The following is a 57,671-nucleotide window of genomic DNA, read 5'->3' as shown; positions in this document are numbered from 1 at the left end:
GCGTCCAGCAGCAGCTGCTGGACGGCGATCCGGGCGTACCATTTCTTGTTGGCCGGCACGACATGCCAGGGTGAAGCGCTGGAATTCGTGTGGTCGAAAGCCGCCTGGTAGGCAGCCATGTAGTCGTCCCAGAACGCGCGTTCTTTAAGGTCGTTGCTGCTGTACTTCCAAAGTTTGGCCGGATCGTCCAGCCGGGCGAGCAACCGCTCCTTCTGCTCATCGGGGCTGATGTGGAGCATCACCTTAACGATCTTCGTCCCGGCGGCGGTCTGCCGGGCTTCGAATTCGTTGATGGCCTGGTAGCGGCGTTCGAGTTCCTTCGGATCCGCCCAACGGTGGACGCGGTGGATCAGGACGTCCTCGTAGTGGGACCGGTCAAAGACTCCCACCATGCCGGCCGCGGGCACTTCCTTCTCGATCCGCCACAGGAAGTCATACGACTTCTCCTCGTCAGTGGGGGCCTTAAACGACCTCAACTGGACCCCCTGCGGGTTCATGGTGCCCATCACGTGGTTCACGATTCCACCCTTGCCAGCGGTGTCCATGGCCTGCAGGATCAACAGGAGGCGCTTGGTGCCGCCGAACCGGGACTCGGCAAAGAGCTGCTCCTGGAACACCGTCAGGTTATCGTCCAGGTCGGAGAGCAGCAGCTCGCCATCACTTTTGTCCCCCGGGTATCCCGGGGTGGCGTCCGGATCCACGTCCTTCAGCCTGAAACCCTTACCCACCTTCAAAGTCTCAGAAGGGTGCTGCTTGAATCTCACGATGTCTGACATCCCTTGCCTCTTTCCGGTTCAGGCAGCCTCCGTTCGGAACGCCGGACAACCGCCCGCGCCGCTGCTCAGTTCAGGCTAGTTCCCCTTGTACCGGCTCAGGAAGTCCGCCATACGGTTGATGGCCTCCTCCAGATCCTTCACAAGCGGCAGGGTGACCATCCGGAAGTGGTCGGGGCGGACCCAGTTGAAGGCGCGGCCGTGGGAGACAAGGATCTTTTGTTCACGCAGCAGGTCCAGGACAAACTTCTCATCGTCGCGGATGCGGTAAACCTCAGGATCGAGCTTGGGGAAGAGGTACATCGCCCCCCGTGCCTGCTGCGTGCTGACCCCGGGAATGGCGTTGAGCATGTCATAGGCCTTGTTACGCTGCTCGAGCAGCCGGCCGCCCGGCAGGATCAGATCGTTGATGCTCTGGTATCCGCCCAGCGCCGTCTGGATCGCGTGCTGCGCCGGGACGTTCGCGCACAGACGCATGTTCGCCAGCAGGTTGATGCCCTCGAGATAATCCGCGGCTTCCTTTTTTGGTCCGGAAATAGCCATCCACCCCGCCCGGTAGCCGCACACCCGGTAGGCCTTGGACAGTCCGCTGAAAGTCAGGCACAGGACGTCGTCACCGGTAAGGCTGGCCATGTTCACGTGCACGGCGTCCTCATAGAGGATCTTTTCGTAGATCTCGTCGGCGAACAGCACCAGTCCGTGCTTTTCGGCCAGGACCACAATCTTCTTGAGCGTTTCCTCTGGATAGACGGCGCCGGTGGGGTTGTTGGGGTTGATCACCACGATGCCCTTGGTGCGCGGGGTGATTTTCGCTTCGAGGTCCTCCAGGTCGGGCTGCCAGCCGGACTCCTCATCGCACAGGTAGTGCACCGGCCGGCCGCCGGCCAGGGCCACGGAGGCCGTCCAGAGCGGGTAGTCCGGCGTGGGGATGAGGACCTCGTCGCCGTCGTCCAGCAGCGCCATCAAGGACATGGTGATAAGTTCGCTGACGCCGTTGCCAAGGTAGATGTCATCGACGTGGATGTTCTGGATCCCGCGGGTCTGGTAGTACTGGGAGACAGCTGTCCGGGCCGAGAAGATGCCACGGGAGTCGCTGTAGCCCTGGGCGTGCGGCAGGTGTCGGATCATGTCCACCAGGATCGCGTCCGGCGCTTCAAACCCAAACGGGGCCGGATTTCCGATGTTCAGTTTGAGGATCCGATGACCCTCCGCCTCCATTTGCTGGGCGGCCTGAAGGATTGGTCCACGGATGTCGTAAAGGACATTATGAAGCTTGGTGGACTGCTTGAATTCTGCCATTCATCAAATATGCCATATGGCGGATGTAGTTCCGGCGAGATCTGACTCACAACACCGGGCCGCCGTCACAGGCGGAAAAACCGCGACGGCGGCCGCCGGCCCGCCCCGCATCCGCAGGGAAGTCCGGCCACCGCCGTCGTTCCTCAGAAAAAGCCGGGGGCAGGCCCTACTTGACCAGTCCCTTGTCCTTGAGCCAGGCCGCAGCAGCGTCCTTCGGGTTTTGCTTCTGGCTGCCGCTGACAGCCCGGTTGAGGTTAATCAGGTCTTCGGTGGTGAGAACCTTCGAGACCGCGTTCAGGGTTTCCTTCGCCTTGTCCGTCATCTTGGCCTTGTTGTACAGCGGGAGGACCTGCTGGGCGATGAAGTTGTCCTTCGGGTCCTCGAGCACCACCAGGTCGTTGTCTGCGATGGACGGAGTGGTGGTGTAGATGTCGGCTACCTGGACCTGGTCCGAGAGGAGGGCCTTGAGCGTGACGGCACCCCCGCCGTCGCTGAACGGTTCCAGCTTCTTGGGCACGCAGTCGTAGTTCTTCTTCAGGCCGGGGAGCCCGTAGGCGCGCTCCGCGAAGGTCGCCGGGGCACCCACCACGATTTCGCTGCAGACTTTGGCGAGGTCCTCGATCGACTTCAACTGGTACTTCTCCGCAGTGGCCTTGGTCACAACCATCGCGTCCTTGTCCTCTGCCTTGGAAGCCTCCAGCACGGCCAGTCCCTCAGGCAGCTTCTCCGAGAGTGCCTTGTAGATGTCTCCCGCGGAGACCTCCGTGGCGTCCTTGCTCACGTGCAGCAGCAGGTTTCCGCTGTAATCGGGAATGACGTCCACTGATCCGTCCTGGACCGCCTTGAAATAAACCTCGCGGGAACCGATGTTCGGCTTGGTGCTTGCCGTGACGCCGGCCCCGTTCAGTGCACCGGCGTAGACCTCGGCGACGATCTGGCTTTCAGGGAAATCGGCCGAACCGATTACGAGGGCCGCGCCGGAACCGGAGCCGGTTCCGGCAGAGGCGGGTGCGGTGGAGAGCGGATCGGATGAGCCGCCGCAGGCGGACAATGCCATGGCCAGGCCGACGCCGGCGGCCAGGCCGCCGAATGCGCGCCTGCCGAGTGCTCGTTGGCGGGTTTCCTTCATGACGTACCTCCTTGAACAACAGTCCCCGCTGGTACGGGGTCTGTGAGATCAACCGCAGCCTGATGGCTTCGGTTTGGCTGTGATGCGGTTCCCCGGGACAGGAAGAGCCGCTGGATGAGGGCAAGGGCCAGGTCGACGGTGATCGCGAGGCCGGCGATGAGCAGGGAGCCGCCCAGCATCTGCGGGAAGTCTGAGAGCACAAGCCCGTCGAACAAGTAGCGGCCAAGCCCCCCCAGGTTGATATATGCGACGACCGAGACGGTGGCGATGGCCTGGAGTGTACCGGTCCGGAATCCGCCGTACATCACGGGCAGCGCGTTGGGAAACTCGGCCCGGAAGAGCACCTGGAGTTCGGTCATGCCCATGGCCCGCGCGGCGTCGACGACGTTCCGGTCCACACTGGAAATGCCGGCATAGGTGCCGGCGAGCAGCGGCGGCACGGTCAGGATCACAAGCGCCCAGATCGGCGGCATCAGTCCGATGCCGGCCAGCAGGACAAAGAGCGTCAGCAGGCCGAGGGTCGGCAGCGCACGCAGGGCGCCGGCGAGAGCAACAACGGCGACCCGCCCGCGCCCGGTATGCCCGACGTAGAGGCCGATAGGCACCGCAATGGCGGTGGCGATCAGCATCACCAGGCCGGTGTACAGCAGGTGCTCCACGAGACGTTCCGGGATGCCGGCGCTGCCCGTCCAGTGCTTGGGGTCGCCGAGCCATGCGAAGGTTTCGGTCACGACGTTGCTCATGCGTTTCCCCCGCCCGTCTTGGGACGGGCGAACCGGAGCGCCGCGGCCTTGGTCCCCGGCGTGTGGTGGCCGGATTCGGTGCCGGCAGCCGGGGCGGCCGCGGCACGGTTCCAGGGTGTCAGCAGCCGCTCCAGCAGGACCAGGACAGCGTCCATCACCAGCGCGAGAATCAGGATGGCGATGATGCCCACCATCACTTCGGTGACGAAATCGCGCTGCAGCCCGGAGGTGAAAAGCATACCGAGGTTGCCGATGCCCAGCAGGGCCGCGACGCTGACCAGTGAGATGTTACTTACTGAGACGACGCGCAATCCGGCAAAAAGCACCGGCAGGGAAAGCGGCAGATCGATCTGCAGGAAGCGGGCAAAGGGCTTGAAGCCCATGGCGACCGCCGCCTGCCGGAGGTCCTCGTCGACGGAGTCAAAAGCATCCAGGGTGGCACGTACCAGCAGGGCGACGGCATAGAGGGTCAGGGCAACAACCACGTTGACCGGGTCCAGGATCCGCGTCCCCAGCACGGTCGGCAGGATGATAAAAAGCGCCAGGGACGGGATGGTGTACAGCAGTGAGGACGCCGTCACCAGCACGGACCGCAGTCCGCGGTTCTGCCGCGCAAATTGTGCCACCGGCACTGCAATCAGCACTCCGAAAACCATCGGCAAGATGGCCAGGACGAGGTGTTGCCCGGCGAGCCTGTAGACCTGAGCGCTGTTTGCCAGGAACCATTCCATCAGAGCGCGCCGTGCCGGACGTGCCGGTCCGATTCGATCACGGCGAGGACTTCTTCAGCGGTGATAACGCCGGCCACCCGGCCGTCCTCGTCCACGACGACGCCGAGACCGGAGGGCGAGGACAGGGCCGCGTCGAGCGCGCGGCGGAGCGTGTCGCCCTTGCGGAAGAGAGACCCGCCGGGAACCGATTCGGACCCCATGCCCGGGCCCGACCAGCCCAGCGGACGCAGGTCGTGACCGACCAGCAGTTGCCAACCGGCGGCGTCGTTGCCGGCGAGTTTGAGTTCATCGGCAGTAACGGTCCTGGCAGGGTGCACTGTGACGCCGTCGGACGGGCTGAAAGCGAGGTGGCGGAAGCCGCGGTCCCGGCCCACAAACGAGGCCACAAAGTCGTTGGCGGGGGCACGCAGGATCTCTTCCGGAGTTGCGTACTGCGCCAGTTTGCCACCCAGGCCAAAGACAGCCACCTTGTCCCCCAGCACCGTGGCCTCGTCAATGTCGTGCGTGACGAACACGATGGTCTTGGCCAGGTCGCGCTGTAGCCGCAGGAGTTCCTGCTGCAATTCGTCGCGGACCACCGGGTCCACGGCGCTGAAAGGCTCATCCATCAGCAGCACGGGCGGGTCCGCGGCAAGCGCACGCGCCACTCCCACACGCTGCTGCTGGCCGCCGGACAGCTGAGAGGGATACCGTTTGCCCAGCGCGGACGCCAGCCCGACGACGTCGAGAAGTTCGTGTGCGCGTTTGAGCGCCTCGGCCTTGGACACGCCGTTGAGCCGGGGAACCGTGGCGATATTGTCCAGTACCGAGCGGTGCGGCATCAGCCCGGAAGACTGCATCACGTAGCCCATGGAGCGGCGCAGCTTCGCCGCCGGCCCTGTCGTAACGTCCTCGCCACCCACTGTGATGGATCCCGACGTCGGCTCGACCATCCGATTGATCATCCGCAGCGAGGTGGTCTTGCCGCACCCCGACGGCCCGACAAAGACCGTAATGGCTGCCTTGTCGATGGACATGGTCAGGTCATCGACGGCCGGCGCGCCGCCCTGGTACTGCTTGGTGACGTTCTGGAACTCGATCATGGCTTCAGCCATTTCCGGGCTTACCTAACTGTTGGCGGCAATATCGGACGGTCCAGCTTGCTGATCTTAGGCATGCTGATTTTTGACTGTAAAGCAGTAGGACCCAGCGTAGCCAGCGCTACTGACAAAGTCAGGAAAAAGCAGTGAAATCGTCAAGGGCGCTGTTGCTGACTTAATGATTCGTAGGGCGGCCGGTTTTGGATGGGTGCCGCAGGAAAAAACTTCCGCCGCGGCACCCACCCTTGCGCTACGGCACATCCCGCGGCACCCTGCGCAGTGTCACCGGTGCCGCCGGCCGGCCCCTGGCTGCCCGCTCCGGCCTCTCCTGCCGCGTCTTACACCTTGGTTTTCCGCAGCCTCGTGGCTGTCCCGCGCCGCCGCCCGCTGGCTTTTACCGGCGTCGGCGATCTGTTGCTGCCGCCCCCGCGCAAAAGCGCGGTCGGCGGCAGCATCATGCCGCCGGGACAGGGCTTTGAGTTCACGCTGCAGTTTCAGGTAGCTCTCCCAGCGGCGGTCATCGAGGGATCCGTCACCGAGTGCGCCCTGCACGGCACAGCCGGGTTCGCTGCCGTGGGCGCAATCGGAAAACCGGCACCGTGCGAAGAGCTCCTCGAGATCGCCGAACATTTGCGCCATCCCGCCGTCGGCATCGAAGAGCCCGAAGCCTCGAACCCCCGGAGTGTCCATCAGCACCGCACCGCCGGGCAGAGGCACCAGTTCGCGGGAGGTGGTGGTGTGCTTTCCTTTGCCGTCACCGGCGCGGACTGCTCCCGTATCCTGGACCCGGACGCCGGCGAGGGCGTTGATAAGAGTCGACTTACCGGCCCCCGAAGGGCCCAGCAGCACAAGGGTGCCGCCGGGCGGGAGGTGGCCCAGCAGTTCGTCGAGGCCGTCACGCTGTTCCGCGGAGGTGGTGATTACCGCGACGCCGGCGGCCTGGCGAATTACGGTGCCAACGACGTCGTCCGCGATGTCGGCAAGGTCCGCTTTGGTGATGATGACCATCGGTGTGGCACCCGAGTCCCACGCGGCGACGAGGGTCCGTTCCAGCCGGTTATGGCTAAGCGGCCGGTCCACGGGCACCACAATGCCGACGACATCCATGTTGGCGGCGAGGACCTGTGCCTCGGACGAGCCTTCAAAGGCGCGTTTGCGGCTCAGTTCCGAGTGCCGCGGGAGAATCCCGGTGATGGCAGCCTCTCCAGCCGCGTTGGATCCCAGCCAGGCCCAGTCCCCGGTGACGGGCAGTGCGCCGTTGCCGGGGTAGGGCAAGTGGAGGGTCGTATCGCAGGTGGCGATGAGGACCAGGTTTCGGTCCACCCTGATGATCCGCCCCGTGCCGGTGCCGCCGGGCACAGGGTGGGCCGCGTACCGATCGGCGATGCCGGCAGTGAAGCCGTAGGCCGCGGGGCCCACAAGCAGTTGCTTGGTTTTGGCCGGGCTGGCGCCCATGGCGCCTGGACGTGCAGAAGAAGATCTCAACGAGGAACCCTTAGGTGGGCCCCGGTGCGCGTGCCGCGCTGCGGGTTCGTTTGAACCTCGCCGAGTTAGGGCTGGCGGTTGCTGCTGACCGGGGAAAAAATATGGGGCTGGCTGGTGGTGGCGCGCAGTGCGCACAGTTCGGTTGCAGTCATCATCTCCACCTCCCGCGTCACTTCCAGAATGCCGCCGCATATTTTGCCGACGGTCCCAGCCTAACCGGGCTCCCCCGCCCTGGCTAGGACGCCGTCAGGAGACTTTTCCGTTGACTGGCCGCTCGCGGCGGAGCCGGAGCGCCGCGTCGACGAGCGAGACCTTGTTCAGCCCTTCGACCTCGGCCAACGGAATCCAGGCCGCGTGTGTGGTGCTGCCGTCCACCTCGTGCCGTAAGTGCCCGCCGGTGACCGTCGCCTCGTAGACGAGCCGGAGCGATTGGAAGTCCCGTTCACCGCCGTCGATCCGGATCTCAGCCGGCCAATGGCCAACATCAATCCCCAGCATGGCACCGACTTCGGCGTGGTACCCCGTCTCCTCGTAAACCTCACGGCGGCAGCCGTCGACAGGGTGCTCGGCCAGGTCAAGGCCGCCCCCCGGCAGGGTCCAGCCTTCCTTGCCACCTTGCTTCCAATACGCCAGGAGGATGGCGCCGTCGCGGATGATGACCGCGTACGCGGCGGGGCGGGTGTCGAAGTTCAGGCTCATTGCTCCAGCGTAGTAGCCGGCCGGATCAGCCTCGGCGCTGCTCGGCTACCAGCCGCAGCACTCCAAAGACGGGGTCCTGCGCCAGGACGCGGACGTCGGTGATGCCCGCATCGGCCAGCGCGGCCCGGAAGGATTCCTGCAGGAGCTGCACGTTCATACCCAGTCCGCCGCCCAGGATTACCGGGCCCTGGCTGCCCAACTGCCGGACCGTCTGCACCGCGAGGGAAGCGAGATCCCGTCCGGCCTGGTCCACCAGCTCCTGGCTGGCGGCGTGGCCGGCGAGGGCGGCATCGACCACCAGCCGGGCCCGCTCGGCCCAATACCGGCGCCCCGTGTCCGCAGAATGGAACAGCGCGATCAGTTTGTTGGGTTCATCCGCACCGCAGGATGCCAGCAGCGCCGTGGTGAGCTGGTCCGGTTCCAGCCCCTGATTCATCCGGCGAAGGCTGTGGCGTACCGCCTCACGGCCCAGCCAGTAGCCGCTGCCCTCGTCTCCGAGCAGGTAGCCCCAGCCGCCGGCCCGGGCTTCCTCGCCGCCACTGTTCCGGCCCCAAGCAGCCGAGCCCGTTCCGCCAATAACAGCGACGCCGGTGGTGGCGCCGCCGGCCGCCAGCAGGAGCCGCGAATCGTGGACCACTGTGATGCGGGCACCCGGCACGTTAGGGGCGATCAGGGCGGCGAGCGCCGCGGCGTCGTCATCGGTATCGATGCCACCGGCGCCCGCATAGACCTGGGAAACCTTGCCGCCGCCGATCCTGGCGAAGAGCTCCACGAGGTTCAGGGCAGCCTCTTCGCGGCTGACATTTTGGACGTTGGAGCTGCCTACGGATTCGTCGGCCACTGCCTTGCCGGCCTCAAAGCGCACGCCGCGCGTCTTGGTCCCGCCGATATCAAGGCCGATCACGGCACCCGTGGCGGGCGCGGTCGGGAGAACAGGGTCCGCCGCCGGCGGGATGTCAGAATGAGTCACCGGACCAGACTACTGAATCACCGACAGGAGTGAGCAATGTCGCACCACATCTTCGACTCGCGCATCATCGCCGCCCCGATGGCCGGCGGAGCATCAACTCCGGACTTTGTGAAAGCGGTGCACGATGCCGGCGGCTTGGGTTTCCTGGCCGCAGGCTACAAAACCGTGGAGGCCATGCAGGCGGAGATCCGCAGCTCGCGCGCCCTCGGGGGCCGGTTCGGGATCAATGTCTTTGTGCCGGACCCCGCCCAGCTGCCACCGTCCGCAGCGTTACGCGCGCAGCTTGAGGACTATCGCGGCAGCCTGCGCGCGGATGCCCTCCGGTACGGCATTGATATCCCGCCGCTGCGGCTTGATGACAACGACCAGTGGCCGGGCAAAGTCGAGTTATTGATGGCAGATCCGGTGGAACTGGTCAGCTTTGTGTTCGGCCTGCCGGGCACCGACGTGGTGCGCGCGCTGCATCGGGCCGGCTCCGCTGTGCTTGCGACCGTCACGACGGTTTCCGAGGCGCTGGAGGCCGCAGGACAGGGCGTGGACGCACTGGTGGTGCAGCACGGCAGCGCCGGCGGCCACAGTGCGGCCTTTCAGCCGGGCGCCACGGGGCGCGGCCACAACCGCGGCGGCGGCGGCGGCGGGCCAGGCTCGACGGCGGAACTTGTCACAGCGGTGCGGGCCGCCGTCGGGATCCCGCTGGTGGCTGCCGGCGGAGTGATGGACCGGGCGGGAGTCGAGGAGGTTCTGGCCGCGGGGGCCCAGGCGGCGCAGCTGGGCACCGCGTTCCTCCGCACGGCCGAAAGCGGCGCCCGGCAGCTGCATAAGGATGCCCTCGCCAGTCCGCACTTCACCCGGACGGCGCTGACCCGGGCCTTCACCGGACGGCCGGCCCGGGCCTTGGTTAACGACTTTGTCCGGGACCATCCCGATGCCCCGGACGCTTACCCGGCTGTGCACCACCTGACCGCCCCGCTGCGCGCCGCTGCTGCCGCCGCAGGGGACGGAGAGCGGGTCAACCTCTGGGCCGGGACGGGCTGGCAACGGGCCCGGGCCGGATCCGTTGCGGAGGTAGTGGCGGAGCTGCTGGGCTGACGGCCGGAAGGGATACCGCCGGCTCGCGGCTTTCGGACGTACTCGCGGTTTCGATGCGGCGAGCCCGGATCGAACCCGCTAGCGGATGACGGCGGTTTCAGGCGCCGGAGCGCTCGCGGACGAAGCCTGCCAGGAGTGCAGGGCCTTCACTGAGCACCAGCTCCCGGAACAGGCGCACCGGGTACGGCTCGGGGCCTGCTCCCCCGCGCCGTTCCCGCCAGGCCAGGCCAATCTCCCGAAAGGCGAGGCCTGAATCCAGTGCGAGCTCCACCCAGCCAAGGTCGCCGGGCTGCGCGGCGCCCTCGGGGGCAGGGGCAGGGCCGCCGGGGGCAGGGGCAGGGCCGCCGGGGGCAGGGGCAGGGCCGCCGGGCGGGAGGATGCTGACGCCGAGCCCTGCCGAGACGAGTCCCCTGGCGGTGTGGGTGTCCTGGCTCTCGAACGCGATGCGGGGCCGGAAACCAGCTTCCCGGAACAACGCGTCTGTCAGCGAGCGCATGCCATAGCCGGGACCCATCGCCACGAAGGGTTCGCCCCGGATCTCCGCCAGAGCGGCCCGACGGCGTCCCGCGAGCGGGTGCCTGTGGTGCACAACGAGCCGCAACGGTTCCCGGTACAGGGCAGCGGAGGAGATCAGCCGGCCGGGAACCGCGACAGGGGCGGTCAGCGCCAGGTCTGCCGCACCGGCAGCCAACTCCGCCAGGCAACCGGCCCGTGCCCCCTGGCTGAGGTCGAAGGCCGGCTGGGGATGCCGGACGCGGAAGGCGCTGATCAACAGCGGCAGCATTGCCTCCCCGAAGGTGTGCTGGAAGGACACCGCGATCCGGCCCCGTGCCACCTCCGACTCATGCCGGACCAGGTCCAGGCCGGACTGGAACTCGCCCAGCGCAGCCTCGATATGCGGAAGGAGCGCCCTGGCCGCGGAGGTCAGCCGCACGCCGCGGCCGTCACGGATCAGCAGTTCGGTTCCGATGATGCTGCTGGCCCTCGCGATTCCCCGGCTGACTGTCGATTGTGGCAGTCCCAGCACTTCTGCCGTCGCAGTAATGTGCTGGGTCCGTCCGAGCTCGGCCAGCAAAGGAAGCAGCGGCAGCAGCTGGGCCATCTGTTTGTGCTCCACGCCCGTCGACCAATCTTTCCATCGTTCCATATTTGCTATTGATTCTATGGGAAACATGCATTGGAGACATGCCTTTGGGGAGCCTATCCTGAGATCATGCCCCGACGCCTGCGCCGCCAACTCCCCACCGCAGGCTCCGCGGCAACACCGGGCGTCATCGGCGTGGCGGGGCCGGCCTGGCCAGGGCACGCCAGGGGATCCGCGGCCTACACGAAGATTCTTGCCGGACTGGCCTTTGCCGGCGTCGCCACCTTCGCGCAGTTGTACTCCACCCAGGCGGTCCTGCCGATGATGGCAACGGAGTTGCAGGTCACGGCAGCCGAGGCGGCACTGACGATCTCCGTAGCCACTGCGGGGCTTGCCGTGACGGTACTTCCTTGGTCGTTCCTGGCCGACCGCATCGGCCGCGTCCGTGCCATGATGTGGGGCATCTCGGCGGCGACGGTCCTGGGCCTGATGGTCCCGCTCGCCGCCAGCCTCCCGATCTTGCTGGGCCTGCGGATGCTCGAAGGAATGGCCCTGGGCGGCATCCCCGCCATCGCCATTGCATACCTGCATGAGGAGGTCAACAAGGCCCACGCGGCGCTGGCGGCCGGAACATATGTCGCCGGCACCACCCTGGGCGGGCTGGCCGGCCGGCTGGTTGCCGGCTTTGTCGGCGAACTCTGGGGTTGGCGGGCCGCTGCCCTGGCCGTCTCGCTCCTCGCGGCCGCGGCGGCCGCCATGTTCCTGCTCCTGGTGCCCCGGGCCAGGGGCTTCACGGCGGCAACGGCCGGCGGCTTTCGCGGCGCGCTCCGCACTCTGGCCGGACACGCCCGGAACCCGCGCCTGATGGCCCTCTACATCCAGGCATTCCTGCTGATGGGCGGATTCGTGGCCGTCTACAACTACCTTGGCTTCCGGCTTTCCGGGGAACCCTTTGGCCTGCCGGCCACTATTGTCAGCCTGATCTTCCTGGCCTACCTTGCCGGCACTGTCTCCTCCCGCTGGGCCGGCGGACTCACTGCGCGGTTCGGGCGGCGCACTGTGCTGATCGCAGGAACGATGCTGATGGTGGCCGGCCTGGCCCTGACACTGCTTCAATTGCTGGCGCCCATCCTGGTGGGCCTGCTGCTGTTCACAGCCGGCTTTTTCGCGGCGCACAGCGTCGGCGCTGGCTGGACCGGGGTAATTGCCAGGACCGGCAGGGCCCAGGCAGCCTCGCTCTACAACCTCGCCTACTACCTCGGATCCAGCGTCATCGGCTGGGCCGGCGGACTGGTCTTCCAGTCACTTGGCTGGGCGGCCCTGGCCCTGGCCGTGATCGGGCTGGCCGGCACGACGGCTGTGATCACCGCCGTCGTGCACCCCGCCCGGCAGGCGGCCCCGGCCGCTGCTCCGGCTCCGGCTAGCGGGTAGCTTCGATGGCCTGCACGAGGTCAGCCACAACGTCGGCCGGGTCTTCCAGGCCAATCGAGACCCGCAGCAGGCTGGCATTCGGTTTAGCCTCGGCTGCAACCGGCCGGTGCGTCAGCCCAGCCGGATGCTGGATCAGGGTGTCGATGCCGCCGAGCGAAACCGCATGCGTAATCATGCCGACCGCACCGGGAATCCGTTCGGCCTGCTCAGCGCTGCCCACCTCGAACGCGATCAGCGAGCCCGGACCCGCCATCTGGCTGCCGATCAGCCCCTGCGGATCGCACTCGGGCAGCCCAGGGTAGAAGACACGCCGAACGAGCCCGTGCCCGGCCAGGGCGACCGCAACCTTCTGCGCACTGGCTTGCTGAGCGCGCACCCGGACCGGGAGCGTGGCGAGGCCGCGGTGGAGCAGGTAGGCCGGCCACGGTGTGAGAATGCCGCCGGTGACGGCCCGGATCTGGCGCAGCCGCGTGCTCCATTCGGGAGCGGCAGCCACCACACCGCCCATCGCATCGCCATGTCCGCCGAGGAACTTGGTGGCGCTGTGCAGGACCATATCGGCACCAAGGTCGAAGGGCTGCTGAAGGATGGGGCTCGCGAAAGTGTTGTCAACCAGAAGCGGGACGCCGTCCGCCGCTGCGGCCACCCGGGCAATATCGACGAGTTCCAGGCTCGGGTTAGCCGGCGTCTCAAGGATCACCAGTCCGGTATCGGGCCGGAGCGCGGCGTGCACACCGTCCGGGGTGGCGAATGTAACGTCATTGCCAAGCACCCCCGATGCCAGCAGATAGTCGCTCCCGCCGTACAGCGGCCGCACCGCGACCACATGCTTCTTTTCGGTCGCGACGACCGCTAGCAATACAGCACTAAGCGCGGCCATACCGGTGGCAAATGCGACCGCCTCCGGTGTCTTTTCGAGGACGGCGACGCCTTCTTCGAACCGCGCAACGGTCGGATTCCAGAGCCGCTGGTAGACGGTGCTCTGCCCTTCCAAATGAGCGCCGCCGGTGGCCATGTGTTCATAGGCGAGGCCCCCGTCGTGCACGGACGGAAGCGGCGCGGTGGTGGAAAGATCGATCGGCACAGCGTGAACGCCCAGTTCCGTGAGGCCGTTCCGGCCGGCGTGGACTGCCAGCGAGTCTTGAGAAAGCACCGTTGCTCCTTATGAATATTCACCATTGAATACCAGAAGTATCCGGCAATAATTCGGAGTTTTGTAGGGTCGACGAATGGAAGTGCCGGAATCAGCCGCTTATGATGAACTGACAACACACCAAGGAGGACCCGTGGGCAGCAGTGCGAAGAATCTTCGGCCCGGAGCCAGCTCCGGCGAGCCGTTGGACGCCATCGACGAGCGCTTGCTCGCGGCCCTCGTGGCCGACGCCAGGATCTCCAACAAGCAGCTCGCCGAACTGGTCGGCATCGCTCCGTCCACGGCCCTGATGCGCACCAGGGCGCTAACCGAACGCGGCATCATCGAAGGCTTCGAGGCGAAGCTGAGCCTGTCCGCGATCGGCCGTTCCGTGCAGGCCCTCATTGCCGTCAGGCTCCGGGCCCACGACCGCGAGCAGATCGACCGCTTTACCGCCCGGGTCCCGAAGCTCCCTGCAGTCCTGTCCACGTTCCACACCTCGGGTTCGGTCGATTACCTGCTGCATATCGCAGTCGCCACCACTGAAGATCTGCGGGACTGGGTGCTGGACAACCTGGCCACCGACCCGGTCGTGGGCCACACCGAAACCACCCTCGTGTTCGACCACATCCAGGGAAACCTGGGCCCGCTGCCGGATTAGGACTACCGTCCGCCGCCGTCCGGTGCGGCTCTCAGGTCAGGCCCGGCGATCACGTCAGGCCCGGCGCAACGCCCCGCGCAGCGTGATCAGAGCAAGGACACCCGCTGCGATGGCGCAGAGCACAACGAAGCCCGTGACCGCAGTCTGCAGGCCAACGACCCCGGCTGCCAGCCCAAGCCCGATGACGGGAAACGCGCTGCCCAGGTAGGTAATGACGTAGACGGTGCTGATGATCTGTGCGTGGCGGGACGCCTCGACCCTTCCGGCAACATCATTGAATACTGTCCGGAAGGAGACTCCCTGTCCGATTCCGGCGGCCACGCTTGCGGTGATCAGCAGCCACGGGCTGCTCCACGCGGCAGCCGCGGCGATCAGCAGCACCGACACGGCCAGCACGCCCAGCCCGGCAGGCACCACAAAACGGCCCCGGACGGCGAGGAGTTGGCTGAGCGCGGAGGACCCGAGCGTCAGTCCCGCCAGCAGCCCGATCAGCGGCCGCGAATCGGCGTGCACAATCTGGGCGAAATAGCCAGGCGCCAAGGAGAGACAGAAGCCGAAGACGGTGAAACTGAGAAAGCCCACCGAGGACGCCAGCCAAAATGCCCCGCGCGCCTCGCTGGAGACCGATGGCCGGCGCGGCGCCAGCACCCGCAACGGCTGCGGACCCGCGATCGAGGTGATGGCCGGACGGGCCTTCAGCAGGTACAGCGGGACCAGCAGCCCTGCAAGTAGCAGCGAATGCAGGTAGTACGGAGTCGAGGTGGGCCCCGGCAGCATCGAAAGCACTCCCCCGATGGCGGGACCGGCCGCCACGCCGCCCGCCGACGCCAGCAAGGTGAACCTCGACGCCCACTCGGGACGGCTGGGCAGCAGCTCGCGCAGCGCCGCCGAACTGGCGCCGGTGGCGAGCGCCACAGCAATGCCCTGCAGCGCCCGGCCGGCACACAGCGCGAACATGCTGTCCGCCGTTGCAAACACCGAACCTCCCGCAAGGCCCACCAGCACCGAAAGCATCAGCGCTGCCCGCCGGCCGATGTGGTCGGACCAGTGGCCTGCCAGGATCAGGGTGGCCACCAGCGCCAGTACATAGGCGGAAAACGCCACAGTGATATCCAGGGCGGTGATGCCAAGCTTGGCCTGCAGCAGCGGGTAGATCGGGGTCGCTAGATTCGCGCCGACAAGCAGCGTGAAGATCACGGCGCCGGCCATCACCAGCCGGGCCGTAGTGGAGGCGTCCCAGCCCCAGCGTTCTGCCGTGGCGGGGCGCATGCGAAGCTCGCTGAAGACCGTCATATCCATGCCCTTGCGTAAAACCGGACCGCGTATTCCCTGTGATGGGGGAACGGCCAGCCCGTGATGATTTGATACATCAAGAATGGGGCATTGCTGATCGAGTCAGCCTATTTTCATGCCAAAATTGATCAAAACAGTCAAGCTGCTACCGTCAAAATGAACCGGAGTGATGATTTGAACAGCCTGGACCCCACCGACCTGAAAATCCTGCTGGCGCTGATCCGGGATCCGCGGGTACAGATTGGCGAGCTCAGTGAAACGTTGGGCATCGCGCGCAACACCGCCCAGTCCCGGGTAAGGCGCATGCAGCGTTCCGGTTTGCTGCACGACGGCGGCCGCGAAATCGACCTGGAGGCGGTGGGCTACGACGTCGTCGCATTCGTCACCATTGAGGTGAACCACCGGGAACTCGACGGTGTGGTGGGCGCACTGCGCCTGATTGCACAGGTCCTGGAAGTGCACGAGATCTCCGGACGCGGCGATGTCTGGTGCCGCGTTGTGGCCACCGACACCCACAACCTCCAGGTTGCCCTTCGCTCCATCCTTCGGGTCAAAGGCGTCATCCGGACCGAGACAGTCCTGGCCCTGCATACCCATATCCCCTACCGGACCGAGCCGCTGATTAGCCGGCTGGCCTTGGGCGGCGCGGCGGCTCCAGCAGCCCCGCGGGCGCAGAAGCCGGGATAATGGTCCCGTGACTATCATCGATAACGCCGTCTACGTTGACGGCGTCCGCAGCGTCGAGCCGCAGAGCCTCGAACAGACCTTTGACATCCTGAACCGGCAGGGCGGCATGGCGTGGGTTGGCCTCTACCGGCCGACCGAAGACGAAATGGCCGCTGTCGCCGCGGAGTTTGGACTGCATCCGCTCGCCGTAGAGGATGCAATTTCCGCCCATCAGCGACCCAAACTGGAACGTTACGATGACAACCTCTTCACTGTGCTGCGGCCCGCACGGTATCTGGACGAGACTGAAACAGTGGAGTTCGGCGAACTCCACGTATTCACTGGCAGGAACTTTGTGGTCACCATCCGGCACGCCGAGAGCGGCGGGGTGGCGCAGGTGCGGCGACAGTTGGAACAGCGTCCAGAGCTCCTCAGCCACGGCCCGGAGGCTGTCCTCTACGCCCTGATGGACCAGGTAGTGGACGATTACGTTCCCGTCGTGGCGGGACTGGAAAATGATATCGACGAGATCGAAGACCAGCTGTTCAGCGGCGATTCCACTGTTTCACGGCGGATCTACGAACTGGCCCGGGAAGTCATCCAGTTCCAGCGGGCCATCCACCCGCTGCCGGCGATGATGCAGCTGCTGCGGCGGGGATTCGAAAAATACGGCGTGGACATCGATCTCCAACACAAGCTCCGCGACGTCGAAGACCACGTGGAGCGGCTGATTTCCCGCGCTGATTCCTTTCGCGACCTGCTGCAGAACGCACTCACCCTCGATGGCACGCTGACCGCCAACCGGCAAAACGAGGCCAGCGCCGAGCAGAACGAGCAGGTAAAGAAAATTTCGTCGTGGGCGGCAATTTTCTTCGCCCCGTCATTTGTCGCGGGCGTCTACGGGATGAACTTCGTCCGGATGCCCGAACTGCAGTGGGCCTACGGCTACCCAATGGCCATCGGGCTGATGGCCGGAACCGCAGCGCTGATGTACACGATCTTCAAACGGAAGGACTGGCTGTAGCCGACCCCGCCCGGCAGGTCCGCGTGTAGTCTGGCGTCATGAGCGCGCGGCGGGACCGGTTCCGGGACATCGTGGAGATCCTGACCAAGCACGGGCTGGGCTTCGCGCTGGCACACTTCGGGCTGGACAGGTTCCGGCCCGCCGGCGGGAACGCGGGACAGGATCACCATCGGCCACCCCGGGAAGCGAGCCTGCCGGTGCGCGTCCGGCTCGCCTTGGAAGACCTCGGGGCCGTGTACATCAAGTTCGGCCAGATCATCTCAACGCGAACGGACCTACTGCCTCCGGAGTACGCCACCGAACTGGCCAAACTCCAGGACGCATCCCCGCCCGTTGCTGCTGGGCAGGTCCGTGCGGTGATCGCCGAGGAACTCGGCAGCGCGGCGGACTGGCTGCTCGAATCGCTGGAGGACAATCCGCTCGCCACCGGTTCCATCGGCCAGGTCCACTGCGCCCGGATCGCGCCGGACCCGGCAGACCTTGCGAAAACTGTCCCGGGTGACACTGCCGGTGGCGGCCGGAATCTCGACGTTGTGGTCAAGGTCCGCCGGCCCGGCGTTGTGGACCAGATCAATGAGGATCTGGAGCTCGTGGCCGAGCTCGCCAAACGGGCCGAGCGGGCGTCCACGAGGGCAGCCGGACTCCATCTGGCTGCCCTCGTCGACGAGTTCTCCCAGACCCTGCGCGCAGAACTGGACTACCTGCAGGAAGCCAGGAACGCGGAGCACTTCGCCGCAAATTTCGCCGCCGACAACCGGGTCCATATTCCCAAGGTCTTCTGGGACACGACCACATCCCGGATCCTCACGCTGGAGCGTATCCGCGGCATCAAAGTCAACGACGCCGCCGCGTTGCAGGCTGCGGGAATCAACACCGGCATGCTCGCCCACGAGGCGTGCAGCATCTTGCTGAAGATGGTTTTCGAGGACGGCTTCTTCCACGCCGACCCGCATCCCGGGAACTTCTTTGTGGAACCGGACGGGCGCCTGGGCATCATTGACTTCGGCATGGTAGGCCGAATCAGCGACGGCACCCGCGAACACCTGGTCCGGATGCTCCTGGCCGTCGTGGAACAGGACGCCGCCCGGCTGACCACGGCCCTGGTCCGCCTGTGTGCGGCTCAGGCAAACGATGGCTTGGCCGAACTGCAAGCGGACCTGGGCCGGCTTGTGGACCGTTACGCCGGCCGGCCGCTGGCCGAGATTGCGATCGTGGCAGTCCTTTCGGAGCTGGCGGGCCTGTTGCGCAAATACCGGCTGCGGTTGCCGCGGGAGATGGCCCTGCTGCTGAAGATGCTGGTCATGGCGGACGGGCTGGGCAAACAGCTGGACCCCCGATTCGAGCTGACCACCCAGCTGGGCCCTTACACGCAGAAGATTATCCTCGGCTCGCTGTCACCGGAAGCCCTCACGGAGCGACTGGCGAAGCTCGGCCGGGAGGCCCTGCGCTTCGGGGCAGATGCGCCGGAAATCCTGCGCCGAATGGTCGAGGTCCTCGAGCGCGGTGGCATCGACATTCATTTCCGCGCCGATGAACTGGACCGGCTCATGGACAAGGCGGAGAAGACCGGGAACCGGATTGTCGCCGGGCTTATCACCGCAGCCCTGATCAACGCCGTCGGGGAGCTGGTGTCAGTCCAGCCGGACCGCTGGCGGAACTGGCCGAAAACACTCTTCGCCGCCGGTATCGGCGGCGTCGGCGCGCTGGGCGCCTACCTCGCCGTAACCGCCCGGCACCGGAAATAGCGGCCCCGCCGGAGTCGCCGTCAGCGGCGTCGCCGGAGTCGCCGTCAGCGGCGTCGCCGTGCCTGTGCGAGCAGCCGGCTGAATGCCAGGATGAACACGGCCTCGATGAGCACCATCAGCCCGAGCAGGAGCCACTGGCCTTGGCTGCTGAAGGCGACGGCGCCAACCACCACCAGGATGGTGCCGAGCGTCAAGGCATAAACGGCGAAGCCGACGGCCACTTTCGCACTGCGCACGCCCGTGCGGAAACCGAACCCGACGGGTTCACCGCCGGGGTAGCCGCGCACCCGGTCGGGCTGCGCCGGAGTGAGCTTGTCGAACTCATCCCACGGGTCCCGGTCCGGATCTTGCGTAGCCATGGTTCGATTATCCCGCTTCAGGGCCACCAGCGCAGTCCCGGGGCGTTTAAACCGCCGGCAAGGTGGATGCCCCGGTGGACGAACACCTAGGCGACACGGACATCGATTTCACCGGGGGCTGCGCCGTCGGCGCCGAACACCACGTGGCGGTTGGCGATTTTCTCGCTGAAGAAACGGTCGTGGCTGACCACCACCACGGCACCGGGAAAGTGCATCAGCGCACGTTCCATGACCTGGGTGCTGGACATGTCCAGATGGTTGGTCGGCTCATCCAGCAGCAGGACCGAGGCGCCGGAGAGGAGGCACTGCGCCATGGCGACGCGCGCCTTCTGCCCGCCGGACAGGTTCCCGATCTTCTGCTTGAGGTCGGCCTCGGAGAACTGGAACATCGCCAGGAACCGGTTAACGGACTTCTTCGTGGCGCTAAAGGCCAGGCTGTCAGGCAGCGCATTGACCGCGTGCGACACCGTATCGGCGTCGTCGAGGTCCTCAAGCATCTGGTTGTAGGAGACAAAACCGGGACCCTTGGCCCAGGCCACCGCACCGGAATCGGCCTGCTCTTCGCCCGTCAGCACCTTCAGCAGCGTGGACTTGCCAGTGCCGTTGGAGCCAAGGATCACAATCCGGTTCCCCCGCCGGATCTCGAAGCTCAAATTCTCGAACAGCAGCTTGTCCCCATAGGCCTTGCCCAGCCCCTCCACACGGCAGAGGACGTCCTTGACGTGCAGGCCGCCGTAGATCTCCGTGACGATCTGGTCGACGGGACGCGGTGTGCGGGACTTCTTAATCTTGGCCAGCTGGTTCCCCAGCCCGCGGCCGGCCGCTTTGGCGGCTTCGCGCCGGTCGGCAATCCCCTCGGCTTCAAAGGCCAGCAGTTCAGATTCGTGCACAAACTGCTGCTCGAGGGTTTTGAGTCGGAACTGTTTTTGCACCACGTATTCGCCGAAGTTGCCCGGGTATTCGTGCAGGTGGAAGTTCTCAACCTCGATGATCCGCGTGACCACGGCGTCCAGAAATTTCCGGTCGTGCGAGACGATGATTGCGGCGCCCTTGAAGTCCCGGAACCAGCTTTCGAGCCACTCGACACCGGCGACGTCCAGGAAGTTGGTGGGCTCATCGAGCAGGAGCACGTCGGGGCCTTCGAGCAGGATCTTGGCCAGCGCCGCACGGTTGCGCCAGCCTCCGGAGAGTTCGTCGATCGCGCAGCGGCGGTGGGCCTCGTCGAAGCCCAAGGTGGTCAGAACGGTATCGATGCGCCGCGGGTAGTCCCAGCCGTCGAGCCGTTCCATGTCCTCGAAGAGCTCAGCCTGCCTGCTGATCAGCCGGTCCAGTTCGCTCTCGGCGGGACCATCGGCGATGGCGGAATCGATGGCGGCCAGTTCCGCCTCGACCGTCTTGATGTCGGAAAACAGCGCATCGAGTACTTCCAGGATGGTCGCTTCACCGTTGAGTTCCGAGAACTGGGAGAAGTAGCCCACTTTGGTATCCAGCTCCAGGGCGACGGTGCCGGTGTCCGGTGTGACCTGGTCGAGGATGAGCTTGAGGACGGTGGTCTTGCCGGAGCCGTTTTTCCCGATCAGGCCCACCCTGTCCCCGGCTTCAAGGCGGAAGAACGCCTCGCGAAGGATCTGGGTGTTCTCGAAGCGCACACTGACATCTTGCAGCCGGATCAGGCTCATGGGTTGTTCTTTCTTGGTGATGGGTTCGGAACAGCAATTGTGCGTCTGGCGCGGCGCAGCACTAACGGATTGCGAGCCGCCATAGGGAGGTGACCTCGGCTGCGCGGGCGGCGAACAGCGGATCGTTGCGGTCTGATGCCTTGGGGTGGGTTGGCCTGGTGTCGAGCCGTTCCAGTACTTTCAGGCCGGCCGCCTCGATGGCGTCAATCAGTTCCTTACGGGACCGCAGCCCCAGGTGTTCCGCCAGGTCCGACAGGACGAGCCAGCCTTCGCCGCCTGGTTCCAGGTGGTCGGGAAGTTCGTTCAGGAAACGGAACAACATCCGGCTGCCGGGGTCGTAGACGGCGTTGTCGAGGGACGAATGCGGCGTCGCCGGAATCCAGGGCGGATTGCACACGATCAGTGGTGCGCGCCCGGGCGGGAACATATCGGTCAGGACCGCCTCGGCACGGTCCTCGACCCCCAGACTCCGGAAGTTTTCGCGGGCACACGCGACCGCGCGGTGTTCATTGTCGGTTGCCAGCACACGCTGGACGCCGCGCCGGGCGAGGACAGCTGCCAGTACCCCGGTGCCGGTGCCGACGTCGAACGCCAGCGTGTGCGATGGCAGCGCGGCCGCGGCCACCAGGTCCACGTACTCACTGCGGGTCGGGAAAAACGTGCCGTAGTGCGGATGGATGCGGCCCTGCAGGGCGTCCACGTGGACACCGTTCCGCCGCCACTCGTGCGCTCCGATAGCCCCGACCAGCTCATGGAGCGACACCACCGACGGTTCGCTGATGGTCCCGTATGCCGCCTCGGCGGCCGCGCGGATGTCCGGGGCGCGCCGTAGCGGCACCACCGGGCCCGGATCAAGCGGAATCAGCAACAAGCCGAGAACGCGTGCGCGGTGCGACCGGGACTGCCTGTGGCGGTAGAACTCATCGGCAGGTGCGGCAGCGGCCTTCTTTTTCCCGGCCCCAAGCCGCCGGTCCAGGGCGTTGAGGATTTGACGCGCATTGTGGAAGTCACCGTGCCAGAGCATCGCGATGCCCTGGGACGCCATCCGGTTCGCGTCATCGGCTGTCAGGGAATCGGTGACCACCTCGATACGCGACGGCGCCGGCCTGCCGTTCGCTGAGCGCCAGTGGGCGGTCTTGCCCTGGCCGGCCTCGGCCCACGTCACGACGGCGGGATCATCCGGTGCCGGTGCCCGAGGGGGCTTGCGGGCCAGCGTTAGGGGTGCCGGCGGGCGGCCAGGAACGGCGGTAGTAATAAGAGTTCCAATCCCAGAGTCCGAGGGGCGGATCGGAGACTGACGTTTGCGGCGGAAGCCCGCGGGACCGCCATGCGGGGCACCCTCTCAGGATACAGGGGGCCGCTGGGGGCTCACTCCGGGCGAGCTCACCGCACGCCCGGTCATCCGCTTGTTATTCACTGCGTGATGCGGCTGCGCACAATCTCGCTGACGGCCCTGCCGTCGAAACGTCCGGCGACCTTCGCCGTCACTGGCTTCATCACGGCACCCAGCTGGCGGATGGTCAGTTCACTGCCGTCAGCCGTGAGGGAAGCGACGACCTCATCGACAATTGCTTCCACTTCGGCCTTGCTCAGGGCTTGCGGCAGGTATGCCTCGATGATTTCGGCTTCTGCGATTTCGGCGGCGGCCCGCTCCGACTCCCCCGCTTCGATGTAAATACGGGCCGTGTCGCGGCGTTTGGCGGCTTCCTTCTGCAGCAGGGATGTCACCTGGGCATCGTCCAACACGATAGGGGTCTTACCGGACTTTTCGCGTGTTTCGATTTCACCCAGGACGTTGCGCACCGTGGTGAGTGCAACCTTGTTGCGGTCCTTCATGTGGCCGACGACGTCGGCATGCAGGCGTTCCTTCAGGGTGGTCATGGTTCTCCTCGTCTTATCGAACAGGATATCGGCATACCGGACCAGGGCAGTGACCCGGGCCGGCTGCCGCACCCGTTCCGGGCCGCAAGGGTGGGTCCGCAAGGGGCAGCGGGAGGGTCCGGCAGCGCCGCGACGCTCCCGCTCGCAGCTATTTAAGCGTAAGCACCGGGTTGACCGGGGCTTTTAAGGAGTCCAGCTGAACCCCTGCAGTGCGCTTCAGACCGGGCAGAATGGAAGCGGCCCAATCGGATCCCGTGCAGCTAACCGACGCCTTGGGGACGATGGTGCATTTTACGCCCCATGAGTTGACCACCTTGGTGACATTGGGGTCTTTCCAGGACACCGACCAGCTGGGCGCTATCCGGAGGCCTGTGGCTTCCAGGCTGGCAACGTACCCGCCGTTCCATGAGCTGGTGGCCTTCCATGTTGCGGTGATGGCAGGGGCACCGGACGGGGATGCTGTCGGGGTCGGCGTCGCTGACGGCGTCGCGGTCGGCTTCGGCGCCACAGTCGGCTTCGGCGTCGCTGACGGGGACGGGGACGGTGACGGGGACGGGGACGGTGACGGGAAGTTAATAACCGGCGTTCCGGTCAGAATCGGCGCGAGGGCAGCGAGCTTAGTGGTCTCCGGGGTGCGCCAGTCCGTTTTGACGAGGCCGCCGGTGATCCCGGAGTTCGGGTTGAAGGACCAGTAGGCGTAGCTCATCTTGTTGGCGGCCAGGTAGGAGACGATCGAGCTCATCCACTGTTTGTCCGATTCTGTTGCCAGGGCAGAGCCGAATTCACCGAGCAAAATCGGGGCGATGCCCTGTTTCTGGATGTAGCCCCAGTTCTTGTCCCAGACGGCCGGCAGGTTGTTCGGGTAGTTCGCGTCGCTGAACCACTTCTGCGCGTAGAGGGATGCCGGATAGTCGTGCGGGGAGTACACCACGCGGTTGGGCGTGTTAAGGACTACCGGCTTGGCGCCGACGTCGGAAAGTCCACCGCCCCACCAGGTCGCTGACCCGTCGCCCTGGTTTTCGATGCCTTCAACGATGATCAGCAGCTTCGGGTTTGACGCCAGGACGGCGTTCCCGCCCCGGGTGGCCGCCGCCTGCCAGTCGGTGGCGGCCGAACCGCGGCCCCAGGTGGCCGCACCGTACGGCTCATTATGCAGGTCGGCCCCGATTACGGTGGGATCGTTTTTGTACCGGTCGGCGAGCATCTTCCAGTCGGAGATCCACTTCGTCTCCGGGACGGCAGCCGTGTACCACAGGGGTGACTGGTCGGCGCTGCTTGGTCGATGCCGGTCCAGGATGATCTGCAGCCCGTTAGCCTTGGCTCGGGCGATGACCGTGTCCATCACGTCCAGGGGCCGTTTGCCTTCGAGGTTGTAGGCGCGGTTCGCCCAGTAGTTCACGTTTCCTTTGACCGCCGTCGCAGCCAGGCACTCGTTCGAGAACGGCAGCCGGACGGTGTTGAAGCCCATGGACTTGATGTTGGCCAGTGCCTCATCAATCGTCAGCGTCCCCCACAGTCCGTGCGGGACGCAGTCGGGGGTCTCCAGCCCGAACCAGGAGGTGGCTTTGATAACGAACGGCGAGTTGTTCGAGTCTTGGATGGTGCCCCCAGCGGTGTGCAACCAACCGGTGGCGACCGACGTCGTATCCACCACGCGTTCGGCGGCCAGCGTCGCGGGTCCGGCGCAGCCGGATACCGTGAGCAACCCGGCCAGCGCCGCGGCCGCTGCAGCCACAAGCTTCGTGCCGCGGCGCGGACGGGCAGAACCCGCGTCGAGGGGGTGATTGTTCGTCAAAATTACTCCGTATCCGGGGCCTGTGGCCCGTTCCAGGACATACCCTGGCGGGTGCCGAATCCTACCTTGGCACAAGAACCGGAGGACTGGTGCAATGGCACCGCACATTTCGGTGCAAAAACCGCATTTTCGCGGCAATCCACGGCAGCCTTCCAGCAGGGCAGCCGGTTAACGGAGGCGGTTCCCGGGCCAACCGTGCCCGGAAACCGCCGTGCGGCGCCGTGACCGGCACCGTTCTCTCCGCCAGTGCCCGCCTACCGAGGAATTAATCGGTCAGCGAAGCAACATAGTCTTTGTTCTCGGTCATCCACTTTTTGACGGCGGGACCGTAATCATCAGTCTTTTCTCCATTGAACATGGCGTTCTCAAGGGAGTACAGCTTCTCCGAGTCCATCTTGAAGCCCTTCAGCCATCCGGCCAGGGCCGGGAAATCCTTATCGAAGGACTTACTGGCGAAGCTGTGAATGCCTTCAGCTGCGCCCAGGGCGCCCTTGGGATCGGCGAGATCCTTCAGCGGGAAGGCGTCATAGGCCCAGTGCGGGCGCCACAGTGTGACCGCGATGTTTTCGCCCTTACTGGTGGCCGTCTTGAGTTCGGACAGCATGGCCGGCGTGGAGGACGTCAGGTACTCCATGTCCTGCAGGCCGTATTCCGGGATGACCTTGTCCGTAGTGGCTTCCGTCAGTCCGGCGCCCGGTTCGATCCCGACGAGCCGGCCACCGAACTTGTCTGCGTTGGCGGCAAGCTCATCCAGGGAATCCACGGGGGCGTCCTTGTTCACCGCAATGGTCAGCTTTGCTTCGTCATTCCACGAGCCAAGGTCAACCATGTCAGCACCGTATTTTTCGATATAGCTCTTGTGCGTAACAGGCAGCCAAGTGTCCAGGGTGACGTCGTAGTCGCCCGTTGACAAACCTGAGTAGACCGGTGCCGGCGCCGCATATTCGAGCGACACGTTGTAGCCCTTCTCCTCCAGCGCGGCTTTCCAGAGTTCAGAGGCGGCAATGCCTTCATCCCAGCCGTTGAAAACAGCGATTTTGACATCTTTTTTGTCGCCGTTGCCGGGACCACTGCTGTCGGTGTCTGCGCTGCCTCCGGTGCCGCAGCCCGAGAGAGTCAGCAGTGCTGCAGCGCCAAAGGCTGTCAGGTGCATAAGTGGTGAAGATTTCACGTGTTTCCTTTCGATCCCGCGCCGAAGCGCGGCCCAGTCCCGGGTGCGAGTGAATGCCTCCGGGAGTCTTTCGGTAGGTGGGCTGAACTGCCTCCCGGCATTCAGTTGGTGGTGGCTTCGGCCCGGCGGCCCAGGCTGGCTGTCACCCGGTCCAGGAAGATGGCCAGAATGACCACCGAGATCCCGGCTTCGAAGCCAAGCGCGGCGTCAATCCGGCTGAGGCTTTTGACCACATCGCCGCCCAGTCCGCCTGCGCCGACCATCCCGGCGATGACCACCATCGACAGGGAGAGCATGATGACCTGATTGATGCCGGCCATAATCGTCGGTGTCGCCAGCGGAAGCTGGATCTGGGTAAGGATCCGCCGGGGGCTGGCGCCAAAGGCGTGTCCCGCTTCCACAACTTCGCGGTCAACTCCGCGGATGCCGAGCTCGGTGAACCGTACGCCTGGTGCCATCGCGAAGATGATGGTGGCCACGATGCCGGGCACGACGCCGACCCGGAACAGCAGCAGCGCCGGGATCAGGTAGACGAAGGCCGGCATCGTCTGCATAAAGTCCAGGACCGGCTTCACCACTGATGAGGCGCCCGAGGACCTTGCGGTCAGGATGCCCAGCGGCACGCTGATCACGATTGCCAAGGCGCTGGCCACCAGCACAAGCGCCAGCGAGTCCATCGCGTTTTCCCATTGCCCTACCCCGTAGATGAGGAGGAATCCGAGCAGGGACCCCAGTGCGAGTTTGAAGCCCCGCGCGAAAAATGCCAGCGCGCACAGGACAACGATGACGGTCCAGAACGGCGGGGTGCTCAGCAGCCAGCTGACACCGTCAAAGAGTGCCAGAAAGATTGATCGGAGCACGGTAAAGAATCCGCCGAAAGTTGCGATGATCCATTCGAGGGCGCTGTCCACCCAGGCGCCTAGGGGAATTCTGAAAAGGATGGAGTCCATGGCTACTTTTCGCCTCCGAAGGTTGCTGCGGTTTCGGCCGAGGTCGATTGGAGCGCGGCTGTAATGATTTGCTCGGGAATCGGTGCGGGGGTGCTCTCCACCACCGGGATGCCCGTCGTGGTGGACGGCACGTTGCCCAAGGCGGCCAGCAGCGTCACCCGCGGGATCGCCCCGACCAGCCGACCGGCGTCGTCGACCACGGCGAGCGGAATCGGGCTCTCCACGGCCAGGCCGAACAAGTCCGCGAGGGCAGTGTCCGGAGAAACGAAGTCGGCGGCGTTTCGAATCACCGTTGACAGTTCCGGGCTGCGGGCTTCAACGAGCTGCATTACATCGCGGTCCCGCACGATGCCGTGAAAATTGCGCCTCTTATCGACGACGAACGCGGCGGAGGTCTGCAGATCCCGCATGGCGCGCAAGGCATTGCGGGGTCCGCCGGTGAGATTTACGACTGCCCGGGCGGGTTCCATCACCGAGCCTGCAGTCAGCACACGGGTGCGGTCGACATCTTTGACGAAGTGGGCCACGTAGTCGTTGGCAGGTTGGGTCAGGATATCGTCGGGGGTCCCGATCTGAACGATTTCCCCGTCGCGCATAACGGCGATCCGGTCGCCGAGGAACATAGCCTCGTTGAGGTCGTGGGTGATGAAGACAATGGTCTTACCCAGATCGGCCTGGAGGGTCAGGAGCTGCTCTTGCATTTCCCTGCGGATCAGCGGATCAAGCGCGGAGAAAGCTTCGTCCATCAGCAAGATCTCGGTTTCTGCACACAAGGCCCGAGCGAGTCCCACGCGCTGCTGCATGCCGCCGGAGAGTTGGGACGGATACTTGTCCTCCCAGCCGGCGAGGCCGACCAGTGCCAGGATCTTTTTTGCCTTGGCCAGGCGGGCATCCTTGGCAACGCCCTGTACTTCCAGGCCGTAGGCCGCGTTCTCGATGATGGTGCGGTGCGGCATCAGGGCGAAATGCTGGAAAACCATGGAGATTTTCCGTTGCCGTACCTGGCGAAGGGCCGCGCCGGCGAGCTGGGATATGTCCGTGCCGTCGACAACAACGGAGCCAGCGGACGCGGGCAACAGCCCGTTCAGCATGCGGATCAGCGTGGATTTGCCGGAGCCCGAAAGGCCCATCACCACAAAGATCTCACCGGCCCTGACCTCAAAAGAGGCGTCCACGACAGCAGCGGTTCCAAGGGAGGCCACCTGGTCGCGGGTCTGTCCGGCTTTCAGCCGCCGCACGGCTTCGAGGGGCTTCTTGCCAAAAACCTTAAAGACGTTCTTGACGCTTACTGCAATATTTTCGCTCACTGTTGGCCTGTCTACGCGACAGCTCCCGGCCCTAGCCTGGCACTGTCGTGTGTGAATGCTTCGTTAACGGTGGGTCTGGTCGAATGCGGCAAGCAAACCAACGGCGTGTGCCGCGTTTCGCGGCTCGTTCCTGCTGGGCAGGTCGTGGGTTGTGCTCCCGGGGACCGGCAGCTCACTGGCGAGTTGCCTTCGCTGCAGCCGGACTGGCGTCCCGTCCGGCTCCTGCGCATCTGTTTCGACTCATTCACACTAACAACGGCGCGTTCGCTAAGGGCGTAAAGGTGAGGTTTGGGGGCCTCGTGCGCAGGGTTTCGTCAGGCCTCGGCCCCGCCGCAGCGGGGCGAGAGCAGAGTTATGGCATTGTGACTCGAAACCCTCGTCGTGGAGCGATTTGCGTCCCGCAGCGCGCTGGGAGCCCCTATGCAGCGCCGGAATCAGCGCTGATCCGCACCCCCGGCCTATAGCCGGGTGCCGGTCAGCTCAGAGGCCGCTGCGCCCCGCCCACAATCCGTGCAGCAGCGGAAGCACCGAAGCGGCCAGGAGTACATTGCCGAGCACCGTGTCGTCCGCGCGGAGCACGGAACCGGCCATGAGCAGGGCACCGAATATCAACACCGAAGCGATCCGCTGCGCCGAGCGGTTTAGCCGTTTTACCTGTTGCTCCAGGCGCGGATTGGCAACCGCCAGTGAACCGTCTTCCAGCCGGGTCAGGAGCCCGTCCAGGCGTTTCGGCAGGCGCAGGGCCAACCCGGCGGTGTCGAACGCCTGCTGGGCCACATCCTGCACAATGTTGCCGCGCTCGTCGCGCAACAGCTGGCCCGCATAGGGTTCCACCGTGTCCCACAAATTGAAGCGGGCGTCCAGCGTGCTGCACACCCCCGACGTCAGGGACATCGCCCGGATGATTAGCAGGAAATTCTCCGGCAACTGAAACGGCAAGGAGCGGACGACGTCGCCGAACTCGACCGCAAAATCACGGAACTCCCGCGGGTCCACCTCGCGGAGTTCGGCGAAGCCCATCCCGCCGAACCGGGCAAAGAGGTGAATCATCGCCCGCTCAAGTTCGACCGTATCGGCGCTGGGTACCAGCACACCCACGTCGCGGATTGCAGTCACCAACCCCTGGCCGTCACGTGAAGCGGCCGCGATGAGCAGCTTCCGCAGGCCACCGCGGGTACTCGCCGTCACCTCACCCATCATGCCGAAGTCGATGAAAGTCAACGTCCACGGGCGCTCTGCTGCGGGGTCCGTAGCCGGAGTAACAAAAATGTTGCCCGGATGCGGGTCGGCGTGAAAAAAGCCGTTCGTGAACATCTGGTCAAACATCACCGACGCGAAAACCGGGGCAACTTGTGCCGGGTCGATGCCCGCCGCAACGAGCGCTTCGGAGTCGGTGATCTTGATCGCCGTGACATCTTCCAGGGTCAGCGCCCGTCGGGTGCTGCGCTCCCAGACGACCTCCGGCACACTCACCCGGGGATCGTCGGCGAAGTCAGCAGCGAAGCGCGCTGAGTTCGCGGCCTCGTGCAGGTAGTCGATTTCTTCCAGGCTGGTCTGCGCGAACTCCTCGACCAGGGCCGGCATGTCGGCACGATCGGAGACCAGGCGCACGTGACTGAGCCAGCCGCCTACTTTTCGCAATGCCGCCAGATCGACGTCGACAATCGCGTCGATGCCGGGACGCTGCACTTTAAGCACCACGCTGTCCAACCCGGTGTCGGCGGCATCGCCCGGAAGAAGCCTCGCCCGGTGCGCCTGGCCGAGGGACGCCGCGGCGATCGGCGTCTCCTCGATCGAGGCGAACACCAGCTCCAGCGGTGCGCCGAACTCCTCCTCTGCAAGGGTTCGGATCGCGGCGAACGAAACCGGAGGCACCTCGTCCTGCAGTCCCTCCAGCTCCTTGGTGATCTCCGGCGGGAGGACATCCAGCCTGGAGGACAGGAACTGACCAACCTTGATCATCAGGCCGCCAAGGTCCACCGCGAGCACGTGGAAACGCTGCGCGAAGCGCCGCATCCTCTTTGTTCTGGTCCGCTCGGCAATCCTGGCCAGCCCGAGGCGCGGCAGGAACAGCTCGAACCACCAGGTCACCGTAAGATGCCACGCGGCAAAGCGCAGGATGCGACGGTAGCGGGCCCGGATGTCCCCGGCGCCTGGTCCCGCATCGGCCCGGGTTCGGCGAACCGACGCCACTCCCCTCAGTCCTGGGCGAGGATCGAGTAGAGCCGGCGACGTGCCTCGTCGAGCACCCGCACGGCCTCCTGCACCTGCGCCGGCGAGCCGGTGCGCCCCACCTGGGTCGCAGCCTGCGCTAGCTCGATGCCGGCCTTGGGCAGCGCTCCGAAACCGGGGCCTGATGCCGGGCCCGACGCCGGAGCTGTTGACTCCCAGGGCGTTGACGCGCCGGCACCGGCCACATCCTCCCGGCCTGCTTCGGTCAGCGAGTAGATCTTGCGTCCGTTGGATTCCTCGGCCTTAATGAACCCCTCGTCGGCCAGCAGCTGCAGCGTCGGGTAAACCGAGCCGGCGCTTGGCTTCCAGCTACCGCCGCTGCGCTCCTCGATTTCACGGATGATCTGGTAGCCGTGCATGGGCCGTTCAGCGAGCAGCGACAGCACCGCTGAGCGCACTTCGCCACGGCCCGCGCGGGTGCCGGAGCGTTTCTCAAACCGTGAACGCAACTCCTCAACGGCCTCCCACATGCCGTCAATGTTGTTGCCGCGAAATCCGCCTGCCGGGTATGAATTGCGCATTATGCTCTCCTTGAGTCAATCGCGAACGATATACAACGATAGTCAACGATACATCTCGGTGACCGTCGGAACCAAGGGCTTGTGCGGCTGGCGGAGCCGGTGCCGCCCAATAGCCGGGGCAAGGAAAAAGCCCTCCAACCGAACGTTTCCGCAGCTTGGAGGGCTTTTGTTGTGGAGCTAAGGAGATTCGAACTCCTGACCTCTTCGATGCGAACGAAGCGCTCTACCAACTGAGCTATAGCCCCGAAGCAACGCCGGTCCAGATGGAACGGCGTTGCCGGTGTCCCTAGGCTACAAACTATCTGGCTTCTTTGCCAACCAGCCACTAAAAGTTTCACCGGCGCGGCGCTGTTCCGGCACCACATTCAGGCCTGCGCGCAGGTATTCGCCCAGTGCCCCAGGCAACGGGAGACGGATCAAAAGTCCACGCGACCCCGTCGCAGACTTCCATTGCCGGGCGAAGTCCCGCATGTCCTGGATTTCCGGGCCCCCAATTGTCCTGAGACTGTGCCGCTTGCCTGCCGAAGGTTCAAGCGCCGCCTCGAGCAGGGCAGCCGCGGCGTCGGCTGGCGCAATGGGCTGGAACCTAACGCCGTCGACGACCGGGATGACGCGCAGCTTCGAGCCCGCCGCGAAGATCGTCGCGAGGAAGGAATGGAACTGTGTCACCCGGACCGTGACGCTATCGATCCCGGCCCGCGCGTAGACCTGTTCTTTGGCTGCCTTCGAGGCGTAGTACGCGAAGGCGCTGCGGTCACAATTGACGATCGAGAGCAGCACAGCCCTCGCCACACCGGCGTCCTGGGCAGCCGCAAGCAGGCGTGCGCCGCCGTCGGCGAAATGCGTCAGGGCATTGCCTGCCCGCCCCTCCAGACAATCGATCACAACATCCGCGCCGGCCAGCGCTGCCGCCAGTCCCGCCCCGGTGGCGACGTCCGCCGGAAAGTATTCCGCGCCGCTGGTCCGGACGTTGGGGCCGGGTTCAGGCGGGTTCCGACTGAGGAATGTCACCACGTGTCCGCCGGCGACAGCTTGGTGCACCACTTCCCGGCCCACCTGGCCGGTTCCGCCGGCTACACAAATTCTTGTCATGCCCTGAGGCTACCGGGCGGCGCCCGGTTCCCGGCCGTTTTGGATCTGCCGGTTCCGGCCGTTTTGGACCTGCCGGTTCCGGCCGTTCCGGCCGGACGCGCCGGGACAAAAGGAAAGCCCCGGGTGGCCACTGCGAGCAGCCCGGGGCTTCGGAAACGAGTGGTCAGGCCCTGCGCCGCTGCAGGACGTCGTCGAGGTTGCTCAGGGCGCTCTGCGCCTTGCCGAGGGGCTTTTGTTCAGAGTCCGTATCTGTGGTGCCGGCGGGCGCCTGCACCACGCCCTGCTTCAGCGAGGGTTTGCCAACAGCTTTCGGGGCTTCGGGCAGGTCGAGCGGCTCAGGAGCGGCACGGGGGGCCTTCGGCGCCTCCACGTAGGTTGGCTTGGGGACTTCCACCGGCTTCCAGCTGGATTCTCCAACACCCGGGGTCCCCGCGGCGCGGCGGACGGACGTGTCGCCCGAAGCCGCAGCTTCCGCGATGGCCGCCTCGCGGAGGTCCTGGGCAGTCAACGGCTTCGGTGCCGGGGGGTGTTCAACATCGTCTGCCTGGGCGTCAAAGAGCGGGTTCTCGGCCCGTTCACGGGGCTCCCCCGCCGATTGCCGCAATGGTGTGCGCGCCGGGGCCGGCGCTGCCTGGCGCGCCGGAGCGCTCATCGCCGCGCGGAAGGCAGCGTTCACCTTACGGCGACGGTCACGGACCGCGAGTCCGCGGAGGACAACTACGGCCGCTGCCGTGCCCAGCAGTGCAATAACGGGCGCCCAGAGTGAAACGAGGCCAAAGACCCCCAACAGCGCGGACACCACGCCGGTCAGCAGCGAGAGCGAACCGGCCAGCGCGAGGGCCAGCCGACCGAAATGTATCTTGAAAGCCGGGCCCGTAGCGGCAGGCCCACGGCCGCCGTCAAGCCGGGTAGTTCCCCGGACGGATTCGGTGCGCTGGCTGCTGGTCATGGGTTTCTCCTGCTGGGCCGTCATCTTCATGACTTTCCCGGCTTGCGGGGCTGCTGGTTCTAGATCAATGACGTCCGCCACGAGCTCGCCCACGGGTTGCAGGTGGTGTCGTCCGTTCCGGAGGATGTACGGAGCAACCCAAACAATCCAGAGCGCAACAGCAATGACAAGGATCACAGAGCTGCTAAGAGGGAAGTCCACATCAAAACCGTATGAGCAATGCGCTGCTCGGAGCGGCATTGTCCCCGGTGTGTCGCCGGGTAACTGGCAATTGACTGGATTTATGCCGTGCGGGCTTGTCGGTAAAGGCCCGGCCGCTCACTTGGGTCCGGGCTGCTGCCAGCGTGCCAGCAGCCCGCCTGGCACTTCTTCAGAGGTCAGCGCGAAGCTCCGGTGGTCCGCCCATTCGCCGTTGATGTGCAGGAACCGGGGACGGTAGCCCTCGTCGCGAAAGCCGAGCTTCTCCACCACGCGCAGGCTTGGTCCGTTTTCGGGGCGGATGTTGATCTCCATCCGATGCAGCCCGAGGCTCTGGAAACAATAGTCCGTCACCAGTGCCACGGCTGTCGGGGCGATGCCCTGGCCGGCCCGGTCCCGGTCCACCCAGTATCCAAGAGTGGCCATCATCGCCGAACCCCAAACGATAGACGAAACCGTCAGCTGTCCCACAATAACGGGTTCCCGGAAGCCGGCGGTCCGCGCCGTAATGAGGAAGGGCAGGCCAACACCCTGCGCGGCCTGCGCCTTGAGGGACCGCACCATCTGGCGGTAGTCCGGCAGACCACCGCCAGGCTCCGGGTTCGACGCCTCCCAAGGGGCCAGCCACTCACTGTTGCGGGAGCGGACAGTCGTCCATTCCTTGCGGTCCCGGTGCCGAATCGGGCGCAAGACAAGCTCGCCGCTTTCCAGCGTCACCGGCCAGTGGAAGCTGCCCCCCACCGAAGCTACTTGGTCAGGCTGGGAGCAAGGCTCGCAGCGAAGCCGGGCAGCCATTCCCGCAGGCCTGGGCCCAGGTCGTCACTGTCGCAGGCGAGCTGGACGCAGGCTTTGAGGTAGCTGAGCTTATCGCCGGTGTCATAGCGGCGGCCACGGAAGACAACGCCGTACACGCCGTAGCCGTCACCGTCACCGGAGGCAAGTTCCTGCAGCGCGTCGGTGAGCTGGATTTCGCCGCCGCGTCCCGGCTCGGTGCGTTCCAGTACCTCGAAGACAGCCGGGTGGAGGACGTAGCGCCCAATTATCGCGAGGTTGGACGGGGCATCCTCGACGTCAGGCTTCTCTACCAAGTGCTTGATCCGGACGTACTCTTCGCCCTCGATCGCCTGAACGTCGGCGCAGCCGTAGGCGCTGATCGCTGACGGCTCCACCTCGATCAGTGCGATCACCGACCCGCCGGTCTTGGCCTGAACCTCGATCATGGTACTTAGAAGTTCATCGCGGGCATCGATCAGGTCATCGCCGAGCAGGACAGCGAACGGTTCATACCCCACGTGCTGCTTTGCCCGCAGGACGGCGTGCCCCAGTCCCAGCGGGTCGCCCTGGCGCACGTAGTGGATATCACCAAGGTTGCTGGCCGCCTGGATGGACTCAAGCTTCGCGGTGTCTCCTTTGGCCTGAAGGGTGGCTTCCAGGGTAGGGACGCGGTCGAAGTGGTCCTCCAGCGCGCGCTTGTTGCGGCCGGTAATCATTAAGATGTCGGTCAGACCGACGTTGACTGCTTCCTCCACGACGTACTGGATGGCCGGCTTGTCGACGACCGGCAGCATTTCCTTGGGCATGGCCTTGGTCGCCGGAAGAAACCTCGTTCCGAGGCCGGCTGCGGGGATGACGGCCTTGCGGACGGGAGCGTTGGGTGTAGTCACTCGACTAATCTAACGGAGGGACCAAGCATTAGGTAATCATTTCCGACCGGCACCAACCGCGGTTTGCCGGCCGCACCAGCGGAGGGACAAGGCATCGTGGCATCGAAGGAAGAGACCCGGGCCAGCCACCGGGCCCGGCGAGCTGCACTGACGCCGGCGGCCCTGGCGACCGCCGGTGCCGGAATCGCCACGTACGGCGTTGCCTGGGCAGCCCGCCTGGCGGGCGGCCGCTCCGGCACTTTTGCCGCCTACCTTGGTGTGGGGTCGGAACCGCCAAGTCTTCCCCTGCTGGCAGCACTCCACCAGGAAGGGCATCGGCTGCTCCTTCCGGTCTGCGAGCCCGGCCTGGAGCTGAGCTGGGTCTACTGGACGCCGGCCTCCCGATTCGCGCGGAGCCGGTACGCGCCGATCCAGGAACCCGCCGGCAAGCGACACGATGCTTCCGTGATTCGTTGCGCGGACGGCATTTTCCTGCCGGCCACCGCGGTCGACTACTCCGGCAACCGGATCGGGCAGGGCGGCGGCTACTACGACAAATTTCTGGCGAAGCTGGCCGCACTCCCGTATCCCGGGACGCCGACGTCCGACGGCGGGCTGTTGCCGCCGGTGCCGGCAGCCGCCGTTGTGTACAACGGCGAGGTGCTCCCTGCCGGAAGCATCCCGGCGGAGTCCTTCGACCGGAAGGTGGGTGCCGCACTGACCCCGTCCGGCGTGGTGCAGCTGCAGCACCGGGCTGCCGGGGACCGGTCGCGGGGGTGATAGAATTAGCACTCAGGCCCTGCGACTGCTAAGGGACGGATTCCGCCGATAGAACTACCGGCCGGGATCCCGAACCGGCGGTACGGGACCTGCTCGTTTGCCCCTGAGGAGGATTTCCAGTGCCCACGTATGCATACGCCTGCAAGGACTGCAGCCACGCCTTTGAGATCGTGCAGTCCTTCACCGACAGCACCCTCACCTCCTGCCCTGAGTGCCAGGGGACCCTGCGCAAGAAGTTCAACAGCGTTGGTGTGGTCTTTAAAGGTTCCGGTTTTTACCGGACGGACTCGCGCGACGCAAAGGGCAGCACCGTTTCACAGACGCCGACGCCGGCGCCCGCACCGGCTGCATCCACTGCGCCGGCAGGCGCGTCCGCAAGCTAGCGCCGTTACGAAGGCCGTGCTGCTGCCACTCCTCGCTGGCCGTCACACCGCTTTGTCCACATAGACCGAACTGTAACTGCCAGGCGTGCGCGCCGGTGGGTAGCTTCGGGTTATGGCCCCCATTGGAACCGCCGTCCCGACCACATGGAAGCTACCGGAAGATTTCTTTGAGATCTTCCGTATCGACCCGTGGCGACACTCCTCTATTATCCGGCGCTGGCGATCCCCGGGACGCCGCCTTGATCTGTCCACGCCGGCAGCACCCTCAAAGTCAGCAGTCCCGCCGCGGGGCCGAAGACCCGCCGGCAGGCCGTCCCGCCGGCGGCTGGTCCGATGGCTCAACCGCAACCGCCGGCTCGCCGTGGCGCTGCTGCTCTGCATCGCCGCCGGCCTCACGGTTCAACAACTGACACCTGAGCCGGCCGACACTGTCCCCGCCTTCGCTGCTGCCCGGGATCTCCCCGCCGGCCAGTCCCTTGGAGTGGAGGACCTGACGGTCCTCCACGTGCCCAGGGGCCTGGTTCCCGCGGGCAGCTTCGTGAGCGCTGGTTCCCTCCAAGGCCAGCAGCTTGCCGTCGCCCTCCGCAAGGGCCAGTTACTCGCAGATTCGCAGCTAGTGGGACCTGGCCTGCTGGCTGGAGAGCCGCCGGGATCGGCCGCAGTTCCCCTGCGGATGGCGGATCCGGCCTCGATCCAGTTGCTCTCCCCCGGGCAACTCGTCGACGTAGTCATCACCACCGGCAACAGCTTCGACCAGCCCGCCGCATCCCAGCTGCTGGCAGCTGCCGTTCCCGTGCTGTGGACTTCCGGGCACGGCAGCCGTGCCGGCCCATGGCTGGGGACAGGTGAAAACGAGGGCCTCCTCGTTGTGGCCGCCGACGCCGATCAGGCGCGTCGGCTCGCAGGGGCCTCGACGCAGGGAAAACTCTTCTTCGTCCTCGTCACGGCCGTCCCCGGCTAGTCGCTTCACCGTCCGAAAGCCCCGGCGGAGCAGGCCCGAAAAGGACTTAGGCCCAGTGCGGGGGCTTCTGCTCTTGCAGCCACGAGTCATGGTCGTAGCCGCCGGGCTCGTCGCCCCAGCGCTGCGGGTCATCCTCCGCCGCCTTGTTCGGCAGCACACCGGACGGGGATGCCGCCGACGCCGACTGCGCGGACGCATTGTCCGGTCCGCTGTCCTGGGCGCTGGTGTCGTCCTGGGCCTCGCCACCGTTACCGGTATCGCCATCCGCAGTCATGCCGCTGGCCTCCTTGCTGCCTTGGTCTGTTCTGTAGTCTGGCGCACTGTCCTGTATGCCGGACGTCCGTCCCCGCGAGGCTTGCGCTTCGTTGACGGCAAGGTTTTCGACGTCGTCGTCGAAGAACCCCGGCGATGTGGGTTTACGGTGCGTCACGGCCGGCTTTTCCAGGCCCAGATATCCGCCGATGCGGTCGGCGCAGGCCGAAGGATCCGTGAACACCTCGATGGTCCAGAGCGGCATGTAGCGCCAGCCGAGTCGTTCCAGCAGCTGCGGGCGGAGCCTGCTGCGTTCCCGGACGGTGAGCTTTCGGTACTGTTCGGTGCCGTCTGACTCAATGGCCACGGGCCGCGGAATCTCCGCATCGTCCTGTCCGAGGGTACTCAACGGGTCGGCCGCGGCCACCATATTCAGCGCGCCGTCGTACTGGTGCCAGACCCGTGCGCCCCGGGCCCGCAGCCGGTCCCCGAGGTCGGCCACGAGGGGGTCGGCCCCGAGAGCCTGTTCGCTGGCTGCAGCCCGCGACGCGGGACTTCCGAGATCGGAGTTACCCGCGATTTCCCGGTCCAGCAGTTCATAGAAGTCCACCGCGCCGTGGCTCAGCCGGGTCACGTCGAGGTCCTCCGGACGGAAGCAGCTGAGCACGTGCAGGGACCGGCGTGCCCGCGTCATGGCGAGGGCAAACCTTGCTCGTCCACCATCGACGGAGAGCGGGCCCAGGCTATGCAGCGCACGCCCGTGCGGGGTGCGTCCGTAACCCGGCGAGAAGATCACGTGATCGCGGACCAGTCCCTGGGCACGTTCCAGATCCACGACCCGGAAGGACTCTTCGCCGGCGGTGAAAAAGCTGGCAAGCATCGGGTAGTTGGGCAGCTGAAGCCGGATCGACTCGCCGATCCGCGCCGCATGCCGGAGGCTGCCGGTGACGACGGCCAGCGACGTCCGCGGCCGGAGGCGGGCGTGCTCGAAGACAAGCTCCACGGCCCGGTTTACCTCGGCCACCACAGATTCGACGCCGTCCTGGTCCGCGCTGGGCAGGCCCGTCCCGTCCGGCAGGTATTCCACAGTGAGGGCACGGTCCAGCCCGGTGGCTGACTGGCCCTCCGGCAACCTGCGGAGTCCGCCGTCGTAGAAGCCCTTGCTCAGTTGCCGGACAAGGTCCTCATCCACGGCGCGGTAGACCGTCCGCAGGTTCCAGACGGGCAGTACACCGGCGAGTGCCTTGAAGGCGCTTTCGACGCCTTGATGGGAGCTCTCGCCGGCCGCAAGCCGCTCGACACCGACGGTGAATGTCCGCGGCGTGGCAATCCGGTCGTCACCAAAAGCAATAACCTGCGCGGCGCGGGCTACGGCCGGCAGGACGGCCTGCAGCGACGTTGCCTCGGCGTCAAGGATCACAACGGCATCAAACTTTTGCTCCACCGGCAAAACCGCCGACAGGAGGTAAGGGCTGACGGACCACACCGGAACCAGCATCGGCAGCAAGTCCGGGGCCTGGCCCGTCAGTGCCGAGAGGGTGACCCGGCCATCCTTGAGCAGGCTGCGCAGCAGTTCCGCTTGCCGCGGGTGTTCTGCGATGGCCGCCCGCCAGCGGTCTGCCAGCTGCCAGCGCAGCCTGGCGGCGCCGCTGGCGATGTGCGCGTTGTCCGCGAGGCGGTACTCCGCTTCGAGCTGGCGAAGGGCGTCGCCGTCGGACATAGCCAGGTAATCATCCCCGCTGATCATGGCTTCGAGTGCGGACTGCCACCAGGCGAGCTCAAGCTCGGCGGCCACAGACCCTGCGGGCACCTCACGCTCGGCGAGGTCAGCGAGCAGTTCGCCCAGGCCATGCTCGCGCATGTCTTCGACCAGGAGGGTCCGCTCCGGCAAAGTTTCGAGCGTCCCGGTGTCGGCAACCAGCGCGTCCAGCCGCTCCATAAGATCTTCGTAGGGGCTGCCATGCAGTTCACCGCCCGCCGCGGTGTGCCTGACGGCGTGGCCGAGCTCGACCAGCTCCGCTTCGAGCTCGCGGTACAGGGCGATGATCTCGCCCAGGCCGGAAGGCACTGCAGGGTGCCGCTGCGTCGTGGCGTAGTCGGCCCATGCGGCCCGCTGCTCCTGGACGAGGACGAGGGAGCTGTGCAGGTCGGCAATGTGGACACCCGGCCGGACATATTCCTTGGCCACCCGGCGCAAACGGGAGCGCTGCATGGACGGCATCTCAATGTTCCGTTCGCGCCGCCAGGAGGAAGCTGCGGTGGCGGAGATGAGGTCGTGGACCGGACGGTCGAAGATGTCCGGCGTGAATTTATCCAGGCTTTCGCGAACAGCAACTAACAGCTCAACCTGGTCCCCCCACTCCGAAAACGAACGGCCCAGGCGGATTTCGGCGTGTTCTGCGACACCGTTCATCAGCTCGCGCAGTTCCGGCAGCTTCCTGGCCACGGAGCTGGCCACCTGCTGGGCTTCCTCGGTTTCCTTCCGGGTCAGCAGCCGGGCACCATGCCACGGACTTGTGGTCGAGGCCCTGCTGAAGCTTCCCAGCTCGGCCGCACGGTGGAGCCGGCCAGCGAGTTCCTCGCGGTCCCGGATATTGTCCAGCACACTGCGCTTGAGCCGGACGGTGGTGGCCGGCGCCGGCTGGATGGAGGTCAGCTCGGCCAATGACTGCATCGCCTCGTACGGAGAGCATCCCCAGCGCTGGCGGACGTTGTGCAACGAGGCAACATGGTCCCGAAGGGCATGGCGGTGTTCAATCAAAGTGCTGTGAAGGTTGCTGAGCTGGGGCTCGAGGGATTTCTCATTGCGCACGATGGCCCTGACGAGCTGGCCCTTCAGCTGCAGGGCAGTGGCGTTCCCGGCAAGCTGGAACAGGGCTGAATCCAGTCCCAGGGTCTCCAACTGGGTGGAGATCTCACCCAGGCTGGCTCGCCGGTCCCCCACCACCAGAACCGTCTTACCCTGATCGAGGAGGGTCCCGATGGTATTGATTGCTGTCTGGGTCTGGCCGGTGCCGGGCGGACTGCTGACCACCAGCGAGTCCCCGGCGCGGACGGCGTCGACGACGTACTGCTGGTCGGTGTCGGCGTCGAGCAGCAACAGTTCATCCGCGGGATCCCGCTCATCGGTGCTTGGGAACCGTCCGGGCTTAAGCTCGGATACCTGCAACGGCTGGCCGGCGGCGGCCCGTCCCAACGCCGCCACTAGGGGATGGCTCTCGTTGATCCATGGATCCTCAAGGTTTCCGGACAAGTCCGCGAAGGTGGACACCAGAAGGTTGTGCTCGACCTCGGCGCCGTAGATGGGCTGGATGAGGGTGCTCAGGCGGTCAAGGACCGGCTGGGGATCGAAGCGGGCGGTGCTGTACGCCATCCGGGTTACCGCGTTGACGTCGAAAGCAATGCCGTGGATGGTCTTCAGATGCCGGATCAGGGCGGGGTTGATCTTGGCCTGTTCGGTCAATTGCAGTTCGTAATCGTCCTCGCCCGGACGGACCGTGAGGGAGATGGAACTGAGCATAACCGGGGCTGAGACGCGCTGCGGTTTGCCGCCGACTGCGGAGGTCCACACGACGGTACCCGCCGAAAAGTATCCCGCATCGATGCCGCGGTCATTGGCCAGTTCGAAGATTTTGGAGCGCAGGTTGCGGGACGCCCTCGCGGCGACAACGTACTGCTGGTGATCACGGATCAAGGTGGACAGCCGGGTGCGTCGGCCGGCCATCAACTGTGCCATGCCGGAGGGATGGGCATTGGTCAGGTCTATGGAGCCCTCAGGCGTCTTGGTGAAGCGCAGCATGGTGTCTGCTCCGGTGACCGGCTTGAGCCCCGACAGCCATTTCCTGAGCTCCTCGGAGCCCTCGGGGTGGCCTTGACCAACTGACACTGCTGCCTTCTTTTCTGTGCTTGCGTTTACTCTGCTCACGTTTTTCGTGCCCGCGCGGGACGTCCTGGACCATACCGGCATAATTTCGAGGGTAGCCCGAATCCGGCCCCGGCGAGGCGACGCAACACTGGCGGGACACAAATTCAAACCGAATTCCCAGCATCGCCGCTCGTGCCGCGGGCCGCCGCCGCCCGCTGCCGGGCGGTCCAGGGATGCGGCGACCGAACGGAAAATGGCCGGCCTCCCGACGAGCCCGGCCATTTCATCCGCCCACTACGGGACTATTCCCATTCGATGGTTCCCGGCGGCTTGCTGGTCACATCGAGCACAACGCGGTTCACGCCTTCCACCTCGTTGGTGATGCGGTTGGAGATCCTGGCCAGCAGATCGTAAGGCAGTCGCGACCAGTCCGCCGTCATGGCGTCCTCGGAGGAAACGGGACGCAGGACAATCGGGTGACCGTAGGTGCGGCCGTCTCCCATAACACCGACGCTGCGGACGTCCGCCAGCAGCACTACCGGCATCTGCCAGACCTCGTTGTCAAGGCCGGCGGCGGTCAGTTCGGCGCGCGCGATGGCGTCTGCCTTGCGCAGCAGGTCCAGCCGCTCCTTCGTCACTTCGCCGACGATCCGGATGCCAAGGCCCGGTCCCGGGAACGGCTGGCGCCCTACAATTTCCTGCGGCAGGCCAAGCTGCGCGCCGACGGCGCGGACCTCGTCCTTGAACAAGGCGCGCAGCGGCTCGACGAGTTCGAACTGCAGGTCTTCCGGCAGCCCGCCCACGTTGTGGTGGCTCTTGATGTTCGCGGCACCTTCACCGCCGCCGGACTCGACGACGTCCGGGTACAAGGTGCCCTGGACGAGAAACTTGATCTTCTCGCCGTGCGCTGCCGCCTCTGCGATGATCGCAAGCTCGGCCTCCTCGAAGGCACGGATGAATTCGCGGCCGATGATCTTGCGCTTGGTCTCCGGGTCGCTCACTCCGGCCAGGGCCGACTGGAAGCGCTCCTGCTCGTTGGCCACATAGAGTTTGACGCCAGTTGCCGCCACGAAGTCACGTTCAACCTGCTCCGCTTCGCCTTCGCGCAGCAGTCCATGGTCGACAAACACACATGTCAGCTGGTCGCCGACGGCGCGCTGGACCAGGGCAGCCGCCACCGCGGAATCAACGCCACCGGACAAACCGCAGATGACCCGGGCATCGCCGATCTGTGCACGAACCCGCTCAACCTGCTCCTCAAGGATGTTGCCGGCCGTCCAGTTCGGTTCCAGTCCGGCACCCTTGAAGAGGAAGTTCTCCAGGACCTGTTGGCCGTAGGCCGAGTGCTTGACCTCGGGGTGCCACTGCACGCCGTAGAGGCGCTTTTCCTCGTTCGCGAAAGCCGCGACGTCGGCGCCGGCCGTCGTCGCGAGGACCTCAAAGCCCGCCGGCGCCTCGTGCACGGAGTCGCCGTGGCTCATCCAGGTGCTCTGGTGCTGCGGCATGCCTTCGAGGATGGAGCGGCCTTCGCCGATGGTGGTGGTCTCGGTGGCGCCATACTCGCGGAGTCCGGTCTGGGCGACTTCGCCGCCGAGGGCGTTGGCCATGGCCTGAAAGCCGTAGCAGATCCCGAAAACCGGTACTCCGGCTTCGAAGAGGTCCGAACCAACGGTGGGGGCACCTTCGGCGTAAACGCTTGAGGGTCCGCCGGAGAGGATAATTGCGGCGGGGTTTTTGGCCAGGAGCTGCTCGGTGCTGTAGGTATGCGGAACCACTTCCGAATACACATTCGCTTCCCGGACGCGGCGGGCGATCAGCTGCGCGTACTGGGCACCGTAGTCAACAACCAGGACGGGCTTGTGGGACGTCTGGGATGCAGTGGGAATAGTCACCCTTCTAGGGTACTTTGCGGCGCCGCCCGCCCGCACATTGAGAAGCCGCCAGGACCGCGGATGGGCCGCCGGGTAAGCGAACTCACACCGCGCCGCTCAATAGCGCTGGGGGGCCTGCGGGTTCGCCGCAAGTTCAACCTCCACCTCGGCGTGGAACTTCTTCTCCACGAAGAAGGACAGGAAGGGCACCACCCCGCCGAGTGCCAGGATGATCATTTTCCCGAACGGCCAGCGCATCAGCGACCACAGTCGGAAGTTGGACATAAGGTACACAACGTACATCCAGCCGTGCACGATCAGCACCGCGACGGACAGATTTACGCCGCCGATCACCCCCGGCGGCTCCGCGTCGGCGAATCCGAAACCGAACTGCTGGCCGGTGACGGCGTTGGTCCCGCCGCCGAAGAGATATTGGCCGAACACATACCGGGCAATAAGTTCCGCGCACAGCAGGAGCAGCATGCTGCCGGTCATATACGCGAGGACCTTGTAAAACTTCAGCGCCGAGCGGATCTGGGCCTCGGTGCCGCCAAATCGGCGCTTCTTGCCGCGCCCGGTTCCCGGCACGTTGGACTGCTGCGGCTGGACGGCCGGCTGGGGCTCAATCATGATTGCACTTTCGGTTCGGTGGGGTCCGGTTCGGTGGGGTCCGGTTCGGGATGGTGCAGCGCCGCGGCGTCATACTCCGCATCGAGGGCGTCTTCAAGCCCCCGGCGGTAGTCGTCCTTGACCAGGCGCCACCAAATGAACAGCGCGAAGCCAGCGAACACCACCCACTCCGCGGCGTAGAAGAGGTTCAACCAGTTGACCTTCTCGGCAGGCGGTTGCGGCCCGATGTTCAGCGGCTTCATTTTCCCTCCGGAGGCTGCCGCGCCGACGTCGTTGCCGCCGGAACGCTCCGAACCCGCGGTGACAAAGCCGGGGTAGCTGCTCACTTCCCAGGTGTTGATGAGTTCCGCTACGGAGACGGCGCTGGCCCGGCCGGGACCGGCGTCGGTCCCGGGGACCGGAGCCTCGGATGGCAGCAGCCGTCCGGTCAGGGCAACACTGCCCGACGGCGGGGCGGACGCGTCCGCCGGGTCGGCGACCCAGCCGCGGGCGACCGGGATCCAGGTCTGGGGTGTGGCGGCGGAACCGGTCAGGACGGGGGCATCCTGGACGGCCAGGGCCGAAACGATCCAGTAGCCCTTGGCGCCGTCGTACAGCCGTCCCGGGACGAGCACCTGCTTCTGCGGATCGTACCTGCCGGTGGCGGTGACAATCTGGTCCGCGACCGAACCGGGGAAGAAATCGCCGGGCCGCAGCACCGTGGTGAGGGCTTGGGGTTCCTCGGTCGTGGCGGAGACCGTCACCTCAGCCCTGGTGGAGCGGCCGAACTGCCACTGGCTGAGCAGCACAAACACCCCTGATACGACGATCGCGAACACCAGTCCGGCGATCCAGCGGGGTTTGAGGGCAGTTTTCAGCACCCCTTAACCGTACTTCGTCGGCGTGTAGAACAGCGAAACGGGCAGCAGGGCGACCCGGCGCAGGAGCGGGGCAGCACGGTCCGTGCGTGGCGAGGGAGTCGGCGCGAAAGTCCCCGTCCCGATCTTCAGTGGTCGAAAAAGACCAGGCTGGAATTGATGAGTTCTGCGATGACTTCGGGGTCGTAGGCGCGCCGCAGCGATTCGCGGAACGATTCCTTCGACAGTGACCTGGCAAGGGTGGCCAGCACTTCCAGATGCTCCGAGAAGGAACTGGCCGGTGTCGCGATCAGCAAGACCACTGTTGCCGGCCCGTCGGCGGCGCCGAAATCGAGTGCCTTGCCGTACTTGGTGATGCCGACGGCAATGGTGGTCCGGGAGACGAACTCGCTGCGGGCATGGGGCAGGCCGACGCCGCCTGGCAGTCCGGTGGCCAGTTGGTGTTCACGGGCGTTGACGTGACGGAGGAATCCCGGGAGATCGGAAATGCGTCCGGCGGCATGCATCCGTTCCGCCAGCTGGGTTGTTGCGTCGAGCTTGTCCACGGCGTCCATCTCGAGGATCACCATTTCCGGGGTGGTGAGCTCGGCGTCGTACCGGTCCAATGGTTCCGCCAAGTGGTATCCCTTCGAAGTGGCGCGGTTCCGCCTGCAGCCCCGGTTGGGACCACAGGCGGATGCTGCCGGTCAACGCAACGGGACGATGTCCTCGATGCCCAGGCGTGCTGCGTCGGCGGATTCGTCGTCCGGCTGCTCCTGGCTAAGCCGTTCGGCGTCGACCCGGGCCAGGTAGTGCTTGATTTCGCCCTCGCGCTGCGCATCGCTCCAGCCGAGGACATCTCCCATCAGTTTAGCGACTACCGGCGCTGCTGACACACCGCGGTCCCAGGCTTCGATCGAAATCCGGGTGCGGCGGGTCAGGACGTCCTGCACATGCCGGGCCCCTTCGTGGGTGGCGGCGTAGACGGCTTCGGCGGCGAGGTAGTCGTCGGCGCCCGGCAACGGCTCGCCAAGGTCGGGGTTCTCGGTGATAAGAGCGAGCACTTCCGGGACCATGGACCCGTAGCGGTTGAGCAGGTGCTCGATCCGCGCCACGTGGACACCGGTTTCCTCGGCCATCCGGTTGCGTTTGTTCCAGGCCGCCTTGAATCCGCTGGCACCCAGCAACGGAATGGATTCCGTGCAACTGGGCGCAACGCGTTCGTCCATGCTGCGGGTTGCCTCGTCGACGGCGTCCTTGGCCATTACCCGGTAGGTGGTCCATTTACCGCCGGCCACCACAACGAGCCCCGGTACCGGATGGGCCACCACATGCTCGCGCGAAAGCTTGGCCGTGGAATCGTTTTCGCCGGCCAGGAGCGGCCTGAGTCCGGCATAGACGCCCTCAACGTCTTCACGGGTCAACGGCCGCTTCAGCACCTTGTTCACATGTTCGAGGATGTAGTCGATGTCTTTGCTGGAGGCAGCAGGGTGGGCCTTGTCCAGGTGCCAGTCGGTATCCGTGGTCCCGATGATCCAGTGCCGGCCCCAGGGGATGACAAACAGGACCGATTTTTCGGTGCGCAGGATCAGTCCCACGGTGGACTGGAAGCGGTCCCGCGGCACCACGAGATGGATGCCCTTGGAGGCGCGCACTTTAAGCTGGCCGCGGTCGGTCACCATCGCCTGGGTCTCGTCCGTCCAGACGCCCGTGGCGTTGATGACTTGCTTGGCCTTGATATTAAACGTGGAGCCGTCCTCATGGTTGACCACCTTCGCCCCGACCACCCGTTCGCCTTCCCGGACAAACGCGACGACGGACATCTGGTTCACGGCGTGGGCCCCGTAGTAGGCGGCGGTTCGGACCAGGTTGGCGCAGTACTTGGCATCGTCGACCTGTCCGTCGTAGTACCTGATGGATCCGACGAAGGCGTCATCCTTGAGGCTCGGCGCCGCCCGCAACGTTCCCCGGCGGCTCAGGTGCTTGTGGAACGGGACGCCCCGCTGCTGGCCGGTCGAGATGGACATGGCATCGTAGAGCGCAATGCCGGCCCCCACATATGGACGTTCGATGAAGGGTTTTGTCAACGGGTACAGGAAAGGTACCGGCCGGGCCAGGTGCGGGGCGAGCACCGAGAGGATGAGCCCGCGCTCGTGCAGGGCCTCTTTAACCAGGGCGAAGTCGAGCATCTCCAGGTAGCGAAGGCCGCCGTGGATCAATTTGGAGGACCGCGAAGAGGTACCCGCTGCCCAGTCGTTTGCCTCGACGATGCCAACGCTGAGGCCCCGTGTGACGGCGTCCAGGGCGGCACCGGTGCCGACGATGCCGCCGCCGACGATCAGGATGTCCAGTTCCTTGCCGGGATCCGTGGTGCCCTTGAGTACAGCGAGCGACGCTTCGCGTTCCGCGGGCCCCAGGGCACCGCCGGTCTTTGAAGAACCGCCGGGAAAACTGTTCATGTCACGCCTCCATCCGGATCAAATCTCGTAGTGCACCACACTACTTCCAACTTCACCGGATGGGCAGGGGGCTATCAGTTGCCGGCGTAAGGCGACACCACGACGTCGACGCGCTGGAATTCCTTCAGGTCCGAATAGCCGGTGGTCGCCATCGAACGGCGCAGTGCACCGATCAGGTTGGATGTTCCGTTGGTGTGGTGGCCGGGGCCGAAAAGGACCTCTTCGAGGGGTCCGACGGTGCCAACGTTGACCCTGTCACCCCGGGGAAGTTCAAGGTGGTGCGCTTCCTGGCCCCAGTGCCAGCCCTTGCCCGGGGCTTCCTCGGCGCGGGCGAGGGCGCTGCCGAGCATCACGGCGTCCGCGCCCATGGCGATAGCTTTTACGATGTCGCCGGAGGAACCCATCCCGCCGTCGGCGATCACGTGGACGTAGCGTCCGCCGGACTCATCCATGTAGTCCCGGCGGGCGGCGGCGACGTCGGAGATGGCGGAGGCCATCGGCGAGTGGATGCCGAGGGCCCGGCGGGTGGTGCTCGTGGCTCCGCCGCCGAAACCGACCAGCACCCCCGCGGCGCCGGTGCGCATCAGGTGCAGGGCCGGGGTGTAGCCAGCCGCGCCCCCGACGATTACGGGAACGTCGAGTTCGTAGATGAACTGCTTGAGGTTCAGCGGCTCGTGGTCCTTCGAAACGTGCTCGGCCGAGACCGTGGTGCCGCGGATCACAAAGATGTCGACGCCGGCCGCCACGACGGTTTTGTAGTGCTCCTGGGTCCGCTGCGGGGTGAGGGAGCCGGCAACCGTAACGCCCGCGGCGCGGATCTCCGCTAGCCGCGAGGTGATCAGCTCGGGCTGGATCGGGGCCTGGTAAAGCTCCTGCATACGCCGGGTCACGGCGGGGCTGTTCGTCTCGTCCTGGAGGGCACCGATCTGGTCCAGGACGGCTTGCGGGTCCTCGTACCGGGTCCACAGGCCTTCGAGGTCGAGGACGCCGAGCCCGCCGAGGCGGCCCAGCGCGATGACGGTTTCCGGGGACATCGCGGAATCCATCGGCGCGGCAATAACGGGCATGTCGAACTTGTAAGCGTCGATCTGCCAGGAGACGGATACGTCCTTGGGATCGCGGGTGCGTCGGTTGGGGACGATCGCAATGTCATCCAGGGAGTAGGCACGACGCCCACGCTTGCCACGGCCAATCTCAATCTCGTAAGTCACGTCCCCACTTTACTTGACCCTGCCCGTGACGGGCATTTGGCCGCGCCTGCCGGACCGGGATGGGCTCACAAGGGCACTAACCCCCTGCCGGATTCGAATTACGCGGGGCACAATGTCCAGAGGCCGGCTAGCAAGATCGCACCAACCGTGGCTGCATAAAGGAATGTGGGCTCAGATGTCCAGCAGATCCTCGCCGCCCAAGGCTGCGTTTCGTCCCGGAACCGCCGCGCGGCGTAACAAGGGCCTTGGAAAGTTAAGACTGCGCGATGCCGTGGCGATGGCAGTCGGAGGCATGATCGGCGGAGGTATCTTCAGCGTTCTCGGCGTCACCGTGGCGCTTGCCGGCCACCTGGCCGTGGGTAGTTTTCTTATCGGCGGTGGCATCGCCATTGTCACGGCGCATTCGTTCGCGGCCCTTTCGGCCCGGGCCGGACGGTCCGGCGGCCTGTTCGTATACCTGCAGGATGCCGGCTATCCGCGCGTTGGCTCATACATCTCCTGGCTGCTGATGTTCGGGTACTTGGTCGCCCTGGCAGTCTACGGATTCACCTTTGGCCACTATGCGGCAAACGTCCTGGGCCTGCCGGGGATTTTCGCCGACGGCTTCGCGGCACTGATCTTGCTGGTATTCCTGGGAATCAACCTCCGTGGTGTGGGCGCCTCGGCGCTGTCCGAAGACATTGTCGTGTTGATCAAAGTCGCGGTGCTGGCGTTGATCTCGACGGTGGGGTTCCTGCACTTCGCACCGGAGCGGCTGGCGCCGCTGGACAACTAGGGGCTAGGTGGCGTGATCGTGGCCGCGGCTTCGATCTTTGTCGCCCATGAGGGCTTCGAGCTACTCTCCTACGACTACGAGGATTTGGACCGCCCACGGTGGACACTGCCGCGGGCGCTCTGACTCTCGACCGCCATCGTCACGCTGGTGTACGTGACGGTGACGGTTGGCGCCCAGATGCTGGTCAGCGACGCAATCATCATTTCGCAGAAGAAGGTGGCATTTGCCGCGGCCGGCCAAGCCGCCCTTGGCACGGCCGGATACTGGATCGCCAGTCTCGGGGCATTGCTGGCGGCGAGCTCCGCAATCAATGCAACCCTATTTTCTACCGCACGGCAGATGCATGAAATCGCCGTCGCCCGTGAACTGCCGGCAATCTTCGCAAAGGTCCGTGGCGGACTGCCCGTTACGGCCCTCGTATTCCTGGCAGTCTTTGGTGCAGCATTTGCCATGCTGCCGGACATCACCGAACACCGGACCGCTTGGATTCCAGTCATCGTCGCAAAAATCTGAGCGTGAGGGTGTGCGATGGCCGGGCGACCGAGGGGTAGAGAGAGAGAATGTGCAGTACAAAGCCAAGGAGCGGGAGGAGTTCTTTCGGCGCCTGGATCGAGGCGGCACGATCCGTGCCGTTGCGGCCGAACTCGGGCTGAGCGTGGACGCTTGCTATTGGTGGCGTCGGGAGGCAAGCGTCTCTACTACCCGCGCTAAGAGTCGGATGTACAGCGAGATCGGGGCTTCGTGCTTCCGTGCCACGGCGACCACGTCACGACGGAACTCAGCGGGGAAAGGCTTGGGCATGTGAACATCCTTGCTGCAAGGAGTAAATCCTCACAAGTCAGGAGTCAAGCAAACCCGGGGCAGTCCCTAAATGTCGGAGCGTTCGAGCAAATGGCGGTCCACAAAAGGTGCTAACTCGTCGGCCACAGTGCCGGGGCCCGAGCTGAGTCCGAGGTCATGCGTCACGGGAATCGTCGTCACTGCGGTTGCTTGGTACATCGGCTCTTTCGCTGTTGCGGCTGTTTTGTCCTGGTTCTGTGTGGCGATGACGCTCGCGTGGGCAAGCACCTCTAGTTGCGCCTCGTTGTAAAGCTCGGTCATGGTTTCGACAAAGGTTTCCTGGGTGACTTGTGGGCTTTTGGAGAGGTGCGCTTTTTGGTCCACCAGCCAGGGGTAGTCCGCGAGGTGTTGTGCGATAAGAGGTGCGAACGTCGCCGCAAGTCGTTGTTTGGTGGCCTCATCTGCGTCGGACTGCAACGTATTGAACTCCTCGTTCGCGTCGTCTTCTCGAGGCTCGGACTCCACCATCTGTTTGAGGTCAGCCATTGCCGCCTCGTCGTAGAGCTGAGAGTAGATGAGCATGAGTGAACGTTCCGGAGCCGACAAGAGTCCGGAGATCTCTTCGAAACCTGCGGGCAGGTCTGTGGTTGTGGAGCCCTGCAGGATCGCTCGAATTTCGGCACGTGCACGTTGCAAGCGCGTGATGCTCGCGGATAGTTCCGCTTCGATTCCCAGCAGCCCTGGGTGGGTTGGTTCCCCGCCAAAACCTATGGACTCGATTTGCGCGAGTGGTACGCCAAGGTCGCGGAGCCGGCGGATCTGCAGCAAACGAACAAGATGTCGGGCCCCGTATTGCTTGTAGCCATTGGTCATCCGCGCTGGTTCCTCGAGAAGCCCTGACCGGTGATAGTGACGGATAGTGTTCACAGTCGTTCCGGCGAGTTCGGCTACCTCGCGTGTACTCCAAGGCATGTCCGTTTCCTTTCCCGTTGCTTCACCGCCGCGGGCCGACTGTGATCAGGAACCCATTCAAGACTATGTTCCGAGAACAGGGTCAAAGCAAGAAGTCAGGAATCGGTTAGCGGAGAGGTAGTGCTTGACTCTGTCGTAAGAACACAGTCTTGACTGTTGGGCAAAGGCGTCGTCTACGGGCGCCGAGACCGAACAGGGAAAAGACATGAATAATCCATATGAGTGGCTGCAAATCTTCATCGATCAAGTACCGAGTATCCTTCAACCGTTAATCGTGGCCCTGGCTGGCGCGGTCCCTTATATTGAGGGAGAAGGAGCAGCAGCTTTCGGCATCATTGCGGGTATTAACCCGATCATTGCCGCTATAGCTGGTGCAACAGGCAACATTTTGTGCGTCATCGCTATCGTTCTATTGGGTTCTAATGTCCGCGAACGCGTTGTTGTGCATCGTGCATCGCGCACGGTATCAGCCCAAGAAACGGGGACTTTTACTCCGACTCCCCATGGAGCCCCCGATGAAAACAAATCATCGTCCACGGCGCCCAACACCTCTTCCGTTGACGTGATCGACTATCCCGCCGGTGATGGCGATAGTAAGCCAGCTCGGGGAGCGAAGGGCCAGGTGAAGCTACGTCGCTGGCTGGTGAAGTTCGGGGTCCCCGGCGCAAGCCTACTTGCCCCGTTGGCACTGCCAACGATGCTTACCGCAGCATTTTTCGTCGGTATGGGCATCCCAAAGAAGCGCGTTATTTTCTGGCAGGTCATCGCAATTTTCCTCTGGACGAGCGCTGTGGCAATAGCGGCAACCAGCGTCCTGGCAGGGCTTGGATGGTGAGAATCCACCGGTGCGTCACTGTACCTCGGGTCTTCGGAAACGCGCCTCAGATCCGCTGTCAGCAGCACTAGCGTTGTGTGGACTCTCGACAGACGGGGGCGAACAGGAAGGGATCCTCATCGGTGGCAGCCGCCTGCAGATTCGAGAGTCCATCAACCATCCGCCCCCAAGTAAGCCCGTTTCACGGGATGACAGTGGACTTCATCGTCGAGTCGGTGGCCGGTGACGGCACGTGTCTGGGGTTCTTTTGACCAGTTGTCGTTGGTGCCATGGAATGCTGTGGGGGTGTGGGGTTGGATGGTTGTTAATGTCGTGGTTTTTGGCGCGTCGGGGTGCCAAAGGGCTGGTTGTTCTCAAACGCCATTTGTGTGAAGCGTTCGCTGATCAATCGATGTGCTGCGGGGCTCGGGTGCAGGGCATCGGGTAGGGGGAATTCCTGGGCGTCAGTGCTCCCGAAGAGTTCGAGTCCGTCGAGGTAAAAAAGGTGGGGGTCCTGTTTTTGTCGTTGCTCGACGATAGTACTTAGTGACTCGCGGATGGTGGTGAGGGTTAGCTTGCCTGCGGCTCGTTCTGCTGGGGCGCCGGCGGCCCGAAATGTGATGGTTCCCTCTGCCAGAGCATCCATGTCGAAGGCTCCCGGGCCTGGGGTGTCTTCATGGATGGCGCAATAGATCGGTGAAATGACCAGAAGGGGAGTGTCGGGGTGACCCTCGCGAATGGTGTCGAGGAAACCGTGAACTGCGGGCCCGAATGCTCGCAGCCGCATCAGGTCGTTATTGACAAGGTTGATCCCTATCTTGACGCTGATGAGGTCTGCGTCTGTCTCACGCATCGTTCTGGCCATGAAGGGGTCCAGAAGGGCGCTACCGCCAAAACCGAGGTTGATCAGCTCGACATCACTGAGGCGTGCCGCTCTTACTGGCCAAATTTCACTCGGGCGCGTGGCGTTCGAGCCTTGGCTTATGGAACTACCGTGATGAAGCCATACCGGCCGATGCCGTACGCTCCCTGGTTCGAGAGGGGCATCAGTGCGTAACTGAAGGATCTCAAGATTCTCGTTGTGGGGAAGCCAAATTTCTATAACTTTCGCGTGCCCGGGGAGCTCGGCGAACCGGACGGTGAGCATCGGATCCGTTATCTGCGCAGTTGCCCCAGTGGCCATGTCGATGGTGGAAGTAGTGCCCCCCGATGTGGTGATATGCGCGGTGAGGTTGCCATCAATCATGAGCTCGATGATCCCGTCTGGACGCTGCGGGAAGCCGGCATAGGTCGTCCGTGTCCGGTGGACATCGAGTTCGATTGCTGTGGCACAGGATCGAAAGACCAGGCGTACTCCAGAGGGCTGGGATTCGACCATTCTTAGCTGAGGATCAGTACTTTGTGCACGCGCCCATGAGGGCAGCCGGTGGAACAAGGTGCCCCGTTCGGTGTGCTCAAGTTCTAGCGCGCCGCGGACAATATCCGCAGTGATAGGGGTGATGATCCAGGATTGAGACGACAACCGGTGTCCTTCCGTGGGCAGTGGAGTGGAATTCATTGGCCAGGCCAATGACTAAAAGTGGCGTCGAGAGTTTCGAGGATGCGGTACCAGCTCTCCTCAGCGTCTGGAGCGCTGTGATCGAAACTCCCCGACATTTCCAAAGCGATAAAGCCTCGGATCGTGCTCCCGAACAATCGCACGGCGTGGACCTGGTTGATTTCGGTGAGCCGATATTCGCGCATAATTGCCCCCAGGAACCGGGCATGACGCCATCCAGCGCTTTTCTTTGCGCTCTCTTGGTCGAGTCTCAACTCAGTGGCAGCGAAACGCCCGGGATGGTCCCGGGCGTAATCGCGGAAGGAATCGGCAAGGGCCATGAGAGCGTCCTTGCCAGCGCGACCAGCAATGGCATCAGACGCGCGATCTGCGAGTTCTTCCAAAGCCAGAAGTGCGACACCGGTCTTTAGGTCCGCGGTACTCAGGACGTGAGAATACAAACTTGCTGGCTTCACGTCAAAGTGACGAGCAAGTGCAGCAACAGTCACGCCCTGAAGACCAATCTGATCAGCGAGCTCGGCACCAGCTAAAGCTAAACCCGCTTTGGTTACCCCCCTGCGCACGGCAACAACCTTCCATCAGTGACCCGACAACACGGAATCTATGCATACTAGGAAAAAACCTACACATCGTAGGTTACCCGACAACAGTAACCCCATTTGCACTGTATCCGCGCTGACGCTCTCGTTGGAGTTCGAGCGCCCCGAATCCGTTGAGACATGGGGGCGTTCGAACTCAGACTGCGAGCCAACGTTCTGGAAGGATATCTGTCCGATTCGTAGCGCCGTTGGGCCCAAGGAAGCCGGTCACCAGGCCCGGACGCGTAGTGAAGTTCATACCGTCTACGGCAGTCTTATCGCCAAAACGTTTGGTGAGAGAGTGTGGTTCGATCAAGTGAGGAGCTCGGAATCGTTGTCAGAAGGCCTGATTGGATCTTCGGTTACAGGGTCGAGATAGAAACGCGCCCAGTACACAAGGCCAGAAGCATCGGTTCGCCAGATGACGGGGCCGACGATCCCCGCGGAAATACCATCGGCCGCAGTGCCTGTCATTTCCCATTCCGACCACACTTCGTCGCCGTTCACCGCATGACGCAGAACTCGTGCCTTAAGGTCCGGGAATCGGGTGAGCATCGCCGTCCAGTTGCTCAGCACAATCACGCGCCCCTCAAAATTCGTCGATGGATGATGAGGGGTCTCTGAAACATAGCCGGCGGAGAAACATGCGGCGATGCTCTCGGCGTCATGGGAGTTGATCGCATTCTCGAGCCTGGTCAACGCTTCTAGGTCCGTCATTTTCGCCATCTTTCAGTGGGTTGATTTCGTTGCCAGTCGCACGCGTGGAGCATCGCGGTGTCAATCGCCATTGATCGAACGCATGCCGGTAGGAGCAATAGACAGCGGATCGGTGAAGTTAGGGTCGTGCCGGCCCCCCTAAGTCCGAGCGGAGCCCACTGCTCGAACGTTTGCTCTTCCAGCGGCAAAGACTTCGCAGGGACGACCAGGGAACCGGGCCGGTCAGCATCTCCCAGAAGGAAGTCCAGAACGGGGCGATCCACGGTGCGAGCGGGTCTAGCTCACTTTGCAGGACGATCGTCTCAGGAAAGGCTCCGATAGCTTCGGGCATCTCAACGTCTGTCGGCCAGAAGGCACGCTCCGGCGGGGCATCAAGGGGAGCTACAGCAGTAGTTGTTGGAGCGGGTAGACGAAGTACCGGATCGAGTACGCCTCCCACACGGCACCGATGATGAGCAGCACTAGTGCGGGGAGCGCCAGAAGACCGATCTGCTTCAAGCCCTGTAGATAGCCCTTGCGACGGCTCTGCGCCGCGTTTCTGCGCGGAAACATCCAGCTTCTTCCGATGAGGTAAGCGCCGAGGGCAAAGAGCACATAGGCCTGGAGTTCGATGACGAAGGTCAGAGAATGAGGAATGAGCGAGACCCATCCCTCCGGGGTCGACGGCGCGAGTGTGATACCTACCTGGACTGCCCAGTACGCGAAGAGTGCGAGTCCAGCAAACGGCACGATGAGCGACGGAAGCACGATGGTCAGCAGGCTGAGCCGGAAGACGTTTACGCCAAGAATTATCAGTGCAAAAAGCGGCGGGGTGTTGAGTAGCCCACGCACGATTTCGGCAGTGCCGTCTTGTTCCAACGACGTCACCTGCACCGCACTGAGTGCAGGAAAGGCTAGTCCGATCAAGAAACCGATGATTGCCAGTCCGTAACTGGCAAGGTTGAGTACGAGGTAGGCGCGCTTGTTTTCGCGGATGATTGTAAAGGGGCGCCGCCAGAGCGGTGACGGTGCATGGACCTGGATGGTGGCTATAGGTGTCATGTAACCCATCACATCTTAGGTTTCGATGCGCTTGCAGTGGCGAGGCGTCATCACATTGATGTGACGCGGCGTCACTACCGTCGACGCCGCGTGCACGGGATCGTGGAGTCCATGAAAATCTTCGATCTTGCGCTGAGTGCGGTCATTGTCTTCGGCGCGACCGTCTTCCTTGCTTACATTGGCTACTTCTATTTTGATTTTGGCCTCTTCATGACACTTCCAGCGAATATCGTGGAAGGATTCATTCAGAACTCTGCGTTGCAGTATGTCGCTCTTGGGCTCGGCATCGTGGCGATGATCGCAAAACGCCCGGTCGGTCGTGCGATCAAGCAGCAGGAAGCCGAGAATCGGAGCTAACCATCGACGATCACGCGAAGGATGAGGCTCCAAGCATCACACGGATGCGCAGGGTGGCGATGGTTAGCGCTGTAGTGGCGATTGCGCCTCTTAGCATTGTCGGGATCGTGTTCACTGCAACATCTTGGTCGGAAGCTCTGCTCGTCGCCGTAGGATTCCTCGTCACTCTTGCTCTGCTGCGCAAGTGGAGTTTGGATGGGTACCCGCGCCAGGCAATCCTTGCGCTCATGTTCACCACAGCGTCGTGGATTATTGGTTCACTGACCGCATCGAGCCCGATCGGTTTTGTACCAGTGGCGCTTATCGGTGCGCTCCTGCTTGCGCGGACACGAAGATGGCGGTTGTGGATCTTCGCGTTCGCGTTGTCGGTCACCGCGGTGGGGGCGAGCTCATTTGTTTTCCACCCAGCCAGTTGGGTGCTCGCGGCCCAGTATCTTGTGCTTCCAGCTGTCGGCACGCTCTTTATCGTCGCGGTGATTTTGCTCAGTGAACAGGCCTGGAAGGTGGTGCGGCGACTCGAACGCGCTCAGGAGACCGAGGCTGAGCTTGCGGCCGCCCGCGAGCGAATGCGCTTCGCCGGGGACCTTCACGACATTCAGGGCCATTCGCTTCATGTCATCAAGTTGAAAGCCGCCTTGGGCCGACGCGTGGTGCACACAGATCCCGACCGAGCCGATGTGGAATTCAGCGAGATCCGTCGCCTCGTCGACGAGACCATTGCGGAGACGAGAGCGCTGACATATGCGCGCTACAAGCTAAATTTGTTGGCTGAGCTCGAGAACACGAAGAGTCTCGTCGAGGCAGCTGGCGTGGTGGTCGAGGTGAGATTCGACAACGCGGGCGGGGATGCCGCGGATCCTCTCTTAGCACAGGTTCTGCGGGAAGCTACTACTAACCTGCTCCGCCATGCGCGTCCAACCCTCGTCACGATCAGTGCCTCGCCGAAATCTGTCGAAGTCATCAACGACGGCGCAGCCGATGCGGGTGGCTCTACCCTGAGGGGTCTTGCTCGGCTACGGGATCGAGTGGAGGGCGCGGGTGGCGCGCTGTGGATCGAACAATCGGCAGATAAGTTTATCGTTTCCGCTCGGATTGATCCCGAACGCAAAACTACGGGGATCGAGGACATACGATGAAAAAGGCGGGTCCGATTAGGATCATTCTGGCCGATGACGAGCATTTGTTGCGGACGGCACTTTCGGCGGTCCTTACTCTTGACGGGACGATCAGTGTCGTGGCGCAGGCGGAGAACGGTCGCGAGGCCGTGACGGCGACGCTTGAGCACCTTCCAGATGTACTCGTCATCGACCTGGAGATGCCTGAGATGGACGGCTTGGATGCAGTCGAATCGATTATGTCCAAGAATGCCGGACAGCGCGTACTGATGCTCACCCGGCATGCTCGGCAGGGCGTCCTCCGGCGAGCACTCAAGCTCGGGGTGCTGGGTTTTATGAGTAAGAGTTCTGACCCGGAAGAGATCGCCGAAGTGATCCGCAAAGTCAATAACGGCGATCGCTGGATAGCACACGATGTTTTTGAGGCCTCGGTTGTCGATGACTCACCCCTGACAGCGCGCGAAGCTGATGTTTTACGGGAGACACGCGAGGGGTACTCGGTCAAGGACATCGCTCGGCGACTGCACCTTGCATCTGGCACTGTTCGAAATTACCTCTCGGACGCCACTCAGAAAACCGCGACACCGACCCGGCACGACGCAGCGAGGGTAGCCCGGGACCGCGGTTGGCTGTGACTTGTCGTTCTGAACTGAAACAACACGGACCCCGCGCCTTCGACGGAGGCCGCGTTAGAGATCACCTCGGCGACGCTCACTAACGCTGCATTCGTAACGTATTTCGAAGCTATGGACGATTGCGCTGCAATCGCTGACCAAAACTGTTAGCGGCCATGAAAAACTGCCCATAGGCGGCCACGGAACTGCCCACTGACGGCCATGAAAAGTGCCCGTTGGTGGCCATGAGATCTGCCCACTTCCTTACTGAACCCTGCTGCTTAAGCGGCGG

General features: G+C 64.4%; 53 protein-coding genes, 1 tRNA gene and 1 pseudogene (1 of these 55 running past the window's edge). 15 read left to right on the top strand and 40 right to left on the bottom strand.

Annotated features, from left to right (window positions below):
* From QMG72_RS15370 to QMG72_RS15330, 9 genes are all read right to left on the bottom strand, one after another.
* Positions 1-776 carry the 5' portion of a PPK2 family polyphosphate kinase gene (locus QMG72_RS15370; protein ID WP_226776069.1) on the bottom strand. The gene continues 79 nt to the left of window position 1, outside the view, so only the first 776 of its 855 coding nucleotides appear in the window; the start codon lies at positions 774-776; the stop codon falls past the left edge of the window.
* A gap of 75 nt (positions 777-851) precedes the next feature.
* Positions 852-2,072 (bottom strand): pyridoxal phosphate-dependent aminotransferase, encoded by a 1,221-nt coding sequence (locus QMG72_RS15365; protein WP_226776068.1) that lies wholly within the window; start codon positions 2,070-2,072, stop codon positions 852-854.
* A 166-nt stretch (positions 2,073-2,238) separates the two neighbouring features.
* Positions 2,239-3,201 carry an ABC transporter substrate-binding protein gene (locus QMG72_RS15360; RefSeq protein WP_282359674.1) on the bottom strand — a complete coding sequence of 321 codons (963 nt, stop codon included), beginning with the start codon at positions 3,199-3,201 and terminating at the stop codon, positions 2,239-2,241.
* A complete protein-coding gene (locus QMG72_RS15355) occupies positions 3,198-3,944 on the bottom strand; it encodes an ABC transporter permease (RefSeq protein WP_226776066.1) in 747 nt (248 codons plus the stop codon). The genes QMG72_RS15360 and QMG72_RS15355 overlap by 4 nt, the downstream gene beginning before the upstream one ends.
* The gene (locus QMG72_RS15350; RefSeq protein WP_282359677.1) at positions 3,941-4,675 is read right to left on the bottom strand and encodes an ABC transporter permease; all 735 of its coding nucleotides are present in this window, start codon (positions 4,673-4,675) and stop codon (positions 3,941-3,943) included. Before QMG72_RS15350 ends, QMG72_RS15355 begins: the two co-directional genes overlap by 4 nt.
* Positions 4,675-5,769: an ABC transporter ATP-binding protein gene (locus QMG72_RS15345; RefSeq protein ID WP_282359678.1), complete on the bottom strand. Its 1,095-nt coding sequence runs from the start codon at positions 5,767-5,769 to the stop codon at positions 4,675-4,677. Before QMG72_RS15345 ends, QMG72_RS15350 begins: the two co-directional genes overlap by 1 nt.
* Positions 5,770-6,036: 267 nt before the next feature.
* On the bottom strand, positions 6,037-7,209 hold the full coding sequence (rsgA, locus tag QMG72_RS15340; RefSeq protein WP_282359679.1) for a ribosome small subunit-dependent GTPase A: 1,173 nt from the start codon (positions 7,207-7,209) through the stop codon (positions 6,037-6,039).
* Positions 7,210-7,485: 276 nt separating this feature from the next.
* Entirely contained in the window at positions 7,486-7,938 is a 453-nt protein-coding gene (locus QMG72_RS15335; protein ID WP_226776063.1) for an NUDIX hydrolase, read from the bottom strand.
* A gap of 25 nt (positions 7,939-7,963) precedes the next feature.
* Positions 7,964-8,908 carry an N-acetylglucosamine kinase gene (locus QMG72_RS15330; protein ID WP_502913762.1) on the bottom strand — a complete coding sequence of 315 codons (945 nt, stop codon included), beginning with the start codon at positions 8,906-8,908 and terminating at the stop codon, positions 7,964-7,966.
* Between the two features lie 36 nt (positions 8,909-8,944).
* Between QMG72_RS15330 and QMG72_RS15325 the strand changes: the two genes are divergently transcribed.
* Positions 8,945-9,997, top strand: a complete 1,053-nt coding sequence (locus QMG72_RS15325; RefSeq protein ID WP_282359680.1) for a nitronate monooxygenase — start codon at positions 8,945-8,947, stop codon at positions 9,995-9,997.
* Positions 9,998-10,094: 97 nt separating this feature from the next.
* On the opposite strand, the gene QMG72_RS15320 is transcribed toward QMG72_RS15325, so the two are convergent.
* On the bottom strand, positions 10,095-11,144 hold the full coding sequence (locus QMG72_RS15320) for a LysR family transcriptional regulator (RefSeq protein ID WP_282359681.1): 1,050 nt from the start codon (positions 11,142-11,144) through the stop codon (positions 10,095-10,097).
* Between the two features lie 66 nt (positions 11,145-11,210).
* On the opposite strand from QMG72_RS15320, the gene QMG72_RS15315 reads away from it, so the two are divergent.
* Complete coding sequence (locus tag QMG72_RS15315; protein ID WP_282359682.1) at positions 11,211-12,512, top strand: MFS transporter; 1,302 nt, start codon at positions 11,211-11,213, stop codon at positions 12,510-12,512.
* On the opposite strand, the gene QMG72_RS15310 is transcribed toward QMG72_RS15315, so the two are convergent.
* Complete coding sequence (locus QMG72_RS15310) at positions 12,502-13,665, bottom strand: trans-sulfuration enzyme family protein (RefSeq protein ID WP_282359684.1); 1,164 nt, start codon at positions 13,663-13,665, stop codon at positions 12,502-12,504. The genes QMG72_RS15315 and QMG72_RS15310 overlap by 11 nt on opposite strands.
* Positions 13,666-13,798: 133 nt before the next feature.
* Between QMG72_RS15310 and QMG72_RS15305 the strand changes: the two genes are divergently transcribed.
* Positions 13,799-14,305 carry an Lrp/AsnC family transcriptional regulator gene (locus tag QMG72_RS15305; protein WP_226773977.1) on the top strand — a complete coding sequence of 169 codons (507 nt, stop codon included), beginning with the start codon at positions 13,799-13,801 and terminating at the stop codon, positions 14,303-14,305.
* A gap of 54 nt (positions 14,306-14,359) precedes the next feature.
* On the opposite strand, the gene QMG72_RS15300 is transcribed toward QMG72_RS15305, so the two are convergent.
* Positions 14,360-15,598 carry an MFS transporter gene (locus QMG72_RS15300; RefSeq protein WP_283480965.1) on the bottom strand — a complete coding sequence of 413 codons (1,239 nt, stop codon included), beginning with the start codon at positions 15,596-15,598 and terminating at the stop codon, positions 14,360-14,362.
* Between the two features lie 156 nt (positions 15,599-15,754).
* Between QMG72_RS15300 and QMG72_RS15295 the strand changes: the two genes are divergently transcribed.
* Genes QMG72_RS15295 through QMG72_RS15285 form a run of 3 tightly spaced genes read left to right on the top strand, consistent with a single transcriptional unit; the run spans position 15,755 to position 19,033 of the window.
* On the top strand, positions 15,755-16,285 hold the full coding sequence (locus QMG72_RS15295) for an Lrp/AsnC family transcriptional regulator (protein ID WP_226773979.1): 531 nt from the start codon (positions 15,755-15,757) through the stop codon (positions 16,283-16,285).
* 7 nt (positions 16,286-16,292) lie between these two features.
* Positions 16,293-17,288, top strand: coding sequence for a magnesium/cobalt transporter CorA (gene corA / locus QMG72_RS15290; RefSeq protein WP_226773980.1), 996 nt, complete (start codon positions 16,293-16,295; stop codon positions 17,286-17,288).
* Between the two features lie 38 nt (positions 17,289-17,326).
* The gene (locus QMG72_RS15285) at positions 17,327-19,033 is read left to right on the top strand and encodes an ABC1 kinase family protein (protein WP_282359687.1); all 1,707 of its coding nucleotides are present in this window, start codon (positions 17,327-17,329) and stop codon (positions 19,031-19,033) included.
* A gap of 44 nt (positions 19,034-19,077) precedes the next feature.
* On the opposite strand, the gene QMG72_RS15280 is transcribed toward QMG72_RS15285, so the two are convergent.
* From QMG72_RS15280 to galU, 15 genes are all read right to left on the bottom strand, one after another.
* The gene (locus tag QMG72_RS15280; RefSeq protein WP_226773982.1) at positions 19,078-19,392 is read right to left on the bottom strand and encodes a hypothetical protein; all 315 of its coding nucleotides are present in this window, start codon (positions 19,390-19,392) and stop codon (positions 19,078-19,080) included.
* Positions 19,393-19,478: 86 nt separating this feature from the next.
* Positions 19,479-21,071 carry an ABC-F family ATP-binding cassette domain-containing protein gene (locus QMG72_RS15275; RefSeq protein WP_283480963.1) on the bottom strand — a complete coding sequence of 531 codons (1,593 nt, stop codon included), beginning with the start codon at positions 21,069-21,071 and terminating at the stop codon, positions 19,479-19,481.
* A gap of 61 nt (positions 21,072-21,132) precedes the next feature.
* Entirely contained in the window at positions 21,133-22,236 is a 1,104-nt protein-coding gene (locus tag QMG72_RS15270) for a N5-glutamine methyltransferase family protein (RefSeq protein ID WP_283480962.1), read from the bottom strand.
* A 248-nt stretch (positions 22,237-22,484) separates the two neighbouring features.
* Positions 22,485-22,952, bottom strand: a complete 468-nt coding sequence (locus QMG72_RS15265) for a GatB/YqeY domain-containing protein (protein WP_226773985.1) — start codon at positions 22,950-22,952, stop codon at positions 22,485-22,487.
* 148 nt (positions 22,953-23,100) lie between these two features.
* Positions 23,101-24,747: a cellulase family glycosylhydrolase gene (locus QMG72_RS15260; protein ID WP_283480961.1), complete on the bottom strand. Its 1,647-nt coding sequence runs from the start codon at positions 24,745-24,747 to the stop codon at positions 23,101-23,103.
* Between the two features lie 265 nt (positions 24,748-25,012).
* Positions 25,013-25,900, bottom strand: coding sequence for a glycine betaine ABC transporter substrate-binding protein (locus tag QMG72_RS15255; RefSeq protein WP_283481011.1), 888 nt, complete (start codon positions 25,898-25,900; stop codon positions 25,013-25,015).
* A gap of 119 nt (positions 25,901-26,019) precedes the next feature.
* The gene (locus tag QMG72_RS15250; RefSeq protein ID WP_226773988.1) at positions 26,020-26,868 is read right to left on the bottom strand and encodes an ABC transporter permease; all 849 of its coding nucleotides are present in this window, start codon (positions 26,866-26,868) and stop codon (positions 26,020-26,022) included.
* Between the two features lie 2 nt (positions 26,869-26,870).
* Positions 26,871-28,175 (bottom strand): quaternary amine ABC transporter ATP-binding protein, encoded by a 1,305-nt coding sequence (locus tag QMG72_RS15245; protein WP_226773989.1) that lies wholly within the window; start codon positions 28,173-28,175, stop codon positions 26,871-26,873.
* A 480-nt stretch (positions 28,176-28,655) separates the two neighbouring features.
* Entirely contained in the window at positions 28,656-30,368 is a 1,713-nt protein-coding gene (locus QMG72_RS15240) for an ABC1 kinase family protein (protein ID WP_282359692.1), read from the bottom strand.
* Positions 30,369-30,373: 5 nt separating this feature from the next.
* Positions 30,374-30,928, bottom strand: a complete 555-nt coding sequence (locus tag QMG72_RS15235; RefSeq protein WP_226773991.1) for a PadR family transcriptional regulator — start codon at positions 30,926-30,928, stop codon at positions 30,374-30,376.
* 172 nt (positions 30,929-31,100) lie between these two features.
* A tRNA-Ala gene (locus tag QMG72_RS15230) sits at positions 31,101-31,173 on the bottom strand.
* A 46-nt stretch (positions 31,174-31,219) separates the two neighbouring features.
* The gene (locus QMG72_RS15225) at positions 31,220-32,020 is read right to left on the bottom strand and encodes an SDR family oxidoreductase (protein ID WP_282359693.1); all 801 of its coding nucleotides are present in this window, start codon (positions 32,018-32,020) and stop codon (positions 31,220-31,222) included.
* 163 nt (positions 32,021-32,183) lie between these two features.
* A complete protein-coding gene (locus QMG72_RS15220; RefSeq protein WP_283480960.1) occupies positions 32,184-33,170 on the bottom strand; it encodes a hypothetical protein in 987 nt (328 codons plus the stop codon).
* A gap of 117 nt (positions 33,171-33,287) precedes the next feature.
* Positions 33,288-33,908 carry a GNAT family N-acetyltransferase gene (locus QMG72_RS15215; protein WP_282359695.1) on the bottom strand — a complete coding sequence of 207 codons (621 nt, stop codon included), beginning with the start codon at positions 33,906-33,908 and terminating at the stop codon, positions 33,288-33,290.
* 5 nt (positions 33,909-33,913) lie between these two features.
* Positions 33,914-34,831, bottom strand: coding sequence for a UTP--glucose-1-phosphate uridylyltransferase GalU (galU, locus tag QMG72_RS15210; RefSeq protein WP_282359696.1), 918 nt, complete (start codon positions 34,829-34,831; stop codon positions 33,914-33,916).
* Positions 34,832-34,927: 96 nt separating this feature from the next.
* Here galU and QMG72_RS15205 point away from each other — a divergent pair, with 96 nt between their 5' ends.
* The 3 genes from QMG72_RS15205 (at position 34,928) to cpaB (ending at position 36,934) form a co-directional block, all read left to right on the top strand.
* Entirely contained in the window at positions 34,928-35,590 is a 663-nt protein-coding gene (locus QMG72_RS15205) for a 5-formyltetrahydrofolate cyclo-ligase (protein WP_283480959.1), read from the top strand.
* 119 nt (positions 35,591-35,709) lie between these two features.
* Positions 35,710-35,973 carry an FmdB family zinc ribbon protein gene (locus QMG72_RS15200; RefSeq protein WP_226773997.1) on the top strand — a complete coding sequence of 88 codons (264 nt, stop codon included), beginning with the start codon at positions 35,710-35,712 and terminating at the stop codon, positions 35,971-35,973.
* Between the two features lie 112 nt (positions 35,974-36,085).
* Complete coding sequence (gene cpaB, locus QMG72_RS15195) at positions 36,086-36,934, top strand: Flp pilus assembly protein CpaB (RefSeq protein ID WP_348774698.1); 849 nt, start codon at positions 36,086-36,088, stop codon at positions 36,932-36,934.
* A gap of 46 nt (positions 36,935-36,980) precedes the next feature.
* Here the strand turns inward: cpaB and QMG72_RS15190 are convergent, their stop codons facing one another.
* From QMG72_RS15190 to QMG72_RS15160, 7 genes are all read right to left on the bottom strand, one after another.
* Positions 36,981-41,072 carry an AAA family ATPase gene (locus tag QMG72_RS15190; protein WP_282359698.1) on the bottom strand — a complete coding sequence of 1,364 codons (4,092 nt, stop codon included), beginning with the start codon at positions 41,070-41,072 and terminating at the stop codon, positions 36,981-36,983.
* A gap of 281 nt (positions 41,073-41,353) precedes the next feature.
* On the bottom strand, positions 41,354-42,943 hold the full coding sequence (guaA, locus tag QMG72_RS15185; protein ID WP_226773999.1) for a glutamine-hydrolyzing GMP synthase: 1,590 nt from the start codon (positions 42,941-42,943) through the stop codon (positions 41,354-41,356).
* Positions 42,944-43,039: 96 nt separating this feature from the next.
* Positions 43,040-43,552, bottom strand: coding sequence for a DUF3817 domain-containing protein (locus tag QMG72_RS15180; RefSeq protein ID WP_226774000.1), 513 nt, complete (start codon positions 43,550-43,552; stop codon positions 43,040-43,042).
* The gene (locus QMG72_RS15175; RefSeq protein WP_226774001.1) at positions 43,549-44,412 is read right to left on the bottom strand and encodes an SURF1 family protein; all 864 of its coding nucleotides are present in this window, start codon (positions 44,410-44,412) and stop codon (positions 43,549-43,551) included. Before QMG72_RS15175 ends, QMG72_RS15180 begins: the two co-directional genes overlap by 4 nt.
* A 125-nt stretch (positions 44,413-44,537) precedes the next feature.
* The gene (locus tag QMG72_RS15170; protein WP_226774002.1) at positions 44,538-45,026 is read right to left on the bottom strand and encodes a PTS sugar transporter subunit IIA; all 489 of its coding nucleotides are present in this window, start codon (positions 45,024-45,026) and stop codon (positions 44,538-44,540) included.
* A gap of 69 nt (positions 45,027-45,095) precedes the next feature.
* Positions 45,096-46,847, bottom strand: a complete 1,752-nt coding sequence (locus tag QMG72_RS15165; RefSeq protein WP_226774003.1) for a glycerol-3-phosphate dehydrogenase/oxidase — start codon at positions 46,845-46,847, stop codon at positions 45,096-45,098.
* 74 nt (positions 46,848-46,921) lie between these two features.
* Positions 46,922-48,058 carry a GuaB3 family IMP dehydrogenase-related protein gene (locus QMG72_RS15160; RefSeq protein WP_226774004.1) on the bottom strand — a complete coding sequence of 379 codons (1,137 nt, stop codon included), beginning with the start codon at positions 48,056-48,058 and terminating at the stop codon, positions 46,922-46,924.
* 175 nt (positions 48,059-48,233) lie between these two features.
* Between QMG72_RS15160 and QMG72_RS15155 the strand changes: the two genes are divergently transcribed.
* Complete coding sequence (locus QMG72_RS15155; protein ID WP_282359699.1) at positions 48,234-48,833, top strand: APC family permease; 600 nt, start codon at positions 48,234-48,236, stop codon at positions 48,831-48,833.
* A gap of 135 nt (positions 48,834-48,968) precedes the next feature.
* Positions 48,969-49,346, top strand: a complete 378-nt coding sequence (locus QMG72_RS15150) for an amino acid permease (RefSeq protein WP_282359798.1) — start codon at positions 48,969-48,971, stop codon at positions 49,344-49,346.
* A gap of 354 nt (positions 49,347-49,700) precedes the next feature.
* Here the strand turns inward: QMG72_RS15150 and QMG72_RS15145 are convergent, their stop codons facing one another.
* A complete protein-coding gene (locus tag QMG72_RS15145; protein WP_282359700.1) occupies positions 49,701-50,585 on the bottom strand; it encodes a MerR family transcriptional regulator in 885 nt (294 codons plus the stop codon).
* A 205-nt stretch (positions 50,586-50,790) separates the two neighbouring features.
* Between QMG72_RS15145 and QMG72_RS15140 the strand changes: the two genes are divergently transcribed.
* On the top strand, positions 50,791-51,420 hold the full coding sequence (locus tag QMG72_RS15140; RefSeq protein ID WP_282359701.1) for a small multidrug efflux protein: 630 nt from the start codon (positions 50,791-50,793) through the stop codon (positions 51,418-51,420).
* A 304-nt stretch (positions 51,421-51,724) separates the two neighbouring features.
* On the opposite strand, the gene QMG72_RS15135 is transcribed toward QMG72_RS15140, so the two are convergent.
* The 5 genes and pseudogenes from QMG72_RS15135 to QMG72_RS15115 all read right to left on the bottom strand — a co-directional run bounded on the left by QMG72_RS15135 (position 51,725) and on the right by QMG72_RS15115 (position 55,293).
* Positions 51,725-52,921, bottom strand: coding sequence for an SGNH/GDSL hydrolase family protein (locus QMG72_RS15135; protein WP_282359702.1), 1,197 nt, complete (start codon positions 52,919-52,921; stop codon positions 51,725-51,727).
* Positions 52,922-52,953: 32 nt separating this feature from the next.
* A complete protein-coding gene (locus QMG72_RS15130; RefSeq protein WP_282359703.1) occupies positions 52,954-53,520 on the bottom strand; it encodes a TetR/AcrR family transcriptional regulator in 567 nt (188 codons plus the stop codon).
* A gap of 205 nt (positions 53,521-53,725) precedes the next feature.
* Positions 53,726-53,851, bottom strand: a pseudogene (locus QMG72_RS15125) (ABC transporter ATP-binding protein); the annotation flags it as partial.
* Positions 53,848-54,252, bottom strand: coding sequence for a nuclear transport factor 2 family protein (locus QMG72_RS15120; RefSeq protein ID WP_282359704.1), 405 nt, complete (start codon positions 54,250-54,252; stop codon positions 53,848-53,850). The gene QMG72_RS15120 and the pseudogene QMG72_RS15125, both read right to left, overlap by 4 nt.
* Positions 54,253-54,633: 381 nt before the next feature.
* On the bottom strand, positions 54,634-55,293 hold the full coding sequence (locus tag QMG72_RS15115) for a hypothetical protein (protein ID WP_282359705.1): 660 nt from the start codon (positions 55,291-55,293) through the stop codon (positions 54,634-54,636).
* 111 nt (positions 55,294-55,404) lie between these two features.
* Here QMG72_RS15115 and QMG72_RS15110 point away from each other — a divergent pair, with 111 nt between their 5' ends.
* The 3 genes from QMG72_RS15110 (at position 55,405) to QMG72_RS15100 (ending at position 57,400) form a co-directional block, all read left to right on the top strand.
* A complete protein-coding gene (locus tag QMG72_RS15110; protein ID WP_282359706.1) occupies positions 55,405-55,650 on the top strand; it encodes a hypothetical protein in 246 nt (81 codons plus the stop codon).
* Positions 55,651-55,757: 107 nt separating this feature from the next.
* The gene (locus tag QMG72_RS15105; RefSeq protein WP_282359707.1) at positions 55,758-56,786 is read left to right on the top strand and encodes a sensor histidine kinase; all 1,029 of its coding nucleotides are present in this window, start codon (positions 55,758-55,760) and stop codon (positions 56,784-56,786) included.
* Positions 56,783-57,400, top strand: a complete 618-nt coding sequence (locus tag QMG72_RS15100; RefSeq protein WP_283480956.1) for a response regulator transcription factor — start codon at positions 56,783-56,785, stop codon at positions 57,398-57,400. Before QMG72_RS15105 ends, QMG72_RS15100 begins: the two co-directional genes overlap by 4 nt.
* The last annotated feature ends 271 nt before the right edge of the window (positions 57,401-57,671 follow it).

The sequence above is a fragment of the Pseudarthrobacter sp. PH31-O2 genome, assembly GCF_030063265.1.
Classification (GTDB): domain Bacteria; phylum Actinomycetota; class Actinomycetes; order Actinomycetales; family Micrococcaceae; genus Arthrobacter.
This window is presented reverse-complemented; position numbering and strand designations above follow the sequence as displayed.

Bases quoted from the DNA above. Each gene is read 5' to 3' on its own strand.
- QMG72_RS15165 (WP_226774003.1), bottom strand. From the start codon at position 46,847: ATGAACAGTTTTCCCGGCGGTTCTTCAAAGACCGGCGGTGCCCTGGGG.
- QMG72_RS15320 (WP_282359681.1), bottom strand. From the start codon at position 11,144: ATGGAACGATGGAAAGATTGGTCGACGGGCGTGGAGCACAAACAGATG.
- QMG72_RS15250 (WP_226773988.1), bottom strand. From the start codon at position 26,868: ATGGACTCCATCCTTTTCAGAATTCCCCTAGGCGCCTGGGTGGACAGC.
- cpaB (WP_348774698.1), top strand. From the start codon at position 36,086: ATGGCCCCCATTGGAACCGCCGTCCCGACCACATGGAAGCTACCGGAA.
- QMG72_RS15295 (WP_226773979.1), top strand. From the start codon at position 15,755: ATGAACCGGAGTGATGATTTGAACAGCCTGGACCCCACCGACCTGAAA.
- QMG72_RS15335 (WP_226776063.1), bottom strand. From the start codon at position 7,938: ATGAGCCTGAACTTCGACACCCGCCCCGCCGCGTACGCGGTCATCATC.
- QMG72_RS15345 (WP_282359678.1), bottom strand. From the start codon at position 5,769: ATGGCTGAAGCCATGATCGAGTTCCAGAACGTCACCAAGCAGTACCAG.
- QMG72_RS15355 (WP_226776066.1), bottom strand. From the start codon at position 3,944: ATGAGCAACGTCGTGACCGAAACCTTCGCATGGCTCGGCGACCCCAAG.
- QMG72_RS15120 (WP_282359704.1), bottom strand. From the start codon at position 54,252: ATGACGGACCTAGAAGCGTTGACCAGGCTCGAGAATGCGATCAACTCC.
- QMG72_RS15265 (WP_226773985.1), bottom strand. From the start codon at position 22,952: ATGACCACCCTGAAGGAACGCCTGCATGCCGACGTCGTCGGCCACATG.
- QMG72_RS15235 (WP_226773991.1), bottom strand. From the start codon at position 30,928: ATGCGCAATTCATACCCGGCAGGCGGATTTCGCGGCAACAACATTGAC.
- QMG72_RS15275 (WP_283480963.1), bottom strand. From the start codon at position 21,071: ATGAGCCTGATCCGGCTGCAAGATGTCAGTGTGCGCTTCGAGAACACC.
- QMG72_RS15180 (WP_226774000.1), bottom strand. From the start codon at position 43,552: ATGATTGAGCCCCAGCCGGCCGTCCAGCCGCAGCAGTCCAACGTGCCG.
- QMG72_RS15300 (WP_283480965.1), bottom strand. From the start codon at position 15,598: ATGACGGTCTTCAGCGAGCTTCGCATGCGCCCCGCCACGGCAGAACGC.
- QMG72_RS15110 (WP_282359706.1), top strand. From the start codon at position 55,405: ATGAAAATCTTCGATCTTGCGCTGAGTGCGGTCATTGTCTTCGGCGCG.
- QMG72_RS15280 (WP_226773982.1), bottom strand. From the start codon at position 19,392: ATGGCTACGCAAGATCCGGACCGGGACCCGTGGGATGAGTTCGACAAG.
- QMG72_RS15115 (WP_282359705.1), bottom strand. From the start codon at position 55,293: ATGACACCTATAGCCACCATCCAGGTCCATGCACCGTCACCGCTCTGG.
- QMG72_RS15145 (WP_282359700.1), bottom strand. From the start codon at position 50,585: ATGCCTTGGAGTACACGCGAGGTAGCCGAACTCGCCGGAACGACTGTG.
- QMG72_RS15255 (WP_283481011.1), bottom strand. From the start codon at position 25,900: ATGCACCTGACAGCCTTTGGCGCTGCAGCACTGCTGACTCTCTCGGGC.
- QMG72_RS15100 (WP_283480956.1), top strand. From the start codon at position 56,783: ATGAAAAAGGCGGGTCCGATTAGGATCATTCTGGCCGATGACGAGCAT.
- QMG72_RS15350 (WP_282359677.1), bottom strand. From the start codon at position 4,675: ATGGAATGGTTCCTGGCAAACAGCGCTCAGGTCTACAGGCTCGCCGGG.
- QMG72_RS15155 (WP_282359699.1), top strand. From the start codon at position 48,234: ATGTCCAGCAGATCCTCGCCGCCCAAGGCTGCGTTTCGTCCCGGAACC.
- QMG72_RS15140 (WP_282359701.1), top strand. From the start codon at position 50,791: ATGAATAATCCATATGAGTGGCTGCAAATCTTCATCGATCAAGTACCG.
- QMG72_RS15360 (WP_282359674.1), bottom strand. From the start codon at position 3,201: ATGAAGGAAACCCGCCAACGAGCACTCGGCAGGCGCGCATTCGGCGGC.
- QMG72_RS15285 (WP_282359687.1), top strand. From the start codon at position 17,327: ATGAGCGCGCGGCGGGACCGGTTCCGGGACATCGTGGAGATCCTGACC.
- rsgA (WP_282359679.1), bottom strand. From the start codon at position 7,209: ATGGGCGCCAGCCCGGCCAAAACCAAGCAACTGCTTGTGGGCCCCGCG.
- QMG72_RS15365 (WP_226776068.1), bottom strand. From the start codon at position 2,072: ATGGCAGAATTCAAGCAGTCCACCAAGCTTCATAATGTCCTTTACGAC.
- QMG72_RS15225 (WP_282359693.1), bottom strand. From the start codon at position 32,020: ATGACAAGAATTTGTGTAGCCGGCGGAACCGGCCAGGTGGGCCGGGAA.
- QMG72_RS15325 (WP_282359680.1), top strand. From the start codon at position 8,945: ATGTCGCACCACATCTTCGACTCGCGCATCATCGCCGCCCCGATGGCC.
- QMG72_RS15315 (WP_282359682.1), top strand. From the start codon at position 11,211: ATGCCCCGACGCCTGCGCCGCCAACTCCCCACCGCAGGCTCCGCGGCA.